Here is a 57671-nt window from a genome sequence, read left to right on the forward strand (position 1 = left end):
CCGCGCGGGACAGCGCGGCGCCGAGCGCCGTGCCGACGCGGCCGGCGCCGACGACGCCGACCGCGAGCCGCGCGGGCCGGTCCGCCGGGAACTGCGCCCCGTTTCCGGGCGCGCCGGAGGAGGGCGTGTCATATGGGTCCATCAGTTCGTTCCAGTCCTCACGGGCAGGTACCGGACGTGCGCGCACCAGCGTACCCGCGGGACCCGGTCACGCGGTCCGGTGGGTGACGATCGCCACCCCGGTTCCCCATTCAGTCATGCGCCAGCGACTCCACGATGGAGGTCTTGGCGGCGCGCCGCGCGGGCAGGACGGCGGCGAGCGTCCCGGCCAGCCCCGCGAGCAGGACGAATCCGGCGATCTGGAGATACGGCAGGGCGAACACCGATCCCTCGATCATCGCGCTGGTCGCGGCCCAGCCGAACACGCCGCCGAGCACGACCCCGGTCAGCGCGCCGATCATCGCCATGACGACCGCCTCGATCGACAGCATCCGGCGCAGCTGGCGTTTGGTGAGACCGAGGGCGCGCAGCAACGCCGATTCGCGGGTTCGTTCCACGACCGAGAGGGTCAGCGTGTTGGCGATGCCGAACAGCGCGATGATGATCGCGAGACCGAGCAGCCCCCCGAAGACCAGCAGCACCATGTCGATCGCCCTCTTCACCTGCTCTTCGAAGTCGGCGGTGGAGGTGACCTTCGCCGCGGGGTACGGCCGCACCGCCTCGTCCACGATCTTCCGCGCCTCGTCGGGGGACAGGGCATCGCTGGTCTTGACGTAGATCTCGCCCGGGGCGACCTTGCCGAAGTACCGGATGAAGTCGGCCTCCGGCAGGATGACCCCGCTGAAGTGCTCGCCCAGCTTGTACATGCCGACGATCTCGACCGGGACGGTGCCCTGCCGCGTCTTGATCCGCAGGGACTTGCCGACCTCCCATCCGGGGATGCTCGCGGCGGTCTCGTCCACGATCGCGGTTCCCGGCTTCAGGTCGGACATCGAGCCGGTCTTCATGTCCACCTTCACCGTCGAGCCCCACGCGGACGCGGTCACCGTCATGAACGCGTCCTCCCTGCCGTTGGCCGTGCCCGCATGGTCACGGACCTCGACGACCTTCTCGACCTGGGGCCGCCCGCGCAGGTCGTCGCCGAGCGCGGGCGGGAGGTCCTTTCCGCTCTGGGTCGCGATCCTGAACTGGGCGGGGAACTGCTCGTCCAGCTTGTGCGCCGCGGTCGCCTTGCTGCTCGCCGCGATGACCGCGAACAGGCTCATCAGCCCGACACCGACGGTCAGCGCGATCGTCGTGGTGGCGGTGCGGCGCGGGGCGCGCTGCGCGTTCGCCACCGCCAGCCGTCCCGGGACGCCGCCGAGCCGCGCCGGGATCGCGCCCGCCAGCCGCCCCATCGGGCGGATGAGCGCCGGCATCCCCGCGACCACCGCGAGGAAGAAGACGCAGCCGGAGAACGCGACCACGAACATCGCGACCTGCCCCTTCTCCATGACCAGCGCGCCGAACACGCCGATGGCGAGGCCGCCGGACGCGAGCAGCACGGCGAGTGCGGTGCGCCAGACACCGAGCCGGAACCGCCGGCCGCCCGGTTCCAGCCCGGCGCGCAGTGCCGCGACGGGCGCGACCCTGGTGGCGGCGCGGGCGGGCAGCAGCGCGGACAGGACGGTCACGACGACGCCGACACCGAGCCCGATCAGGATCGTCCGCACCGCGAGGGACGGGCCGGTGATCGCCACGTTCGAGTTCAGCCTGCTGATCAGGACGAGCGCGCCCTGCCCCAGACCGACGCCCGCGGCGATGCCGAGCAGCGAGCCGGTCAGCCCCACCACCGCCGACTCGGTGAGCACGCCGCCGAAGACCTGCCGGCGGGTCGCGCCGACGCAGCGCAGCAGCGCCATCTCCCGCATCCGCTGCGCGACCAGGATCGCGAACGTGTTGTAGATGACCAGGGCGGACACCAGCATCGCGACCAGCGCGAAGATCAGCAGACCGGCACGGATGAGCTCGGTGTCGGCGCCCGCCTGCTTCGCCAGCATCGCGCCGAGTTCCGGGCCGGTGAGGACTCGGTAGCTGGGACCGATGGCGGCCTTCACCGCGGCCTGGGACGCCGTGCCCGCGATGTCGATCTCGTGATAGTTCTTCTGGCCGGTCATCCAGACCGTGGTCACCGGGTCGAAGCCCACCGCGCCGAAGACGCTCGCCTCCTGGTCGATGCCGAAGTCGACCAGCCCGACGACACGGAACTTGTGCGGCCGTTCCTCGCTGTCCAAGACCGTCGCCGTGTCACCGACGGTGAAGCCCTCCCGCTTGGCGACCTTGCTGTCGATGACGGTCTCGCCGCCGTTGGAGGGGGGCCGGCCCTTGTCCACGTCATAGCGCAGCAGACGTCCGGACGGCACGGACATCCCTATCGTGGCGAAGTCGCCGACCGTCCTACCGTCCTTGCCCACCAGTGCGGTCTCGCCCCTGACCAGGCCCTGGGCCTCGGTCACCCCGGGGACGGAGCGGATCTTCTGCAGCAGCGGGGCCGAGAGCTCCTTCCCCGCCTTCTCGTTGTACAGCACCGCGACGTCGACCTTGTCGGCCGACCGGGCGAACGTCTTGGCGATGCCCTTGTTCATCGTGTCGGTCAGCACGAACGTGCCGGAGATGAAGCCGACGCCCAGGGTGATGGCCACCGCGGTCAGCAACAACCTCAGTTTGTGGGCGCGCAGGCCCGCCAGTGTCGTCCTCAGCATCACGCCCCCAGAGCCTTGAGCCGGTCCAGGACGGCCTCCGGGGTCGGCCGGAAGATCTCGGAGACGATCTCACCGTCCCGTAGGAACACCACCCGGTCGGCGTACGAGGCGGCCACCGGGTCGTGGGTGACCATCACGATCGTCTGGCCCATCTCCCGGACGGACGAGCGCAGGAACCCGAGAACCTCCGCGCCTGCCCGCGAGTCCAGGTTGCCGGTCGGCTCGTCCGCGAAGATGACCTCGGGCCGGGCGACGATGGCGCGCGCGCACGCCACCCTCTGCTGCTGGCCGCCCGACAACTCGCTAGGACGGTGCCCCAGCCGGTCGCTCAGGCCCAGGACGTCCACGACCCGCTGGAACCAGGCACGGTCGGGCTTGCGTCCGGCCAGTTCCATCGGCAGCAGGATGTTCTGCTCGGCGGTAAGCGTCGGCAGCAGGTTGAACGCCTGGAACACGAACCCGACCCTGTCGCGGCGCATCAGCGTCAACTGCCGGTCGCCCATCCGGGTGATCTCGGCGTCGCCGAGCATGATCCGCCCGCCGGTGACGGTGTCGAGCCCCGCCAGGCAGTGCATCAGCGTCGACTTCCCGGACCCGGACGGCCCCATGATCGCGGTGAACGCGCCCTTGGCGAATCCGACCCCGACGCCGCGCAGCGCGTGTACGGCCGCGTCACCGGTCCCGTACACCTTCGACACGCCCTCGGCGGTGACGGCTGGTGGCGCTTCGGCACCCGGGACTCCCCCGGGCGGATCGGTGAACGTGCTGGTCACAATGGCTCCTTCGTGGTCCGGACTGATCAGCGACCACGTTAGGAATCCGCGCCGCCGCTGCCATCGCCCCGGCGGCCACGCTCTGCGTCCCCCTCCCGGCTATCCGCGGCACCCGCGTACGACCTGAGTCGTACGGGCCCGTCACCCTGCCCGCCGACCCGGGAAGCGGAGAGGAGGGCGAACGATCAGATCGTTTACGCGGAGTGACCTCGCCCGCCGCTTTTGACCAGACCCGTCTCGTAGGCGAAGACGACGGCCTGCACGCGGTCCCGCAGCCCGAGCTTCATCAGGATGCGTCCCATATGCGTCTTGACCGTGGCCTCCGAGACGTACAGCCGGCCCGCGATCTCCGCGTTCGACATGCCGCGCGCGACGAGCCGCAGCACCTCGCCCTCCCGCTCGGTCAGCGTCTCCAGCGCGCCGCCCGCCTTCTCCTCCGCGTCCGGCAGGTGCACCGCGAACCGGTCCAGCAGGCGCTTGGTGGTGCTCGGCGCGACCACCGCGTCCCCCGAGTGCACCGCCTTGATCGCCTCGATGAGCTGGGCCGGCCCCGCGTCCTTCAGCAGGAACCCGCCGGCCCCCGCCTTGAGCGCCGCGAACGCGTACTCGTCCAGGTCGAACGTGGTCAGGATGATCACCTTCGGCCCGGACCGCGCCACCACCCGCCGGGTCGCCTCGATGCCGTCCATCCGCGGCATCCGCACGTCCATGAGCACCACGTCGGCGCGCGTGCCGCCCAGCAGTTCCACCGCCTTCACGCCGTCGCCGGCCTCACCCACGACCTCGATGTCGGGCTGCGCGTCCAGGACCATCCGGAACCCGGCCCGCACCAGCTCCTGGTCGTCCACCAGCACCACCCGGATGGGCGGCGCCGCGTCCTCAACCTCGATCATGCACACTCCCTGTGGGACGACCGGCCGCGCAGGCCGCGCCCCTCTCGGTCCGCCTGGTCATGCCGCGACCTCCTCGCGCACCGGAAGGGTCGCGACCACCTCGAAGCCGCCGCCGGGACGCGGGGCCGCGCGGACGCCGCCGCCGTACACGGCGACGCGCTCGCGCATTCCGGCGAGGCCGTGGCCCCGTCCGTCGTCGAAGGCCGCCGCGCCGCGCCCATCGTCCTCCACCCGGATCTCCAGCGCGTCATCGGCGTACCGCAGCCGCACCGACACGTTCACCCGCGGGCCCGCGTGCTTGAGCGCGTTGGTCAGCGCCTCCTGGACGATCCGGAAGACGGTGAGCTGCCGCCCCTGCGACATGGCCGCGGGCACCCCGTCCACCTCGTAGGTCACCGCCAGCCCGGACGCGCGGACCTGCTCCACGAGGTCGGCCAGTTCGGCCACCCCGGGCTGCGGCGCGAACGCCCCCGCGTCGTCGTCCTCGCGCAGGACGCCGAGGAGCCGCCGCATCTCCGCCAGCGCCAGCCGCCCGGTCGAGGAGATCGTGTCGAGCGCCTGCCTGGCCCGTCCCACGTCGGTGTCGATCGCGTAGGACGCGCCGTCGGCCTGCACGACGATCACGCTGACGTTGTGCGCCACGACGTCGTGCAGTTCCCGGGCGATACGCGCCCGCTCGGCTGCCATGGCCACCTTGACCTCGTTGTCGCGTTCGCGCTCCAGCCGCTCCGCCCGCTCCTCCACCGAACGCAGGTACGCCCGGCGCGTCCGCATGTGCAGGCCGAGCACGTACACGCCCGCGACCAGCACCGTCAGCATGAGGAACGTGGTTCTGCGGTGATCGGCACTGGCCGCGTAGCGGTAGGTCGCCATGCCCGCGCCGAGTTCCGCGACCAGCGCCGCCGCCAGACCCCAGCGGAACGAGCATCCGGCCGTGACCGTGTAGAGCCCCATCAGGACGGCCAGGTTCGCCGGGATCGTGGGCACCTGCAAGACGCACTGGACGCACGAGACCAGCGCAACCGCGGCGAACACCGTGCGAGGGAACGTCCGGCGGAGGATGAGCGGACCGGTCAGCGCCGCCGTCCACATCAGGAACCGCGGCGTCTGGATCCCGTACGCGCCCGCGAGGATGCCGGGCAGGGACATGAGCAGAACCTGTGCCGCGTAGAACGCGTCGACCAGCGGCTTCTTACGCCGCAGCCAATCCCACACGCTCGCCACCATGGCGACAGGGTACGTACACGCTGGTCAGCGGCGGATCAGCCGCAGGTCTGACCCCTGTCCACCGCAAGGAGGGCGCGAGGGACGCCGTCGCCCACGGTAACGTCACAGTTGTGGAGGCGTTGGTTCCCGAATGGCTGACATGGCGCACGGCGATGGAGCGGGCGCTGTACGGGGAGGACGGGTTCTACCGGCGCGGAGAACGCCCGGCGGAGCACTTCCGCACCTCGGTGCACGCGTCCCCGCGCTTCGCCGCCGCCGTCGTCCGCCTGCTGGTCGAGGTCGACGCCCTCCTCGGACGTCCCGACCGGCTGGACGTGGTCGACATCGGCGCCGGATCCGGGCGCCTGCTGAGCAACATCCTGGCCGACGCGCCCGCCGACCTGGCCTCCCGGCTCGCCCCTACCGCGGTGGAGATCGCGCCCCGCCCCGCGGAGGTGCCGGACCGGATCGTCTGGCGGCCGGACCTGCCCGACCGCATCACCGGCCTCGCCGTCGCCAACGAGTGGCTCGACAACGTGCCCCTGGACGTGGTCGAACGCACGCCGGACGGTGTCCGGACCGTGCTGGTCGACCCGGCCACCGGGACCGAACGTCCCGGGCCGTGGCCGTCCGCCGAGGACAGCGACTGGCTGGAGCGCTGGTGGCCGCTCCGCGAGCCGGGAGACCGCGCCGAGATCGGCCACCCGCGCTGCAACGCCTGGGCCGCGGTGATCAGGCGGCTCTCCCGGGGGCTCGCGCTCGCCGTGGACTACTCGCACTCGCGCGGGGCCCGCCCCGTGTACGGGACGCTGACCGGATACCGGGACGGCGCCACCGTCCCGGCCGTCCCGGACGGATCGTGCGACGTCACCGCCCACGTAGCGCTGGACGCCTGCGGCATCGCCGGGGAGCGCGCGGGCGCGACGTCCACCCTCCTGGCCACCCAGCGCGATGCCCTGCTGGGCCTCGGCCTGTCCGGCACCCGCCCGCCGCTGGACCTGGCCCACCGCGATCCCTGCGGCTACGTCGCCGCTCTCTGCCACGCCGGCGAGGACGCGGAGTTGATCGACCCGTCCGGCCTGGGCGGGTTCGGGTGGCTCGCCCAGACCGTCGGCGTCCCGATCCCCGCCGTCCTCTCCCCCTGACCGGGGCCGCGGCCCGGGGTCAGCGTTCCACGTGCAGCGCCTCCAGGCCGCGCAGGACGTACCCGGGCTTCCACTGCGGCTCCGCGGACAGGCGGAGGTCGGGGGCGGCGCGCAGGAGCGCGCCGAACGACTCGGTGAGCTCGATGCGCGCGAGCGGGGCGCCCAGGCAGTAGTGGATGCCGAGCCCGAACGTGATGTGCGGGTTCGGGTCGCGGGACAGGTCGAGCCGGTCCGGCTCGGCGAACACCTCCGGATCCCGGTTGGCGGACGCGAACTGAAGCGCCACCTCCGCCCCGCGGGGGATGTCGACGCCGGCGACCGTGATGTCCTCCAGGACCCAGCGTTCGAACATGGGCGCCGGGGTGTCGTAGCGCAGCAGCTCCTCCACCGCCGTGGGGACGAGCTCCGGTTCGGCACGGAGACGCTCCAGCTCGCCGGGGTTGCGGAACAGCGACCACCAGCCGTTGCCGGTCGCGTTGACCGTGGCCTCGTGCCCGGCGTTGAGCAGCAGGACGCAGGTGCCGACCAGCTCATCCTCGGTGAGCCGGTCGCCCTCGTCCACGACCTGCGCGAGCGCGGTGATGAGGTCGTCGCGCGGCTCGTCCCGCCTGCTGCGGGCCAGCGTGCGCAGATAGTCGGAGAACTCGACGGCGGCGCGGACGGCGGTGCGCCGCGCCTCCTCCGGAGGGTTCAGCTCGTACATGCCGCAGATGCCGGCCGACCAGGGACGCAGGAGATACCGGTCCTCGGGCGGGACGCCGAGCATCTCGGCGATCACGTTGACCGGCAGCGGCTCGGCGATCTCGGCGAGCAGGTCGCCGCCGCCCCCGTCGGCGAGGGCCCCGGCCAGCTCGGTGGCGAGCCGTCTGATCGTCGGGCGCAGCCCCTCCACCATCCGCGCGGTGAACGCCTTCGACACCAGCCGCCGCAGCCGCGTGTGCGTGGGCGGCTCCACGTCCAGCATCCCGGCGCGGACGAGGTCCCAGAACGGCTTGAGGAAGTCGGCCTCCGGCCGCCGGCCGAACTCCTCGTGGCTCCCGATGTGAAGGTACGACCGTCCGAGCCGTCGGTCCCGCAGCAGCGCATCGACGTCCTCGTACCGGCTGATCACCCACTGCCCCGTCGGCTCGTGAAAGAACACCGGGCGCTCCTCGCGGAGCCGCTCGAACACCGGGTAGGGGTCCGCCACGAACTCGGGGGACCAGGGGTCGTACACCGCGTCACTCATGCCCCGAAGATATGCGCATTTCACCCACTTCGGACACCGCCCCCAGGTCACCGCCCCCCAGGTCAGGGCCACCCCGCCGGGACGTCAGCGGGCCCAGCGGGTGGGGTCGCCGGTGGCCCGGCGGGCGGCGCGGGCGCGGCGGGCGGCGCTGTCGACGATCGCGCGGGCCTCGCCCAGATCGCGGTCGGTGGCCGTGACCTGGACCGGCCCTGGGGGCGCGTCAACGTGGACGGTGGCCAGGCCGAGGAGACGCTGGAGCGGGTTCACGGTGAGCCGGACACTCTGCGCGCGCGCGTGGGCGATCACGTCGGTGCGGCGGCAGGGCCAGCCGTGCCGGGCCACGAAGACCACGTCGTCGGTGCCTGCGCCGTCCGCGCGGTCGACCGCCACAGCCTTGGAGGACGCGGGGACCAGGGGGACACCGTCGACATGCGTCCCGGGGAAGACCTGCGAGACGAGGTGCATGGCGACATGGCGGGGCGCGACGGGCAGCAGGGTCGAGGACAGGGCCTGACGCTCGCCCGCATAGCCGGCGACGGTGACCTCGACACGGGCCCAGCCGAAACTCCGCCAGATCGCCGGTTCGACGATGCTGACGGCCTGGACGCGCCCCGGAGGAAGCGTCTGCATCCTGGTTTCCAAGAGCCCGTAGCGGAGGCGGATTCCGTCCGGTGACATCGCGACCGTGAAGTTGGCGTACATCACCAGGGGTGCGATCACCGCGCGGATGAGCCCCAGCAGGACGGGGATGGTGACGGCCAGTATGCCGCCCTCCGCGTACGCCACGAGGAAGACGAGGGAGCCCAAGAAGAGCAGGCCCGTCCCCAGGACGGGCAGCTTCACGATCAGGGACGCGAAGAGCGTTCCGAACGGGACGCGCCACAGGTGACGTTCCGGGGCCTCCGGTGTGTGGCCGGGGAGCCCGGCGGCACGGGCGAGGAGTTCGGCGCGCAACTGCTGGGCGGAGTGCCGTCCCAGATACCGCAGGGCGATCTCGCTCTGCTCGCCGCCCGCCAGTTCCACTCGCACCTCCGCCAGGGCGAACATCCTCGTCACCAGCGGGCGGACAAGGTCGATGGCCTGGATGCGCGACAGCGGGATACGGCGCTTGTTCTTACGGAGGAGACCGGTCTCGACGACGAGATCGTCGTTGTCGATGCGGAAACGGAGGGCGAGCCAAGTCCAGAGGCCCGTTCCCACCGCGATCAGCCCCATGGGGAGAGTCACGATGAGGAATCTGAAGATGACCTCCGGGGTGAGCGCCAGGGTGATGCCGTGGTCTGTCTGGGTCACCAGCAGAGGGAAGCCGAGCAGGACGAAGTAGATGATGAGGAAGATGAAGGCGCGCAGGGGGGCCGTCGCCCAATGGAGCCTGTGCGTGCCCTCGGAGAACCTGACCGGCGGACGGTAGCCGGGTGGCGGGCCGTACCCGTACGGAGGACGGGGCGGACCGTACGGCGGGCCGGCGGGCCCTGGAGGGCCGTAGGGCGGTGGTGGTGGGCCATAGGGCGGGCCCGGACGGCCTTGAGGGCCATATGGGCCGGGCCGTCCCGGCGGACCGGGTCGCGCTGGCGGACCGTAGGGGCCGTAGGGGCCACTCATAGCCCCATGCTCCGTTCCTCGCCCTTCTGTGCGAGACGGTCGCGCAGAAGAGCGGCCTCAGCGGCGGGCAGGCTCGGAATGGTCGCGTCCGTGGCCGCGGCGGCCGTGTGCATCCGGACGGTGGCGATTCCCATCCACCGTTCGAGGAGCCCCGCGGTGACGTCCACGAACTGCATCCGCCCATAGGGGACGACGATGAGCCGCTTGACGAACACACCGTGCGTGACGATGAGGTCGTCCGCACGCTCGGCATACCCGTACGCCCGCCGATCCAGTTCGGCGACCAGCCAGGTGACGACCGTCCCGAGGACGACGGCGACGATCCACATGGCGGCGGCCGTCCCGCCACCGTTCCGCCACACGACGAACGCGCCGACACCGCCGATGGGAACGGCCCAGAGAACGGCGGTGAGAAGCCTGTGCCAGGCGTGCCGCTTGGAGATGGGCGCCCACTGGAGGTCGCCGCCGGGGGCGAAGGCCTGATCCGCCTGGTAGACGGGCGGCGTCTGCTGTTGCGGCGGGTAATGTGCCGGTACCTGACCTGGAGGTCGGCCGCCGGGTCCCGGGCCGGGGGACGCGGGCGGGTGCGCCGCGCCCTGCGGTCCAGGATGCGCGGCGGGCTCGTACGGCGGTTCGCCGTGGCTCGGGTTCATTGCTCCCTAGTCAACCGGAAAACGAGTACCGCTCGCCATGGGACCATGAAGCGGTGACCGGAGCGGCGGAGGCGCGACCATGACCACCGAACGGATCGTCGGGATCGGTGCGGGCGCCAAGGAGCTCGCCACCGAGGACATGACGCTGAACATCGGCCCCCAGCACCCGTCCACGCACGGCGTGCTCCGGCTGAGGCTGACCCTGGACGGCGAGCGCATCTCGGCCGCGGAGCCCATCGTCGGCTACATGCACCGGGGCGCGGAGAAGCTCTTCGAGGTCCGGGACTTCCGACAGATCATCGTACTGGCGAACCGGCACGACTGGCTGTCGGCGTTCTCCAGCGAGCTGGGCGTCGTCCTCGCCGTGGAACGCATGCTCGGCATGGAGGTCCCGGTACGCGCCGTATGGGTGCGGACCCTTCTGGCCGAGCTGAACCGGATCCTCAACCATCTGATGTTCCTCGGCTCGTATCCGCTGGAGATCGGGGCCATCACCCCGATCTTCTACGCGTTCCGTGAGCGTGAGACGTTGCAGCGGGTCATGGAGGAGATCTCCGGCGGACGCATGCACTACATGTTCAACCGTGTCGGTGGCCTGAAGGAGGAACTCCCCGCCGGCTGGACGGCGCGCGCGCGGAAGGCGGTCTCCGAGGTCCGTGCCCGCATGGGCGACATCGACGACCTCATCATGGGCAACGAGATCTTCCGCGCCCGCACCAGGGGCGTCGGCGTCCTCACCCGGGAACAGATCCTCCAGTACGGGGTGTCCGGGCCCATCGCACGGGCGTCCGGCGTCGACTTCGACCTGCGCAGGGACGAGCCGTACCTCGCCTACGGCGACCTCGACGTCCGCGTGGCCACCCGCACGGAGGGCGACTGCCTGGCCCGCTTCGAATGCCTCCTCGACCAGGTACACGCCTCCCTGGATCTCGCCGACGCCTGCCTGGAGCGCCTCGCCGAACTCCCGCCCGGCCCGATCAACCAGCGGCTTCCGAAGGTCCTGAAGGTGCCGGAGGGGCACACCTACGCCTGGACAGAGAACCCCCTCGGCATCAACGGCTACTACCTGGTGTCGCGTGGCGAGAAGACCCCGTGGCGGCTGAAACTGCGGTCCGCGTCGTTCAACAACATCCAGGTCCTCACGGAACTGCTGCCCGGCCACCTGGTCGCCGACATGATCGCCATCCTCGGGTCGATGTTCTTCGTCGTCGGTGACATCGACAAATGAGCGCCTAGGCGCGGGAGGCCCGGTGGTCGTGTTCCTCATCGTCGGGCCCCTTGGGGACCCGGCACGCGTACTCCAGGAAGAACGCCGCCGCCACCAGCACGACGGCGGCCAGGAACGTGCCGCCGCTGACGAAGAAGTCGTGACGGGGGGTCGGCTTGTCGAGCTGGGACACGAGGTTGACGGCGAACCCTCCGAACACGCCCGCGATGACGGCGGCGGAATGCGCGCTGGCCTTGCCCAGGGCGGCCAGGCGCGCCACCGCCATCGGCTCCAGCGGCTTCGGCCCCTTACGACCGGTATCCGGCGCGTGCCTCTTGTCGGGCTTGCGGCGGATACGGCGCAGCACGTTCCAGCCGGTGAAGGCCTCGCCCAAGGCGAGCAGCAACAGCGTCGGTACCGCCGTCCATGGCAGCGGCGGCAAGGACACATAGGCCGTATGCAACACCGCCCAGGTGACCACCACGAAGACGACGGTCAGGGCGACGAGGAACAGCGGGCGGGACGGTTTCATGCAGGCTGCTGCAGGGCCAGATCCTCCCGCCGGCGCACCGCCGACGGGCCGCCCTCGGACTGTTTGGCCTGGGCCAGGTCACCAACACGACCATGCCCGGGCAGAAGCACGTCCGGCTCGATGTCGGCCCACGGGACGAGCACGAACGCACGTTCGTGCGCACGCGGATGGGGAAGCGTCAGATCAGGGTCGTCGGAGGAGAAGTCACCGAACGTCACGATGTCGATGTCCAGGGTGCGGGGCCCCCAGCGGACCACGCGCTCCCGGCGCATGGAGTTCTCAATGTTCAGGACGCGTTCAAGCAGGTTCTCTGGAGGCAGCCGCGTGTCGGCCACCAGCACGACGTTGAGGAAGTCGCCCTGTTCGGGGATGGTCTCCCCAGGCGGCGCGAAGGGCGCGGTCTCGTAGACCGGGGAGATCGCCACGAAGTTCAGCCCCGGCGCGTCGAACAGCGCGTCGACCGCCTCCTGGATGTTGTCCAGCCGGTCCCCGAGATTGCTGCCGATCGAGAACACGACACGGTGCTGGACCAGCATGTGCCCACCGGTGGCGGTGCGGTCGGGCATGCGGTCGGACGCTGTCATGGGCGACTCCTCCTGATCCTCACGGCGACGTCCGTGAAGGGGTGCGGCACGGGGGCGCTCGGCTTGTGGACGGTGATCTCCACCTCGGCTACCGCCCCGTCTTCCAGACATATTGTCGCCAGCCGGTCGGCGAGCGTTTCGATGAGGTCGACGGGCTCGCCCTCGACGGCCGCGACCAGACGGCCGGCGAGCGTCCCGTAGTCGACGGTGAGCGAGAGGTCGTCGGCGGCGGCGGCGGGACGGGTGTCGAGGCCGAGCACGGCGTCCACCACGAACTCCTGGCCCAGCTCACGCTCGGCGGGCAGGCATCCGTGCCGTCCCCGCGCCCGGAGACCGCGCAGTTCGATGCGGTCGAGAGTCATTCTTCCTCTGCATCCACGACATTGAGGACCGGGGAGCCGTGGTGGAGCAGGAGCCGCCACTCCCCGCCGGTCCGGACGAACAAGTTCGTCGCCACGATGCTCCCTCCCGCGAGGAAGCCCGCCTCTGTGTCCTCATCGGCGGTAAGGACGTTCTCCTTACATGTCACCACGGCGTGGTCGCCATAGACATCTGTCTCGATATCCGTCAGCACGAACTGGATGTAGGTCGTGTTGGCCATGATGAGCGCCCAAGAACGCAGCACCTCCTCACGTCCCCGCAGCATCGTCCAGCCCGGATGCACGCAGGAGACGCCGTCGGCGTACGGACCGTCCGCCCACACCGCCGACATCCGGTCGAAGTCGCCGGCCTCGAACGCGGCATAGAACTCGGCGTGGACCTCGTCCACGTCGGCGCGGTTCACGGCACGGCTCATACGCGATGTCCCCCCTGTCCGGCGCGACCGTCCGCCGCGGCCGGTTCCGAGATCTCGTCATCTGGTGGACGGGCCGCATGGACGGCGGCCGCCACGCGCACCGCGTCCGCATTGGGGCGGACGCGGTGAACCCGTACCCCCCATGCCCCGGCCGCGGCGGCCAGGGCCGTGGTGGCCACGGTGGCGTCATCACATTCGGCGAACGCGCGGGGCGTCCCGTCGGCATCCGCTAGGAGCCTGGTGAGGAAGCTCTTGCGGGACGCACCGACCAGCACCGGATATCCGGTCTCGGTCAGCGCGTCGAGCCGCGCCAGGAGCGCCCAGTTGTGCCCCGCCTTCGGGCTCTTGGCGAACCCCAGCCCGGGGTCGAGCACGATCATCGACGGGTCGACGCCCTCGCGCAGCACGGCATCGACCCTCTGCAGCAGTTCGTCCCGCACCTCGCGGACGACGTCCGTGTAGAGGGCGCGGGTCTGCATGTCATGACTGTGGCCCCGCCAATGCATCACCACGTAGGGGACGCCCGCGGCCGCGACCACCCGTGGCATGTCCGGATCGGCCAACCCGCCACTGACGTCGTTCACCAACCGGGCGCCCACGCTGACGGCGGCCTCGGCGACCTCGGCGCGCATGGTGTCGACACTGACCGGAACATTCTCGGAACGGAGCGCCTCTATGACGGGGATCACGCGGCGCAGTTCCTCGTCCTCGGACACACGCTGCGCACCGGGGCGCGTGGACTCGCCACCCACGTCCACGATGTCGGCGCCCTCCGCGACGAGGTCCAGCCCATGGCGGACGGCCTTCTCAGGGTCGAACCAGGCTCCGCCATCCGAGAAGGAGTCGGGGGTCACGTTGACCACGCCCATGATGAGGCACCGCCCTGGCGCGGGCAGCCCCGGGACTGCGGCATTGGTCATGTCACCCCACCCTATGCGCTGCGGCCACACGGTCGGCGCGACGCCTCCGCCATTCCGTCACGTCCGCCCCATACCCGCCGGAACTGGCAGAACGGGCCTCAGCACGACGCTGAGGCCCGTTCAGGTGGTTCGGGTCTCCGGGAACGGCCCGGCGGTCACTAACGGCCGAGGATCAAGCTCATCGCCTCGGACCGGGTCTCGGCGTGATCTCGGAAGTCACCGCGCACCGCCGACGTCACCGTCTTCGCGCCCGGCTTGCGGACACCGCGCATCGTCATGCACAGATGCTCCGCCTCGATCACCACGATCGCCCCGCGCGGCTCCAGCACGCTCATCAGCGCGTCCGCGACCTGGCTCGTCAGCCGCTCCTGCACCTGCGGGCGACGCGCGTACACGTCCACCAGCCGGGCCAGCTTCGACAACCCGGTGATCTGCCCCTTCTTGTTGGGGATGTAACCCACGTGGGCGACACCGTGGAAGGGCACCAGGTGGTGCTCACAGACGGAGTAGACCTCGATGTCCCTCACCAGGACCATCTCTTCATGGTCGGCGTCGAACACCGTGGTGAGCGCGTCCTCCGGCGCCTGCCGCAGGCCCGCGAACTGCTCGGCGTACGCACGCGCCACCCGCGCGGGGGTGTCGCGCAGCCCGTCACGGTCGGGGTCCTCCCCGATGCCGATCAGGATCTCGCGCACGGCCTTCTCGATGCGCGCGTGATCGAAATGCCCGCCGTGCAGGGTCTCGCCCGGCGGGTCATTCTCGATCGGCGCCTCGTCGTACGGAATCGCCAAGACGGTCAGCTCTCGCCCTGGGCCGGGTCGACCGCGTCGGAGGGGACGCCGCCGCCCTGGCCGTTGTTCTTGGTCAGGTCGGTGACGTCCTGCGGGCCGAGCAGGGCCAGCTCCTTGGGCGTGAGCACCGGCGGACGGTCGGACGGGAGACGCTTGCCGTAGCCGGTGTAGGAGTTCTGGTGCGGCCGCTTCTGGATCGGCGCGAAGATCTCCAGCACCTGGTTCTTCGACAGGGTCTCCTTCTCCATCAGGTTGACGACGAGCTCGTCCAGGACGTCCCGGTACTCCATGAGGATCTCCCACGCCGTGTCGTGCGCGGCCTCGATGTAGCGGCGGACCTCGTCGTCGATGGCGGACGCGATGTCCTCCGAGTAGTCACGCTCGTGCCCCATGTCGCGGCCCAGGAAGACCTCACCCTGGCCGGAGCCGAACTTACGCGCGCCCAGGCGCTCGCTCATGCCGTACTCGGTCACCATGTTGCGGGCGATGGCGCTGGCCTTCTCGATGTCGTTGGCCGCACCCGTGGTCGGCTCGTGGAAGACCAGTTCCTCGGCGGTACGGCCGCCCAGCAGCATGGCGAGCTGGTCGGTCATCTCCGAACGCGTGGTGAGGAACTTGTCCTCCATGGGGAGGGTCATGGTGTAGCCCAGGGCCCGCCCACGCGGAAGGATCGTCACCTTGTGCACCGGGTCGGAGTTCGGCAGCGCGTGCGCCACCAGCGCGTGCCCGCCCTCGTGGTAGGCGATGATCTTCTTTTCCTTCTCCGACATCACCCGGGTCTTGCGCTCCGGCCCGGCCATGACGCGGTCGATGGACTCCTCAAGGGTGTCCATGTCGATCAGCTTGCGGTCGAACCGCGCGGTCAGCAGCGCCGCCTCGTTGATGACGTTGGCCAGGTCGGCGCCGGTGAAGCCCGGGGTACGGCGGGCGATCACGTCCAGGTCGACGTCCTGCGCGAACGGCTTGCCGCGGCCGTGCACCCGCAGGATGCCCTTGCGGCCCTCCAGGTCCGGGCGGTCCACGGTGACCTGCCGGTCGAACCGTCCGGGACGCAGCAGCGCCGGGTCGAGGATGTCGGGACGGTTCGTCGCCGCGATCAGGATCACGCCGCCCTTGACGTCGAAGCCGTCCATCTCGACCAGCAGCTGGTTGAGGGTCTGCTCGCGCTCGTCGTGGCCGCCGCCGAGGCCCGCGCCGCGGTGCCGCCCGACGGCGTCGATCTCGTCGATGAAGATGATCGAGGGGGCGTTGGCCTTGGCCTGCTCGAACAGGTCACGGACCCGGGACGCGCCGACACCGACGAACATCTCGACGAAGTCCGAACCGGAGATCGAGTAGAAGGGCACGCCGGCCTCACCGGCCACGGCGCGCGCCAGCAGCGTCTTACCGGTGCCGGGCGGGCCGTACAGCAGCACGCCCTTGGGGATCTTGGCGCCGATCGACTGGAACTTCGCCGGATTCTGCAGGAAGTCCTTGATCTCTTCCAGCTCCTCCAGGGCCTCGTCGGCCCCGGCCACGTCGGCGAAGGTGGTCTTCGGGGTGTCCTTGGTGATGAGCTTGGCCTTGGACTTGCCGAAGTTCATCACCCGCGAGCCGCCGCCCTGCATCTGGTTCATGATGAACAGGAAGATCAGCACGATGACCACGATGGGCAGCAGGCTGAACAGCAGGTTCAGGAAGAAGCTCTGCTTGGGGACATCGACGTTGTAAGCGCCGGGCAGGTTGCCGGCGTCGGCCTGCTTCTGCAACTGCTGCTGCAGTTGCAGCCCCTGGCCGTCGACCCAGGACGCCTGCTGCTGGTCACCGTTCTTGAGGGTGACCTCGATCCGCTGGTCCTTGTCGATGATCTTGGCGGACTTCACCTGCCCCGCGTTGATCTCCTGGACCACCTTGGAGGTGTCCACGTTCTTGAACGATTGGCCGGGGTTGACGCCCCACATGAAGAGGGCGACCACAATGCCGACCAGCAGGATCCACAGCAGCGGCCCGCGAAAGTAGCGCTTCACGTCCATTTATCCGGTCACCCCTTACGGGGCCCGTCCCTCCTGACCAACGTCTGTGTGCGATCCCCGCCCGTCCGGGGGGACGAACGCCACTGCGACCAACGATGCGTCCAACGAAAGGCCCGTCGTCCGGGACGTCGGACCCGCCGTGGCGGCTTCCCTCATACGGCTCCCCCGAACCCAGGGTCCGGGACACCGACGGTACACCGCAGGCGCGGGCGACGCAGCCGACGCGTCCTCCCGCATCCCTTCCATATACCTGTCAACGACCTTTGCAACGATTCGTCACGGTCTCTTGTTCCCTGAAGCACTTTGCAAGGCTGTGACCAGCACGGCTCCCTCCGGGTTCAGGCCGGTGCAGGACGGCCGGACCCGGCCGCCGGACGGGCCCGGCCGGACGGTCAGGCCCCGTCACCGCCATGCACGTGCGGGGCGAGCGTCCCCACGAACGGCAGGTTCCGGTACTTCTCCGCGTAGTCGAGCCCGTACCCGATGACGAACTCGCTGGGGATGTCGAACCCGATGTACTTCACGTCGAGGTCGGCCTTGACCGCCTCCGGCTTGCGCAGCAGCGCGCAGATCTCCAGTGAGGCGGGGCCACGCGAACGCAGGTTGCTCACCAGCCACGACAGGGTCAGGCCCGAGTCGACGATGTCCTCCACGATCAGGACGTGCCGGTCGAGGATGTCGGTGTCGAGGTCCTTGAGGATGCGCACGACGCCGGACGACTTCGTGCCCGAGCCGTACGAGGACACCGCCATCCAGTCCATCGAGGCGGGCGTGTGCAGTGCCCGCGCCAGATCCGCCATGATCATGACGGCGCCCTTGAGGACCCCGACGAGCAGCAGGTCCTTGCCCGCGTAGTCGGCGTCGACCTGCCCGGCGAGCTCCCGCACCTTGGCCTGCAGATCATCCTCGGGGATCAGCACCTTCGCCAGCTCGGCGCCCAGGTCCTTCTCGTCCACAATCCCACCCTTGTTCGCTCAGCCCCCGCCCGCCCGGTGGGACGGACGTGGGATGGACACCGTCGCACGCGCCGTATCCGCGCCGCGCACGACGGACGCGTCGCGTGACGACGCGCACACGTCGCGAGGTCACGCCGGGCCGAACAGCAGCTTCCCGGACCGCCGGACGGCTCGTAGCCCCCCGGGCAGATCCACGTGCCGCTGGCCGTGCCAGGCCGTGACCAGCCGGTCCACCGCATCGACATGAACCGCCGCGAGCGTACCCGGTGGGCTGCCGGCCTTCACCGCGGCCATCCTCACGACCCTGGTCCGGACGGCTCTGGGCAGGTCTTCGAGCCCCTCCAGCCCGATGGCGACGCTGTAGCCGTCTTCCGGAGCCTCCAGATCGGTGTAAGCGCGAGCGGCGAGGTCGTCAAGGGCGTCGGCATCGTCACGGAGCATCCTGGCCGTACGGGCCAATGCCTCGGCCACACCCGGGCCCAGGGTCTTCTCCAGGACCGGGAGGGCTTCGTGCCGTACGCGCACACGCGCATAGGCGTGGTCGACGTTGTGGGGGTCGTCCCAGGGGTCCAGCCCCATCGCCGTACAGGCCCGGCGTGTGGTGGCGCGGTCGAGGCCCAGAAGGGGTCTCAGATAGAGGACGTTCTGCCGCCTGAACTCGGGCGGCATACCGGCCAGCGAGCGGGCGCCGGAACCACGCGCCAACCCCAGCAGGACGGTCTCGGCCTGGTCGTCCTGGGTATGGCCGAGGAGGACGGCTGCGGCCTTCAGCCTGCCCGCCGCTTCGCTGAGAGCCGCATAGCGCGCTTCGCGGGCGGCGTTCTCCGGGCCTCCCGGCCCATCGACGGTGACCGCGATCGATCCCGATGGGTCCAGGCCAAGGCCCGCCATGGTGCGGACCACGGCGTCGGCGCGCTCGGCCGAACCGTCCTGGAGACCGTGGTCGATCGTGATGCCACCGGCGGGACGGCCCGCCCTGGGCGCCTCGAAGGTGAGCGCCCCGGCGAGCGCCAGGGAGTCGGCGCCTCCGCTGCACGCGGCGAGCACCATCGCGCCCCGCGGCAGACCGGCGAGTACGCGCCGCACCGCGAGACGTACCGCCGCCACCGCCGGATCAGGCCCCATGGCACACGTCTACCACCTTGCGGGGCCGCGCATCCGCCCTAGCCCGGCTCAGGCTTCGTTGGCCTTGGGCGGCGCGTCGATGGCCCTGGGGCCGAGGACCCGGCTCATCCAGCGCACCGGCTCCTTGATCTCGTCGTGCGTGGGGAGCGTCTCCGGCGACTGCCAAATCTGGTTGAAGCCGCTCATGCCCGCTTCGGCGACGACCCGGCGGACGAACCGCGATCCCTCCGCGTACTGCTTCATCTTGAGGTCGATGCCGAGCAGGCGCCGGATCGTCTTGTCGAGCTTGGAGCCGCCTTCACGCCGCCCCTGGAACCGGGCCCTGATCTGTTGCACGGACGGGACGACGTCCGGGCCGACCGCGTCCATGACGTAGTCGCCGTGGCCCTCCACCAGCGTCATCACCGCGGTCAACCGGTCGAGGATCTCGCGCTGTTCCGGGCTCTGGATCGCGTCGATGAGATTGGAGTCGCCGCCGCGCACCGCGTCCGCCACCGCCTCGGCCGCGTCCCGGAGGCGGTCCAGCATCGCACCGGGGTCGAGGTCCGACGCGAGCAGGAACTTGGTCATCTGGTCCTGGACGTATTCACGCAGCCAAGGGACGCCGGTGAACTGGGCGCGATGCGTCTCCTCGTGCAGGCACACCCAGAGACGGAAGTCACGCGTCTCCACACCGAGCTCATGCTCGACATGGACAATGTTGGGCGCCACCAAGGTCAGCCGCCCGGTCGAAGCACGCCCCGACGGGTCCGGCGGCAAGAACAGCTCGTACTGCCCGAGGACACGGCTTGCCATGTAGGCGAGGATCGCGCCCACCTGCATCCCCGTCACGCGGGAACCGACCGCCTGGATGACCACGTCGCCCGCACCGCCGAAGGGGCCGGGGCTCCGCCGCTCGGACATCTGCTCCATGAGCGGCTCCAGCACCACGCGGAAGCCGTCCACGTTGGCACGGATCCAGCCGGGCCTGTCCACAACCGTCGCCGGGTCGGGATCGAGTTCCGACGCCATGCCGGTGAAGTCGCGCACGTGCCCGTGGGCGACCTTCGACAGCTCGCGCAGCTCCTTCACGACCTCGCGGGCCTCGTCATAGCTGACCTGCGGTCCCGGCCGGACGAGCCGGGTTCCGGCCTGAACGGCCACGTTCCAGTCGATCATTGAGGCGCTCATGTACTCCACCGTACGTTTCGGACGCGGCGCCGAGGCGCCCCTACTAGGTCGTTCAACGAACGACCGTTCTGGTTATCTCCCGTACAGCCCCGCCCACACCCGCCACCGGCCCATACACGTCCCGCCGAAGCCAGGCGCCAAAAAAACAGGCCCCGCCCACCCGGGGGCGGACCGTACCCCTCCACCCTCGCCATCCCCGCCGCCCCACCGCAGTAGAACGAGATTCTGGGGATAACCGAAAATCAGCCGCAGCCGCACCCGGCGACGGCCGCTGCGAGTTGGTCGAGCTTCCCCGGATCCACCGGTCCCTTCCCATCCCCCGCCATGAACGCGAACGCCAGCAGCCGTCCATCCGCGTCGTACGCGAGCCCGGCCAGCGTGCTGACACCCGCCAGAGTGCCGGTCTTGGCACGAACCATCCCCGCACCCGCCTGACTGGCCGCGACGGTGTAGCGCGGCGGCCTCAACGTCCCGGAGAACCCGGCGACGGGCAGCCCGGTGATGGCCGAACGCAGCTTCGGATGTTTCTCACCGGCCGCGAGCGAGACGATGCGGGCAAGCGCGAGCGGCGAGATCCGGTTGCGCGGCGACAACCCACTGCCGTCGTTGACCGACACGCCTTCCGCAACACCGAGCCTGGCGAGAACCTGCCGGACGGCTTGCGCCGCGTCCGCGAACGTCGCCGGACGCCCCAGCTTGATGGCGACCTGGCGGGCCACCGCCTCGGCAACGTCGTTGTCACTATCAGTCAGCAAATGCTCCACCAGCGCGGACATGGGCGGCGATTGGACGGCACCGAGCCGAGCCGCCTCCTTCGGCGCGACAGTCATCCGTCCTGGCCTCGCGCTCACTCCGTCCCTGGACAACAAACGCGCGAACTGCCTCGCCGCAGAGGCGGGTGGATCGGCAATCCGCGCCTTCCTGGTCGGGTCCAACGGTGAGACGCGCCCCTCATCGACGGCTAGGGCGGTAACAGGGGCGACCTCGCCGTCCGGCAGGTAATTGGGTTTCCACCCGGCGGCCGTGCGAGGCCCCTGGTACGCGGACACGTCGTAGTCCACACGTACCTGGCGCACCCCCGATGCCTTCAGCGCCGCAGCCGTCTGATGGGCCAGATCCAATAGCGACGCATAAGGCGGCCGGCCGGCCCCTGGACGCGACGGAAGTGCCGTCAGGGTAGGATCCCCGCCTCCGATCAGTACGATTCCGCCTCCGGTACCGCGCACGACCTGGGTGGTGATCCGGTGCGCGGGGCCGACCGAGGCCAGCGCCGCCACCGACGTCGCCAGTTTCGTCGTCGAGGCCGGGGTGGCGGGCCGGTCGGCGCGCAGCTCGTAGAGGGGCCGCCGCGTCTCCGCGTCGATCACCACTGCGTTGATCTTCGCCTTCGGGCCGCCGATCAGCGCCGAGAGCCGTCCCGCCAGGACGGACGGGTTCGGCGGGCGGCCCGATCCGGCATCGGCGGCGGGGACCACGGTCGACGTGGCGGGGGCGCGCACGAGGTCACGCGCCGCCACGCTCGGCGGCTGCGGGGACAGATGCCGGGCAGGTGTGAGTTTCACCACTGCCAGCCCCGCGGCGGCGGTGAAAACGTTAAGGAGGGACAGCGACAGGATCACGAGGGTTCGGGCCCGTCCAGGCACGTGACCGCCCCTCTCCCACTCAGCACTCACCAACGTGCGACATCCTTATACGAGGGAATACTCGTCCTGTGGGGCCGGCCTCGCCCACGGGCTCCCGAAAGACTATTCACTGCGCGCGCGCAGGGAGCGGAGGACATCTTGGATTTCGACGTCACCATTGAGATCCCGAAGGGCCAGCGGAACAAGTACGAGGTGGACCACGAGACCGGACGCATCCGCCTCGACCGCATGCTGTTCACCGCGACGCAGTACCCGGCCGACTACGGATTCATCGAGGACACCCTAGGGGAGGACGGCGACCCGCTGGACGCGCTCGTCCTGCTGCAGGAGCCGACCTTCCCCGGCTGCCTCATCCGCTGCCGCGCGGTGGGCATGTTCCGGATGACCGACGAGGCCGGTGGTGACGACAAGGTCCTGTGCGTCCCCGCCACCGACCCGCGCATGGAGCACCTCCGCGACATCCATCACGTCGCCGAGTTCGACCGGCTGGAGATCCAGCATTTCTTCGAGGTCTACAAAGACCTGGAGCCCGGCAAGTCGGTCGAGGGCGCCAGCTGGGTGGGGCGTGTCGAGGCCGAGCAGGAGATCGAGCGTTCCCTCAAGCGCGCGGCCGACCAGGGCGGTCACTGACACCGTCCCCATGACCGGTCGGCCGACCGGCCGGTGGGCCGCGCCCAGGCCGGGGCAGGGAGTCGCGGACGGCGCTGATCCGCTCCCCATCGCCCATGCGACACGTCTCGCGAGGAACCCTTCCGCACACACAGGACGTCGTGCGGAAGGGTTCTCGCCGTCCATAGGGGTTCGCCTTCATCCGGCCGGCCTCCGCCACTCGCCGTTATCCGGTGGTCGCCGGGGCCGGGCTGGAATAGGTGCTCCCCGATGATCGCCCTGTGGGGGACGGTGTCGGCTCCGGCTCGGTGCTTGAGGACGGTGATGTCACAGGAGCCGACGACGGTGCGGGGTGGGTGGTGTCCGGGGGTTGGGTTCCGGGGGTCGTGGTCGGACTCGCTGGGGCGGAACCCGTCGGCGTAGGCGTCGGCTCCGGATCAGGCGCGTTCTGCCGCCAGGTCACCTGCACTTGGGGTCCGCAAGGCCGGAACGTGATGAGGCCGCTCCCGCGTGCGTTCCCCTGCCGGGAGACATGAACGCGCACGGTCACGTTCTGGCCGGGTTGAAGATGTCCGTAGGACGGCTGAACTCGTATCGGGCCCCGAGTCTTTGCCTGCCAGGCCACTGTTCCGTCTCCCGCACGCAGGTCTACGGAGCCGTCCGAGCTTCCTGCCATGTCCAGGTAGAGCGGCGAAACCGTCAGGACGCATGGGGCCGCCACGATCGGCTCTGTTCCGGAATCGGGGTCTGGAGACAGCAGGGGCACAGCGGCCAGGGGGGCGGATGAGGCGCGCGCGCCGAGCGGGAACGTGGCGGAGACAGGAGCGGACTGAAGGGTCCCCGGCCCATCCGTATGAGTTGCGGACGGCCGTCCGGACTTCGGCATCTGCGAGACGCCCGGAACCGCCGTGGGGTGTGCGTCGGCACCCCCTTCTGCGGGATTCCGGCCGGTGCCCACGAACCCGTACATGGAGGCGACCCCGCCCCCGGACAGAAGCCCCACCACCGCCAGCACCGTCGTGGCACGGATGACCGAAGCGCCGAGACCTGCCACGCTCGCGGAAGGGGCTCTGCGGAAGCGACCGATCCCTGAGAATCGGCCTGGACGCGCCTGCTGCCCGGACCGTACGGACTGAATGGGGAAACCTTTGGGTGTGAACTCGGCGACCCTGGTGGCCGCGAAGAGCCTGTAGCCGACCAGTTCGGGATCCAGGAAGCAACTCATCACGCGTAGCCGCAGATCCGCCGGCGGATGCACTTCTGGTAGCAGCCCATACACCTTCTGGGCCGACACAGACCGGAGTCGGAAAGGTCCACAGACCGAACACGATCTCGCATGCTCCGTCAGCCGCCCGCTGAGGTCGTGAGTGAGCTCACCACGCCGTTCCCTCAGCAGCAGCGCACGCTCGGGGCAACCATAGGGCCCCTGCTGCGCGAGTATCTCCGCCGTTAAGGTCTCGGCGAGTTCGCGGTGCGCGAGGTCCAGAGCCTCTTGGGCTTCCTGCAGCGATATGCCGAGCACGGCCGCCAGGTCGGGAACCGACAGCCGGCGCCTGACCCTCAGATCCAGAATCTCCCGCGAGATCGGACGTAACGCCGAAACCGCCTGCCATGCCGTTATGCGCCGCTCTACGTCCTCCTGGTCGTGGTGGGCGACCGGCACGTCCGGTGTCTTGGTGCGAGGCGACTGACGCCGTGTGCACTCCAGCCGCGCAATGGCGTAGAGCCATGTCCTGAAACGGTCGGGGTCGCGCAGCCTGCCGACGTGCGCCTCGGCCACGATGAAGGTGTCGCGTAAGGCGACCTGCGCCGCGTCACGGCACCGCAACCGGAACCAGCAGTACGCGTAGAGCCCGCGGGCATGGGCGTCGTACACCGCGGCCGGGGCGCCGAGAGCGCGCTCGCGCAGCGCCTCGACCAGGAGTCGGTCGTTCATACCGGAAAAACCTAAAGGCTCTGGTCGCTCTTTACAGACCAATTCAGAAGATCCAAATCCAACGCCGGCCACCATTCCTAGCGCTATCCAGCAAGCTCTGGGCAAATGTCCCATTTAGGAGCTTTGTTTGATTTGACCGAGATACTGTAAGTATCAGATGCCTGATGCGACCAGGAAGACATCACAATGAGCGATCAAGTGGAGACGTAGCGTGAGTGGAACATATTTCTCCTCTCGCCACGAGAGGACCATTTTCACCATCGCGGGAACAGCCGTTCGACGCCTCGTTGCCGCGACCTGAACGGCGACATGAATAACGGCTCTGCCGTAATGGCGCATAAGGTCGCCCACTCGCACCGCAAGGCCGTCCGCCGGGTGATCGAGGTCCGCCGCCGGCACGGAGCCGCCGAGGATCTCCAGAGTCGATCTTCGTTCGAACTTGACACTGTCATCGTGACAGTGTCATCATCGAGCCATGGACGAGACCTGGACGATCGGCGAGCTGGCGGCACGCGCCGCCACCGCCCTCACGGCGGACGGAGCCGCACAGGTCAGCGGGCGGGTGCGCGATCTCCCCAACGAGCGGCTGATCCGCTGGTACACCACCATCGGCCTGGTCGACCCGCCCCTCGGCCGCCGTGGCCGCAACGCCCTGTACGGGCCGCGCCACCTTCTCCAGCTCGTCGCGGTGAAACGCCGCCAGGCCGCGGGCCACTCGATCGCGGAGATCCAGATGGAACTCGCCGCCGCCCCCGACGAAACCCTCGCCCGGATAGCCGACCTCCCCGCCGGCGGCGCCACCGCGCCAACGGCCTCCGCGCACCCGGCGCCCTTTGAAAGCGGCCGACCCGAGCCGAGCCGAACGCGGGGAACCACCGCACCACGGTCGCCGGAAGAACCGGAAGAATCCGCCGCCGGGAATGCCGGGCGGGCGGCTCCCCCGCGCCCCGCAGCCGGCAGCGCTCGCACGGCAGAACCCAGCAGAGCACCGACCGGTTCAGCAGACGGCGAAGGAGACCACGAACAGACCGACTTCTGGCGCACCAGACCCGACGTGTCCTACAGCCGGGCAGCCGTCGTCAGCGATTACGGCCGGCCGCTCCCCTCGGTGCTCCAAGGGGTTCGGCTGGCTCCGGGCCTCACCGTTCTGCTCGACGGCCCCACCCTGAGCGGCGACGACCTCGCCGCCATCGAGACCGCCGCACGTCCCCTGCTCGACGAGCTGCACCGGCGCGGTCTTCTCACCCTCGCCGAAAGCCCCGACTCTCCGTCCGCCGATCACTCCCGGAGGTTCCAGTGACCGTGCGCATTCTGCCGCTACCCGAGACCGAACCCCCGGCACCCGACCGCGGGCTCGGCGCACTCACCACCGACAAGGGAAACCTGCCGCTCGACTCCGTCGACGTCCACGCGTCCATCACGGGTCTCGCCGCCGGAATCGAGGTCGTCCAAGGCTTCCGCAACCCGTTCGACACGCCGCTTGAGGCCACCTACATCTTCCCTCTGCCCGACCGCGCCGCCGTCACCGCGTTGCGCATGGAGGCGGCAGACCGCGTCATCGAAGGCACGCTGAAAGAGCGCGGACAGGCGCGCCAGGACTACGACGCCGCCATCGCCGAAGGCCGCCGCGCCGCGATCGCCGAGGAAGACCGCCCGGACGTGTTCAGCATGCGGGTCGGCAACATCCTGCCCGGCGAACGAGTGACCATCAGGCTGGCGCTCAACCAGCCGTTGCCGCACGAGTCGGCCTCCAGCGCGACATTCCGTTTCCCGCTCGTGGTCGCCCCCCGCTACATCCCGGGCAACCCCTTGGACGGGGAACGCGCCGGCCCCGGGGTGGCCGACGACACCGACGCCGTACCGGACGCGTCCCGGATCAGCCCGCCCGTCCTCCTGCCCGGTTTCCCCAACCCGGTGCGCCTCGCCGTCTCCGTCGACATCGACCCCGCCGGGCTGCCACTGACCCAGATCCGCTCGGCCCTGCACGTGGTGAGCGAAGAGGGCGAAGGCGAGCGCACCACCGTGCGCCTGCAGCCGGGTGAGCGACTCGACCGCGACTTCATCCTCCGCCTGGACTTCGCCCCGCGCGAGAGCGCGGCCCTGTCCCTGATCCCGGACGAGTCGGGCGAAGAGGGAACGTTCAGCCTGACCGTCCTGCCGTCCGGGGAGGCCAGGCCGAACCCCCGCGACGTCGTCCTCGTCCTTGACCGTTCCGGCAGCATGCACGGCTGGAAGATGGTCGCGGCCCGCCGCGCAGCCGCCCGCATCGTCGACACGCTCCGCGGCGAGGACCGGTTCGCCGTCCTGTCCTTCGACAACGTCATCGAACGCCCCCGCGACCTCGGCACCGGCCTGGTCGACGGCACCGACCGCAACCGGTTCCGCGCCGTGGAGCACCTTGCCGCGCTGAACGCGCGCGGCGGCACGGAGATGCTCGCCCCGCTCGATGAGGGCTGCCGGCTGCTCGCCGACTCCGCGCGTGACCGCGTGCTCGTTCTCATCACCGACGGCCAGGTCGGCAACGAAGACCATCTCCTCGCCCACCTGGAACCTCGGCTCCACGGTGTCCGCGTCCACACGGTGGGCATCGACCAGGCCGTCAACGCCGGCTTCCTGAACCGCCTCGCCTCCATCGGCCAAGGCCGCTGCGAACTGGTCGAATCCGAGGATCGCCTCGACGAGGCGATGGAGCACATCCACCACCGGATCGCCGCCCCGCTCGCGACCGACCTGTCCCTGCACGCCGACGGGCTGGAGATCGTCCCCGGCACCATGGCCCCGGCCCGGCTGGGCGCCCTCTTCCCCGGCGTGCCCCTGACGATCGCGGGGCGGTTCCATGGTGACCCGTCCGGCACGATCGCCATCCGCGGCACCGCGTCCAGCGGGACGCCATGGGAACAGCACGCCACCGGCATCGTCTCCAAGGATCCCGCCGCCACGTCCATCTGGGCCCGCGCCCATCTGCGCGACCTCGAAGACCGCTACACGGTCGGCGGCCCCGACGACCTGGAACAGCGCATCATCGAAACCTCTCTCCGCTTCGGCGTCCTGTGCCGCTTCACCGCGTTCGTGGCCGTGGACAGCCGGGTGGTCGCCGAGGGCGGCACCCCGCACCAGGTCGTCCAGCCGGTCGAATCCCCCCGCGGCTGGACGCCGCCCACGGCGGTCCCGAGAGCCGTACCCGCCGCATTCGCGGCCGCCCCGGAACCCTTCGCACCCCCAACGGTCACCGGCGGCATGCCCATCGGTGGCATGCCCGCCCCCGCAGGCCCGCCGCCAAAGAGCGCCGCCCCCTACGGCGCGCCACCGGCCGGCGCCGGAGTCTCCGGTAGGCCCTTCGGCAGATCCACCGGCAGGGACCCCGCCTCGCGACGGTCCCGCCGCGCTCCCGCCCTCACCGGGTTCCAGCAGGAACTGGCGAACGTCCTCAACCGCCTTCGCCAGGTCCCCGACGACCAGCGGCTCCACCATCTGCTGGGCGAACTCCTCCCGATCCTGGAGTCGATCGTCCAGCGCATGGAGGCGCAGTTCCTGGACGTCGCTCCCCTGGCCGCCCTCCGCGACGATCTACGCCGCCTCCAGCCCACCTCGGACCGGGCCACCATCAACGACCAATGGACCCGCACCCTGGAGGTTCTGGCCGACTTCACCGGAGAGTCCCCACCCCGCCGCCCCTTCTGGAAACGCCCCAAGTAACCCCGGCGGCGGGTGGTGCAGCTGAGGCGGGGGCCGCCTCTGGGAGGCAGCCCCCGCGTAGTCGAAGGAGGTCAGCTTTGCTTCGGGCGGCGGTGCAGGAGCGGGATCAGGTTGAGTGCCAGACCCACCACGGCAACGGCACTGACCAGGTTGACGCCCGGGTGGAACTCCGCGAAGCCGCCGCCGGCGGTCGTTCCACCCGCGACGAGCGCGGTGACCACGGCCAGGACGAGGGCGGCGCCGACCTGTCCCGAGGTCTGGACGAGGCCGGAGGCCAGTCCCTGCTCGGAGTCGTCGATTCCGTCGGTGGCCTGCGCCATGATCGAACTGAACCCGAACGCGAACCCGCCGCCCAGCAAGAGCATCGTCGGCAGGATCGTGACCACGTAGTGCGGGGCGTTCCCGGCCGCGGCCAGGAACCAGCCGTAGCCGAGGGTGAGGGACGTCATGGAGCTGATGATCAGGCGGGGCGTCCCGTATCGGTCGATCAGGCGTCCGACGAAGGGGGATCCGAAGGCGACGAGCAGTCCGGCGGGAAGCAGCCCCATGGCCATCTCCAGCGGCGACCAGTGCAGGACGTCCTGCAGGTAGAGCGTCATCATGAACTGGAAACTGAGGTACGAGCCGAACAGCGCGATGATGCTCAGGTTGGCGCGGACGATGGAGCCGATCCGCAGGATGCCGAGCCGGATCAGCGGGTGCCGCACCTTGTTCTCCGCGACGAAGAAGCCGGTCAGCAGGGCGGCCGCGAGCACGACGGAGCCGAGTGTGATGGGGGCCAGCCAGCCGCGGTCGGGCGCCGAGACCACGGTGTAGACCGCGAGCAGCATGCCGCCGGTGAGCGTCACGGCGCCGACGATGTCATGGCCGCCACCGGCCGCCGGCTTGTCCCGAGGGATCAGTGCGACACCCGCGACCAGGGCGATGACCGCGAGCGGGACGGGCGTCAGGAACGTCCAGCGCCATCCGAAGCCGGTCAGCAGCCCGCCCAGGATCAGCCCGGACGAGTAGCCGCTGGCGCCGAAGACGGAGAACACCGACAGCGCCCGGTTGCGCGCGGGCCCCTCCTGGAAGGTCGTGGTCAGGATGGACAGGGCGGTGGGCGCGGTGAACGCGGCGGCCAGTCCCTTGACGAAACGGGTGACGATCAGCATCGAACCGTCGTTCATCAGTCCGCCCACCAGGGACGCGACCGCGAACACGGCCAGCGCGGCGAGAAAGACCCGGCGGCGGCCGAGCAGGTCGGCGGTACGTCCGCCGAGAAGAAGCAGCCCGCCGTAGCCGAGGACGTAGCCGTTCACGATCCACTGCAGTGATGTGGTGGAAAGGCCGAGTTCAGCGCCGATCGACGGCAGCGCGACGCCCACCATCGAGACGTCGAGGGCGTCGAGGAACAGCACGGCGCACAGGACCGCGAGGACCCCCCACAGCCGGGGAGTCCAGGTCTGTTCGGGCAGCGCGCCTTCGGCGCCCCGCACACGGACGGTGGAGGCAGGTGAGGTGTCGGTCATAGTCACGTCGGAGGACAGTACATGCATATGCATCAAATGTCTACGCACTAATTTCTTAGGAATTTAATGTGAGTGCATCTGATGCGTGCGCATGGTACGATCCGCGGCATGGAGGCGAAGGCTGCTCTGGTCGCGCGATGGCGCGGGCTGGCGACCTGCTACAACACGGTGGCGTGCGCCCTGGACCGCGCCCTGCAGGACGCCCATGGCCTGAGCATGAGCGAGTACGAGACGCTCGACCGCCTTGTCGACCTCGACTGTGAGAAGCACCGCATGCAGGAGATCGCCGCCGCGATGTACCTCAGCCAGAGCGCCCTGTCCCGCACGGTCGCCCGCCTGGAGAAGCACGGCTACGTCAAGCGCGGCCTCTGCGAGAACGATCGCCGCGGCGTCTTCGTCGAGATCACCGAGGCCGGACGCCGCTGCCATGCCGAGGCCCGCGACACCCACCTGAAGATCCTCGCGGAGCACCTGACCTCCTGACCCGGAGAGATCACCTGGCCCCAGCCCCCGGAAGAGGCCCCGCACCGTTCCTCGACGGCGCGGGAGCCAGGCGGGGTGCTGCTGGTGGCCTGCTAGACCCGGCGCACGTCCGCTGCCCGCCCCGCACCGAGATCCACCTGTTCGCCCGGGCAGGCCCGATCAGCAAAGGCGCCCTGGTTCCCGTCAGCACCCATCCGGCGGCCGAGCAGGGCGGCGTTGTCCAACTGGTCGCCGAGCCCGCCCCCGGAGCCGCTCCCCCGAGGTGACCGCCTGGGGAGTGCGTTTCATGACCGGCCGTCGGGCAACCTGGGCCCTGGGCGAAAGCGGTCCGCGTACAACGGAGCCAGGAGCCGAGGCGTTGTGGGAGGTCGCGTGATCGCCACGCTCACCGGCATCGTCCGCAGGCCGTACGACCGCGCCGCGCTGGACGTCGCCGCCTTCGCCCCAGCACGGGCCGCGGCTTCATGACGGAGGACGTTGACCTGACCGCCCGCTACGCGTTCGGCCCCCTTGGGCTGCACCGTGTCGAGGCGGACGTTCAGCCGGGCAACGAACCGTCACACCGCCCCGGCTTCCGCCGTGAAGGCTTCTCCCCGGAGCTCCCCAACATCGGCGGCGTCCGGCGTGACCACGAACGCCGGGCGATCATCACCGGCATGACGACCAGCCCTCTTGCGCCCCGAACCTCCTCCCCCAGCCGGACGAGAGGAAGCCGCAGACGGCAGACCACTGAAAATCACACCCGCCCCTGCCGGGGCGTCCGAACCTTACGCCGGGCTGGATGCTTCAACTGCAGGAACCGCTGACTGGGCTGCCGTGCGTTCTCGTGAGCGTCCCCGTCTGGGCTGGGGAGGCTGGGCGCGGGCCGCGCGACGGCACGGGCGGCATCCCTCGTGCGCAGAGCCGGGCGCGGCCACCCAGCGACCCGCGCACCGGGGCGTCTTGAACAAGGCCGCGCAGTTGGCGGTCCTGGGGTCGTCTCAAGGCGGCGTGTGGGTGGCCTGGACATACAGATGGCACTTTGACGTCCCCATGTGTTCATGGCCTGGTCAGCCCCCATGTACAGGCGCGTATGACGGCCTTGGACGTCAATGGGTGGTGTTCGGCACCGGCGCCCTGGCGGGCTCCTGGACCGGCCGCAGAGATCGCGCGCCCGGCGGCCAGCCGGGCTAGGTCTTCTCCTCGCAACAGAAATCCGACGAAACCATAGACAACTGTCCGGATCAGGAGCTTTACATACCTGTATCAGGAGTGTCTTCAGCCCCACTGGTATTCCCATTTACCAACACAAACATAGCTTCGGATCTGTTGATATCGGTCCGTGGGACGAACGGCCGGTTTCGGCGGGGTTGCATGGTGGCTGCGGAAGTGGTCCGAGGCCGGCAGCAGCATCGCCCGCGATGGAGCCGGTGGAATGTCGTCCCGCGACGAAGGGAGGACATCATGATCAAAAAGATCGCCGCAACGGTGCTGACCGCTGCCGCCCTGAGCTTCGCCGCCGCCGGAGTCGCCTCCGCCGCCGACTCGGGCCAGCCCGGTCCCGGCAGCAAGCAGTGCATCCCCGGCCAGCAGGGCAACCCGCACCCTGGTTTCAAGGCCGGCGTCTGCACCAACCCGTGACAAGGCACCCGTTCCCCTAACGGCCTGCGCGGTCAGGAACGGGTGACGGTCCCCGGGGCCGGCCGAAGAGGCCGAAGCCGGGGACCGACTACATCCCGGCGACCGCGCAGCGGACGCCCTTGAAAAGACGTTGGGCGTGTTCGTCCTGAACGTCGTTCGGATAACGACAGTTCGGCCGTGGAGATGCGGGTTTCGGGGTCGATGTTCTGCGCAAATCTCGCCGGCTGATGTGGGCGGTGGGGCCGCGGGTGGGGCGGGTGATGGGCTGGACGGCTGGGGCCTGTTTCAAGAGTGCCGAATTGGCACCTGCCGCCCGCGCTGTGTCGCGGGCGCCGGGTCAACGTCTGGGTCTTTACGGGCTGTCCGTCGCGATAGGCCGGGAGATCACGGTGTGGCTTCGGCCTCGGCGCCGTTCGGCAGCAGGGCCAGGAGCTGTGCCGCATGGCCGGGCAATTCCACTTCTGCGAGTCCGGTGATGAGGTCCCTCAGCGGAACGGGCTGGTCAACCAGGACTGTGCCGTTGGACAGGAGCCGCGTGGGCACCGGTGTGCCGAGTTCGGCCTCGCTCAGGGCCGGTCCGCCGAGTGCGCACAGAGCGTCTCCTTGGGCACGGATGCGGTTCCGGAGCCCCGTGTTACCGCCGGCGAGCGCAATGACGCGTTCAATGGTCCATGTGTCGAGTGCCATGCGGTTGTCGTACGTGGTGTTGCCTCCCGAGGCGATTGCGGAAACGGCGGCGATGGTTGTGGCGTTGATGATGGCAACGTGCGCCAGAATCTGGTCGGCGTTCCATTCACCAGCCGGTGGGACGTGGCTCGTGGCGCCGGAGTCGGCCACTGTGGCGGCAGCGTCCAACAGCGCGCGGTAGGCGTCCCGCAGCGGCTTGGCATCCATCATTTCTTCTTTCCCGGGTCGTGCGCGGGGTGAACGCGACAGAGGTTTATGGCGACATCCGTCTCAGGCGTGCGCGCGAGACATTTCCCATGGCGCCTGGGGGAGAATTTCTCCGGTTTCGAGCAGCGACTTGAGGTTCGCCAGCACGGCCGGCCATCCGTGCGAAATCCCGTTGAACATCGCCTGGTCGGGGAGATTCTCGTGGGTGACGGTGAGGCGGACGATGTCGTGGTGCGGCTCGACAAGGAAGGTGACGACCGACGGCTCTCTCGGCGGTTCAGCGCCGGGGGTGTCCTCGAAGGTGATGACCAGGCGCGTCGGGGGCTCGGCCTTGAGCACTTGACCGACGACGTCGACTGCGCCTGATCCGTCGATGCGCCGGTGCTCCCAGGTCGAGCCCGGCTGCCAGTCCGAGACATTGGCATGTCCCCAGTAGCGCGCCGTCAGGTCCGCTTCCGTCAGGGCCTGCCACACCTGCTCCGCGCTTGCGCGGATGTAGGTGACGTACACGTAGGTCGGCACGGAGGTGGGTGCGTTGGTCATGGCGTACTCCTCTGCCTGGTTCTTGATGGCACTGATCGCTTGCAGGCGGGGCTTGTCGAACTCCGAGATCCAGCGCTCCTCGATCTCGTGGATCGGCGCCGGGTTGAGGTAGTGAAGCCGTTCCCGTCCCCGCCGTACGACGGTCACGAGGCCGGCCCGCTCAAGAACGTCGAGATGCTGGGTCGCCGACTGGCGCGCCATGTCCAGGCGTTCGCACAACTCGCGCAGCGTCTGGCCGTTGTGCTCGCGCAGGCGGTCGAGCAGGAGTCGCCGGGTGGGATCGGCCAGCGCTTTGAAGACCGAGTCCATCCCTCTCGCTTCGAGGCTCACGTTGACGATTATGCAGGTATCCACCTGCATATGTCCACCGATCGGGGTCACCGGGGATGTCCGCGGGATGAGCGGAGCGGCGGCCCACCAGCTCATACGGCTCTTCGGCCTGAGCGGCTTCGAGGTCGCACATCGCCCGGTCGTCCAGGATCAGCACGGCGAGGCTGGGGAGTTCGATTGACCGTTTGGGGTCGCCGAGCCGACCTCGGCGGCGCGGGTCACCTGCCTCGCCCCACTGACCCGGGGGGAGGTCCCGTCCCATTCCTCGACGGCGCGGGAGCCGGCCAGGTACTGCGACTGACCTGCAAGGACCTGGCGCGCGCCCGCCGCCCATCCCGCATCGAGACCTACCAGTTCGTCCGGCAGGCCGGGTCAGCGAAGGCGCCGTGGTCCCCATCAGCACCCATCCGACGGCGTTCGCCGCACCCGCCCCACCGGCAAGGGCGGTGGCATGCCCGTCCTCGCCGCAGCAGGGGGACGGGCCGTATGGGCAGCCGGTGCCCCTTAGCGGCTGCCCAGGATGTTCGAGTGTGCATAAAACTCCTCCCAACCAACCTTTGACCACTTTAAGTAATTGATCGGAAACAAAAAGTATTCAAACGAAGGAGTGATGGCCGCTCGGCTGACACGGCCACTCCGGGACACAGTGATCTCCCGCAAGCGCCGCAACGGCTGCGGACACCGCACTTGCCCCGTGCGGAGGCCCCACTGGCGCGTGCGCCACCCGCACGTCCGCGACACTGTCACCGGTGGACGGCGGCGCGGAGTGAGGCTGTGGGGCGAGGACCTTCGTCCCTTGATGGCCGGGACCCGCGATGTGTCTGGTGGAGGAAAGGACCGCCGCGGGGCGACCTGCACAGACGGTCATTCCAACGCCAGTACGGGGGGAAGTTCATGGAGACCGGAATCCTGATCAGGTGGGGCGCACCGAGGCAGGGGCGCGAGAAGGAGTCCCTCGAGCTCTTCCGGAAGTCCGCCGACTACTACAACCGTCTCGTCACGGACGGGAAGCTCACCTACTTCGAGCCCTTCATGCTCGGCAGTGGTGACTCCGAGGTCGAGGCCGGTTTCTTCATCCTCAAGGGAGAAGTGGCCAGCATCTTCGAACTGCTCGACAACCAGGAGTTCCGCGACCTGCTGGCACAGGGCAGCGTGCTGGCGGAGCACTACCGCTTCGACATGCTCGCAGTCGGCGAGAGCATTCAGCGGGCGCTCGAGGAGTACCAGCGGGCACTCACGACCGTGGGCGCCTAACCCACGACACGCTCAGGGCGGAACCCCCAGGGTTTCGCCCTCTTTTCATCACTGGCGCCCCTGGGGCCGCCGAGCAGATCAAGCACCCGCAGGCGCGGACGGGCGGCTCTCCTGTCAGGGGCGGATGCCATCATCGGGCGCGTGACGGACCACGACGAGTTGCTGAGGCGGGTCGCCGAGCGAGCACTCCGGGAGTCCGGTGGCGCGCTCCCACACGCCACCGCGGAACAGATCGAACAAGCCGAGGCGGCGCTCGGTTTCGCGCTGCCTCCGCTGCTGTCACGGCTCTATCAGGAGGTCGGCAACGGCGGGTTCGGCCCCGACTACCGGCTCCTGCCCCTGGCCGGAACCGACGGCCGCACCGCGGTCAGCGCCTACCTGGCGGAGCATGCTCCCGGCCGGTGGCCGACCGGTGTCCTTCCCATCCTCGACTGGGGCTGTGCCATGTACGCGGCAGTCGACTGCACCGACGCCCGAGCACCCGTCCTGCTCTTCGAACCCAACGCCGTGGAAGACGACTGGAGCGCCGCCTGGTTCGAGGACGCCGACAGCCTCGCCGACTGGCTCCAGGCGTGGCTCTCGGAAACCGGCTGGTACGAGGAGGAAGTCATGCTGAGCGAGGACTTCGCAGGCCCACAGCCCTGGCTCCCGGCCAGGCAACGATTGGGCTGACGGACCGAGTCGGCCCGCGAGGAGGATCGGACCGGATTTTGGCGGTAGCGGGCTGGGAGGCTGCGTTCGGTGTGGGCGTCCGGGCGTTGGCCTGCGTGGAGGCTGAGTGCAGAAGTTAGCGGTAGGCCCCGGCACTCGACCGGCGATGGTCGCGGCCATCAGGCCGCGACCATCGCCATTCCCAGGTCAGTCGTGCGGCGCGGTTGTGGATTACCGCTTTTGGGTGGGCTCGGTCGTCGGCTTGTTGCGCGGGCTGAACAGGAAACACAACAGGACAGCGGCCACCAGAACCATGGCGCACGCCACGAGGGTGGTCTGCATGGCGTGGACGAAGCCGGTGGCGAACGTGTCGGCGGTGAGGCGTTCGTACAGGCTGGTCGTGGTGGGGCTCAGGCCGCCGGGCGGCGTGGGCGGACTGTAGTGCCGCGCGGCGGCGGTGCTGTTGTCGACGAACCGGGCGCGCAGATCCTCTGGTAGCTGACCGGCGCGCTTCTCGGCCTCACTGTGCAGGGCCGCGGAGAGGCGGGCCGACAGCAGCGCGCCCAGCATGGCGGTACCGAGGACCCCTCCGACCTGCCGGATGGTGCTGGAGACACCGGAGGCCGCCCCGGCCAGTCGGGGATCGACGCCGTTCATGGTGGCCTGCTGCAGTGGCGCGAACGTGGCGCCGCTGGCGATCCCGATGATGGTCAAACCGGGCAGCAGGTTCCACGCGCTGCTGGTGGGGCCGGTCATGGCGACCAGCACCAGGAGGCCGACGGCCAGCAGGGTCGTCCCGGCCATCAGGATGTACTTGCCGCCGAACTTGTCCGACAGCCGTCCGGCGTACGCCGAGCCGGCCGCGGTGAGCGCGGCGTTCGGCAGCACCACCAGGCCGGTCTCCAGCGCCGAGTACCCGCGGGCCATCTGCAGGTACAGCACCAGCACGAACATGATGCCGATCATGCCGAGCTGGAAGACGAACCCGACCGCGTTACCGACCGCGAAGTCGCGCACACCGAACAGGGCCAGGGGCATCAGCGGCTCGTCGCGCCGGCGGTGCTGCCACAGGACGAACACCGCCAGCAGCACGGCGCCCAGGGCGATGACCGAGGTGATGGTGACCGGCCCGGTGATGGTGCCCCAGTCGTAGCGTTCTCCCTCGATCAGGCCGAAGACGATGCCGCCGAGCCCGGCGGTGGCCAGCGCGACGCCGACCAGGTCGAGCCGGTGGGTGCGGCCCGAGCGCAGGGGCGGCGCGAACCTCAGCGCCAGCACGACGGTGATGATTCCGATCGGGACGTTGATGAAGAAGATCCAGCGCCAGCTGAGGTGGGCGAGCAGGAAGCCGCCGGTGACCGGGCCGACGATCGGGGCGAAGCCGACGATCGGGGCGAAGCCGACGATCGCGCCGAACAGGCCGAACGCGCGGCCGCGCAGGTGCGGCGGGAAGATGGTCAGGATCGACGAGATGACCTGCGGGAACAGCAGCGCCCCGCCCAGTCCCTGCAGCAGCCGGGCGGTCAGTAGCCAGGCAGGTGAGTCGGCCGGTCCGCACAGCGCCGAGGCGATGGTGAAGGTGATGATCCCGATCACGTACAGCCGGCGGTATCCGAAGATGTCCCCCAGCCGGCCGGTGGTGATCAGCAGCACCGAGAAGACGGGCAGGTAGCCGTCGATGACCCACAGCACCTGGTCGTAGGAGGCGTCGATGCCGTGGATCAGCGTGGGAACGGCGACGTTGACGATGGATCCGTCGAGCAACGACATGAAGAAGCCGATGCACATGATCGCGAGAACCAGCCACGGACGCCGCGTGACCGGCCGGTCGGCGGATCGGAGAGGATCAGAAGGGCGGGCGCGTTTCGTCACCATCACAAAACACCCTTTTCCGGGATGTGATGAGTGACCTCCACCTTTCCCGCGTCATCGGGACCCGGGAGAAGCTGGTTGGCGAGGCGGAATGCCCAACGGTGAGAAGCCGGCTCGCGGCCCAGCACAGCGCGTTCAGCCCGCGTGTAGATCGTCGAGAGGTCGACCCGGGACGCGGACTGTCGATCCGCCCACGCCGGTGTTCGTCAAACGGTCGTTTCATCTGTGACGAACAGTCGAGGCCGGCGGCCGGGAACGCCCAGGAGGAAGCGTTCATCTGACCGTTCATTTTGTGTTAGCGCCCCGGCTTGATGATGAACACGTTTGCCGAACGCCTGGAGGCGCGAGCATGGCTCTGGTCGGACTCGTCCGGTCAGCACCAAGGATCAGGAGACCGCGCGCCAGCACGACGCGCTCGATCCGATCTGCATCAATGTCTTCTTCGAGGAGAAGCGTTCGGGCAAGTTGAAGGTCGACGAACGGCCCGGCCTGCAGGCGGCCCTGGACTACATGCGCCCGGGCGACATGCTGACCGTCCAGGAGGCCGACTGGCTCGGCCGCAACCTGCTGGAGGGGCTGATCGTCCTGAACGATCTGTTCCAGCGCGGCATCGCCGTCAAGGTGCTGGAAGGGATCGCGGCCGGTGAGCATACCGAACGCTCCCTCATCCTGGACCTGGCCCTCGCCCTGGCCGATGACCGGCGCCGCGACATCGTCCGCAAGCCCCGCAACGGCCTGGAGGCAGCCCGCAAACGGGACCGGGTCGGTGGACGGCGCCCGGTGGTCGACGACGACAAGCGCGCCGCGATCCTAGCCCGCCGCGAGCGCGGGGAGTCCATCCGCACCATTGCCGCCGGGGTCAAGGTCTCGGCCGGCGTCGTCCACAAGACCCTGACCGAGGCCCGGCCAGAAACCCGTGCAGAGGCCCAGGACGAGCAGTAGCTCGTGCTGGGCCCCGCTTTACCTGGTGCCTCAGGCAGCGTCGGTCGTCCATCATGCAGACGATCCAGCGGATCCGCCGCCACTGGGACGACATCCTTCGGGTCGGCGCCTCCATCCATACCGGCGCGGTGCGTGCCTACAACGTCATTCGCATGCTCTCCCGAGACGGCAACCCCACCCCGCTCGGGTTGGCCATCGCCCACTTCAGGCGCCTGCACAAGACCCTCCACGTGCTGTCCCACATCGACGACGAGTCCTACCGGCGCGGCATCAAGGGCCAGACCAGCCTGCAAGAGTCCCGCCACGCCCTGGGACGGTACGTCTTCCACGGCAAACGCGGCGAGTTGCGCCAGCGCTACATCGAAGGGATGGAGGACCAGCTCGGCAAGCTCGGCCCGGTCCTCGATTGCAGCCACGGGCAGGCCGCACCCGGGAGCTTCGCACCGCGTTTGGTTGCACATCCCTTGGCCGGGTCAGTGTCGGCCCGGGACTCCCATAAAGAAAGAGGGGCTGCTCCTGCGGCCCGAAATCTCCTCGACGAACAGCTCTATGGGCAGGTCGGACAACGCCAGGATCCGCACCTAACCAAGTGTCGGCGGGTGCTGTGCCGGACGGCGTCCCCAGGCCGAGATCAGCGGTGCGAGAGTCAGGTCGAGTTCGCCGGCGTGGATGGCGGCCAGGTGCGCGTCGATCTCGGCGTCGTCGGCCAACCCGGCCGCGAGCAGCTCGCCGCGCACGTGCCGTATGGTCGCCGCCTCCAACCGGTCACAGGCCGGCCCGCCGACCGGGAACGAGCCCACCGCGGCGACATCTACCAAGCCGGCCTCACGCAATGCCCGCGGCAGCGTCCGGCCGTAGCGCAGGTCCGCGCCGCGGCGCGTCAGCAGCTCCCGGACCGCGTCGCGCAGCCGGTTGGCCCGCCGCTGCGCAGGGCCGCTGTCGTCCAGGCAGGCCAGTGGCTGCAGAGCGGTATCGGCGTCCTCGACCAGCAGCCAACCGCCGGGCCGTAGCGCCGCCGCCATCGTGGCCAACGCTCGGGCCCGGTCGGGTACATGGACCAGCACGAGCCGGGCGTGCACCAGATCAAACGTCCCCGGCTCCGGGGGCGGATCAGCGGCGACGTCGTGCCGGCGCACCTCGTACCCGTTGCCCGCCTCCAGCCACGACGGGTCGATGTCGGTGGCCAGCACGTGCCCGGTCGGACCGACGGCCGCCGCGAGCGCCTCCGGGATACTGCGGCCACCGGCCCCCACCTCCCAGCAGCGCGAGCCGGCCCTGACCCCGAGCCGATCAAAGTGCGCGCGCGTCACACCGTCGAACAGCTCGGCCAGCCAGACGAATCGCTCGCCCGCCTCGGCGCGCGCGTTGTCCAGCAGATACCCGCGGGCGAATGCGGACTCCCCACCGGGCACGGCAGCCGCGCCGGTCGGATCCAGTCGGCCACCGACGTCAGGCAGGCGGGGCGAGGAGGTCATCACCACATTGTCAACCTCCCCCGGCCACCACGCCACGACGACGGGAGAGGGACATCTCACACAGCCGACGAATTATTCGGCCGCTTCGATCTCGGTGCGGGTGGTGGGGACCTCGACGGCGCGGCGGCTGCCGGTGGTGAGTTCGGGGACGTACTTGTAGATGGTGGAGCGGGAGACGCCGAGCAGCCGGGCGATGGAGGAGACGGTGTTCTCCGGCCGGGTGAGCAGGTCGCGGGCGTTGCGGATCTGCTCTTCGGTCATGGCCGGGGCCGGCCGAGGCGCTGGCCGCGGGCGCGGGCGGCGGCGAACTCGACCACCTCCGCCGGGACTTTCAGCGGAGTGTCCGCCAGTAACGTGCCCAGCATCCGGACCGTGCCCCACTGCACCGCGCCGCCCAACCGAGCTTGGTCGCCGGGCGCCGCTTGTCCGCCACCACCGCCCGCGCCTTCGCGTCCAGGCGGAAGAACTGCTCCAGCTCGCCGACCGTCACCTCATCACGGAACCGCCGATACCGCGCGACCTGCTCATCCGACAAGAAATCAACTGGCATGCCCCAGGAACGTAGAGCCCCGCCAACCGCACCAAGCCCGCCGTCACCGAACCGTCGTCAACCCCGCCGGGCTACCGCCAAAATCCGGTCCGATCCTCCTCGCGGGCCAGTCCAAGCACGCCGCCCAGACAGCCTGGGCTGACAAGCTCCTCACCAGCGAGAAATGGCGGAGCGGTGATCAGGGCTACGAGTTCGCGTCCGGCTGGGCCTGCGGCAGGGTGAGGCGCTCGGACTCCGCTGGAAGTTCATCGACCTGGACGGCGGGTCCGTGCGGGTGTAGTGGCAGCTCTCGCGGCTGAAGTGGCGGCACGGCTGCGACGATGTCGCCGCGTGCACTGAGGGCAAGCACCGGCGCCCGTGCCCGAAGGCGCGGCGGGTGCCCGGCCGGCGGCACACCTGCGTCCCGGCGGCCACCGAGCGGCTGTGCCCGAAGCGGACCAGCGGCGGGCTGGTGTTCCGCAAGCCCAAGCGGACGGTGCCGCTCCCGCCGGAGCTGGTGCCCGTGCTGAAGGCGCACCGCAAGCGGCAGCGTGAGGGGCGTCTCGCCGCGGCGAACGCCTGGGAGGACAACGACCTGGTGTACTGCCGGCCGAACGTGCGGCCGATCGATCCGCGCAACGACTGGAAGGACATCCTTGCTGCGGCCGGAGTACGGGACGCCCGGATGCATGATGGGCGGCACACCGCCGGGACACTGCTGATCGAACAGAGCGTTCACGTCCGCACCGTTCAGGAGATCCTCGGCCACCCCGACATCCGGCTCACCCAGCAGTACACCCACGTCGCTACGCCGAGGGCCCAGGATGGTATGCAGCGCATGGGACGGGCCCCGGGGGGGGGCGCCGTGATCATGGGAACTGCAACACGAATTGCAACCAGGACGACGAAGGACGCCCACCGGAATCAGGTGAACGCCCTGGTCACATACCGAGCCGCCTGTCGGAATCGAACCGACGACCTATTCATTACGAGTGAATCGCTCTGCCGACTGAGCTAAGGCGGCTTGCCGTGCGGAACACGGCTAGGTGAAGTCTAGCGGGTGTCGGGGGGTGGGTGCGCACGGGTTTCAGCCGCAGGTGGTTCCGTCCTTGGGCGGGTCGGTGGTGATGAGGTAGTCGTCGGTGGCCTTGGTGATGCAGGGGTTGCCCTGCAGGTAGGCGGTGTGGCCGTCGCCGTTGAAGGTGAGGAGGACGCCGCTGGAGAGCTGGTCGGCCAGGTTCTGGGCCCACTTGTAGGGGGTGGCGGGGTCGCGGGTGGTTCCGATGACGACGATGGGGGCGGCGCCCTTGGCGGTGATGGGTTTGGGTTCCTGCTTGGTCTGGACGGGCCAGTAGACGCATGGGAGGCCGCCCCAGACGACGAAGGCGCCGAAGCGGGGGGCGACCTTCTTGGCCTTGTCCGCGTACTTCCCGTAGGCGGCCAGGTCAGGCGGGTTGGGCTTGTCGACGCAGTTGACGGCCATGTTGGCGTCGGTCTGGTTGCTGTAGGTGCCGTCGGGTTTGCGTTCGACCATCTCGTCCGCGAGGGCCAGGAGGATCGTGCCGTCCGAGTTCTGCATCGCCTGGGTGAGGGCCTGGCGTAGGACGGGCCAGTACTCCTTGACGTAGAGCGCCCTGGCGATGCCCATCACGGCCAGGGCCTCGGTGACCTTGCGGGAGTCGCGCGTGTTGGTGAGGGGCTTGTGGTCCGTGGCGGAGAGGAAGGACTCGACCTTGGCCACGACCGCGTCGGCGGAGCCGCCGAAGGGACATGTGCCCGGCTTGACGCAGTCGTCGGCGAACGCGCGGAGGGCGGTTTCGAACCCCTTCGCCTGCTCGATCAGCAGTTCGGTGGAGGAGAGGCGGGGGTCGACGGCACCGTCCAGGACGAAGGCGCGGATGTTCTTGGGGAACTGTTCGGCGTAGAAGGCCCCGAGATAGGTGCCGTAGGACGCGCCGTAATAGGTGAGCTTGGAGTCTCCTAGGGCGGCGCGGAGGACGTCCATGTCGCGGGCCGCGTTGATGGTGCCGACGTAAGGGAGTTCTGAGCCGACTTTGGTCTTGCAGTGCTGGGCGAACTTCTTGCCTTCGGCGGCGAGGGCGGCCGTTTCCTTCGGGTCGTCGGGGGAGGCGTCCGTGGCGAAGAACTCGTCGAGCTGGGGGCCGGTGTTGCAGCGGACGGGGTCGCTGCCGGCCACGCCGCGCGGGTCGAAGCCGACGATGTCGAAGCGGCGGCGCAGGTCTCTCCCGAACGTCCTGCCGGCCTGCCGGACGAAGTCCACACCGGACCCGCCCGGGCCGCCCGGGTTGGTGAGCAGTGAGCCGATGCGGTTGGACTTGTCCTCGGCCGGCAGCCTGATGACGTGGATGTCCACTTTCTCGCCGGACGGCTTGGCGTAGTCCAAGGGGACCTGGACGGTCGCGCACTGGAACCCGTTGCCGCAGCCCTTCCAGGATGGTTTCTGCCCGTAGAAAGACCCGAGCCCCGCGGGGACGCTCGTCGACGGGCTCGCCTCCTGCTCGTCGCCGTCGCTGCATCCGGTGACCGTGGCCAGTGCCAGCACTGTGGCCACGCCGATGAACTTCGCTGCCCGCACCTGGACCCCGTCTCGTCATAGCGGCACGTACGCCGCCGCCTACGCTACGTCGGCAGAGCGGCGAGGGCCACATCCCTCCATGCCCGTGTCCGACGCCGTTGACCAGCCGGTTGACCCCTGCCCACGGGAAAACACCCATCTTCCGGGCGACCGCCCCGAAGCAGCGGCATGACGGTCTGGGGCACGTCCTTGCCGGCGAGCGTTGCACAACCGCGGGTGCGATGCCTGTCAGCCGAGGGCCTGGGCCACGGGGAGGTAGAGGCGGGCCGGGTCGTTCGTGATGGGCTCGCCGTACTCCATGATCGTCGTGGTGAACGCGGGGCGCAGACCGTGCCGCTCCGCCCAGCCGATCAGCTCCGGGTGACGGTGGTCGATGTCGAGCCTTATCGGGCCTTCGGGGACGACTTCCTCCACCAGCGCGAGCGCGGTTTCGGTGTCCTGCGCGATGACGGGGCCGACGATGACCACGCCGTCGTTCTTCCACGCACCGCCGTAGCCCACGACCCCGGTCTCGTCCCGGACGACCCGTAGCGTCTCGCAGAACGTCGGCAGCCCTTCGACCAGCTGCGACCGGTCGGCGCCGAAGACCTCGGTGTCGAGCGCATGGATTCCAGGCATGTCGCTTGCCTCTACCGGCACGGTCACACCCCGCTTGGACGGCCCGTCCGACTCACCCTTATACGCCGTGCACAGCCCCACGGCCCTGAACCCCAGCCGCTCGTACAGGGGGCGCCCGTACTCGGTGGCGGTCAGGCAGAGGCTGGCCGTGCCCGCGTTGTCCATCGCGTGGCGCATCAACCGGCCGCCCAGGCCACGCCGCTCGAACCGCTTGGCGACAAGCACCATGCTGATGGCCGTGACGTCCTTGCCGTATGGGGTCGACACCACCGTCCCGGCGAGTTCCCCGTTTCCGTCATCGATGCCGTAGACGTCACCGACCGAGAACAGGAACCGCCACTTGTGGTCTTCACGGCCCCATTCGCGGTCCTCGGCGAGCCGCTGACAGGCCCCAAGGTCGTCGATCGCGAGCAACCGCACGGCTCCGTCCAGCACGCTCATGGCCTGGACGCTAGATCGTCCCCAACCATCTCCACAACCGAATTACACGCGGCGAAGCCGGCGGCATTACCCCACGCGTTATCGCCTTCACGACCTCCCTCACGCGATCGTCGGGGAACGCCCGACGATCCGAGGGGGACCATGTCGCACACCGCGATTCCGGAGGCGGGAAGCCGTCCCGGGGAGGCCGCGCGGCCGCACGCCGCGTCCACCGGCACGCTGCTCGTGCTGCTCACCGGCATATTCATCACCACGCTCGACTTCTTCATCGTCAATGTGGCGATTCCTGATATCCAGGCCGATCTGGGTGCGGGCACGACCGCGATCCAGTGGGTGGTCGCCGGGTTCGGGCTGGCGCTCGGCGGCGGGCTCATCACCGGCGGACGGCTCGGTGACCTGTTCGGACGCCGCCGGATGTACGCGCTCGGCCTGGCCGTGTTCACCGCCGCGTCGCTCGCGTGCGGGGTCGCGCCGTCCCCGGGCACGCTGATCGCCGCCAGGGTCGTACAGGGGATCGCCGCGGCGCTGCTGATGCCGCAGGTCCTCGGCATCATCAACGCCGCCTTCACCGGCGAGCGGCGCACCCGCGCGTTCACCGCCTACGGGCTGGCGCTCGGCCTCGGCGGCGTTTTCGGGCAGCTCATCGGCGGTGCGCTGATCCAGGCCGACGCGCTCGGCAGCGGGTGGCGCAGCATCTTCCTGATCAACGTCCCGGTCGGCGCGGTGACACTGGCGCTGGTCCGCCGGACGGTCCCGTCCCAGGCCGCCGCGCGGAACACCCGTCTGGACGCCGCCGGAACCGTCCTGGTCACGCTCGGCCTCGTCGCGCTCGTCCTGCCGCTGATCGAGGGACGCCGGCTCGGCTGGCCGGCGTGGACGTGGGAGTCGCTCGCGGCAGCGGCCGTCCTGCTGGCCGCGTTCGCGGTGCACCAGCGGCGCCTCGACCGGCGCGGTGGCGCACCGCTGGTCGCGCCCGCGCTGTTCCGCGAGCCCGCGTTCCGGGTCGGCAGCGGCCTCGCCCTCGTCTACACGCTGGCCATGGCGTCCTTCTTCCTCTACCTCGCCCTCTACCTCCAGCAGGGACGCGGGCTCAGCGCCCTGGAGTCGGGCCTGCTGTTCGTCGCCCTGGGCGCCGGCTACCTCGCCGCGTCCACCCGGGCCACGGCCGTCGCCGCGCGGCTGGGACGGCAGGTCCTCGCGCTCGGCGCGCTGATACAGGCGGCCGGCTGCCTGCTGCTCATGGACGCCCTGGGGCACGGCATCGCCTGGCTCATCCCGGGCTTGGCCCTGGCCGGGGCGGGCATGGGGTTCGTCGTGGCGCCGCTGTCCGCGCTCGTGCTGTCCGGGGTGACGGACCGGCACGCGGCCTCGGCCTCGGGCGTCCTGGCCACGGCCCAGCAGGTCGGCAACGCCCTGGGCGTCGCGGTGGTCGGCATCGTCTTCTACGGAGCCGCGGGCGGCGTTCCGGACGCCTTCCGGGCGTCCCTCGTCCCGCTCATTGCCTTCTGCGCGGCTACCGCGGCCCTTGCGCAGTTGCTCCCGCGCCGGTGAGCCGGGTCGGCACACGGTGAGCTCAGCCGGCGTCGCCGGGCCCGGTTCCGGATGAGTACGAGGCCCACGAGATCTAGGTAGAAGGACCCATCCGGTGCGAATCAGTGCGCCGCAGGATGAGGCGATCGTTCTGTCTGGAGGGCGCATGAGATTCCGCTTGCCGAAAACCTGTGCTGTGCTGCTGCTCGTCGTCGTCGCGGGCTGCGGGAGCCCCGCCGCCGGGCCTGATCTGTGGAGGACGAAGGTCGCTCCATGGCAGGTGGAGGTCGAGGACGCGTCGGTAAGGGTCGATCCCCAGGTGGTCACGATCGGCCCCGATGACGTGTGGGTGTTCGGCGGGCGCGGCCCGGCGGACACGACGCGGTGGCCGGTGGCGAGGCACTGGAACGGCCGGAGTTGGAGCAAGGTCGACCTTCCCGGCGGACGGAGCGGCGCGATCCTGGCGGCCGGGGCGTCCTCGGCGTCCGACGTGTGGGCGGTGACCTCCGGCGAACCGGACTCGGCCGTCCTCCACTGGGACGGTGCCCGCTGGACGGTCGCCCAGCGTCTCCCCGGCTTCACCGTGACGACCATGGAGGTGTTCTCCCCGCAGGACGTCCGCGTCTACGGCTCCGGGCCGTCCGCCACCGGAACGGTCTGGAGCCGCACGGCGGAAGGGTGGTCGAGGAGCGGGCTGCCGTTCCTCATCTCACGCACCAGCGCCCGTTCCGCCCGGGACATCTGGGCGCTCACCTTCGAGGAAAAGCTGTACCACTACGACGGCACCGTCTGGAAGGCCGTCCCGCTGGACGGTGTCCTCCCCGCCGGCAAGACGCATCACCTCATGGAGATCACCACTACGGACACCGGGATCTGGATCACCGCCGAGGGCGGCGGCAGTCCGTTCCGGGGTGGTCCACCCCAAAGTGGTTCACCCCAAGGTGAACCTGGCGGCCCCGATCTGACGTCCCTGCTCGTTCACGGCGACCCCGAAGGCGGCCGCTGGACCGCCGAAAGCCTCATGGACAGGACGGGACGGCTCAACGAGTTCGCCGCACCGATCATCGACCCGGACGGCGGCGTATGGCTCATCGGTTCCACCGACGTCAACGCCTACGACTCCGCGCTCGCCCACCGGACCCCGGACGGCGCCTGGACCCGGACCAGGATCCGCGCCCCCCGCTTCGGCTTCTTCGAGGTGCGCGCCTTCGCCCGGATGCCGGGCGGCACACGCTTCCTCGTCGCGGGCATGAACGATGAGGACGGCGCGATCCTGTCCACCCGGTGAGCCGGTCAGGTCGCGTGGCCGTCGCCCGGGCCGTACATGGCGTCGTGCTGCCGGCGAGGCGAGCAGACCGAGGCGGACGGGCACGAGCAGCGGCGGGACCCCACCTTCACGGTCACCCGGTCGCCGGGCACGTTGTAACCGATGACCTGCCCTTCTCCCTCCGGCGTGCTCACCCGCGCCCCGAGGCGCGGCGCCTTCTCCTTGAACTCCATGTAGAGGGGGTGCTCGTATTTGAGGCAGCACATCAGGCGGCCGCAGGCGCCGGCTATGCGGAGGGGATTGACGGGCAGGTCCTGGTCTTTCGCCATCCGGACGGAGACGGGTTCGAAGTCCTTGAGGAAGGTGGCGCAGCAGAGGTCGCGGCCGCAGGGGCCTATGCCGCCCTGGAGGCGGGCCTCGTCGCGGGGGCCGACCTGGCGGAGTTCGACGCGGGCCTTGATGCCGCGGGCCAGGTCGCGGACGAGGGCGCGGAAGTCCACGCGGTTCGGGGCGGTGAAGTAGATCTTGAAGATGTTGTCGGCGTCGAGGTAGTCGACGCCGATGACCTTCATGGGGAGGTCGTGCTTGCGGATGAGGCGCTTGGCGATGGAGCGGCCCTCGGCGCGGCGGCGGCGGTTGGCCTCGTCCCGGGCGAGGTGCTCGTCGGTGGCAAGGCCGGCGCATTCGGGGAGGCCGCCGATGTCCTCCGGCACCCACTGCGGGGCCCAGACGCATTCGGCGACCTCGGGGCCGGAGTCGGTGGGGACGAGGACCTTGTCGCCGACGCCCGGGGAGTGCGGGCCCGGGTCGAGGTAGTAGAGCCGGCCGTAACGGGTGAAGCTGACGGCCATCACCATGCCCATGGTTTCGCTCCGTTCGCCCAGTTTCCTGTGGCCCCACGTTAGTCCGCCGGGCGCACGCGTCACCAGGTGGCGTCGGCGAGGTCCTTTCCGGGGACGGCCGGGACGCCCTGCGCGTAAAGGTCGCCGGCGGTCGCGAGGAGGGACCGGCCGGTGTCGAGGTCGGTCAGCGGGCCCGTCACCTTCTGGCGCCACAGGACCTTCGTGGGCTTGCCGGTGAGGGTGAAGCCCTGGAGGGTCAGCTCGGAGTTCGTCACCGTGCCGGCGACCACGGCGTCCTTGGTCAGGACGGCGTTAGCACTGCCCTTGGGCAGTGTCATGACGGCCTTGCTGAGCTTCAGGTCTCCGGCGGCGCCGTTGGTGTCGAGGGTGCGGAGCTGCGGCTTGGACGAGCCGGCCGGGGTCCAGACGAAGGCGAGGGTGGCCCCGGACCAGGAGAGGCTGCCGACGCGGCCGGGCGCCTTGGTCGCCCATGCCTTGTGGGCGCCGGTGCCGAGGGTGAGGACGTCCACGCGGCCGTTCTTGCCCTTGTAGGTGACGTAGGCGATGCGGTCGCGGGTGACGGCGATGTCCGACCAGGCGGTGGAGGCGCCGGGGACGGTGGCCTTCGGGATGTCCTTGAGGTCTTGCGGACGTCCGTCGTCGCCCAGGTGGAGGCGCTGGAAGGTCACCTTGCCGCCGCCGTAGGACGCGACGATGTACGAGCCGTCCTTCGCGGCGGCGACGCGGTGGAAGCGGCGGCCCTGCGGCGGTGCGATGGGGACGCCCACGTCGGCGCCGGTGTGCGCGTCACGGACGAGCAGCGCGGTGCCCGGCCGGGTGATCCCGACGATGAACCGCGGGTCGGTGTGCTCGGCCTTCGCGGCCGGCTTGGCCTCGTGCTCCTCCTTGGCGGCGCGCTGGTGGCGGTGCACCACATCGACGCCCCCGCCGATGAACAGCGCCGCGGTCGCGGCCGCGGTGAGCGGGATCAGGCTCTTCCACGAGCCTAGACGTGTCCCCTGGTCCTCGCGCCTGCCGTCGTCCATGGGTTCGCCCTGCACCTACCTGTCCACTCTCGGGGTACCGCGTCGTTTCTATCTCATCTCCATCATTTACATCGCCACAAAAGCCCATGAAGCGGGAGTTACCACATCGACGCGAACCCGCAAGCCCGGCACGACCGCGGGCTGCGAGACGCAGGGTAACGGACGCCCACGGCTCCTCACAGCGAGCCCCCTCAACCGAGGGAGGCCCGGACCGCCTCCACCAGGGAGGAGCGGTAGGACGTCCCGAACAGGGCCACGTGGACGAGGAGGGGATGCAGCTGGTGCAGCGGGACGCGTGCCCGCCACCCGTCCGCCAGGGGCGCCGTCTCGTTGTAGGCGGACAGCACCGTTTCGAGGTGGGGCGTGCCGAACAGGGCCATCATGGCGAGGTCTGTTTCGCGGTGGCCGCCGTGCGCCGCGGGGTCGATGAGGAGGGCCCGGCCGTCCGTCCACTGGATGTTGCCCGACCACAGGTCACCGTGGATGCGGCTGGGCGGTTCCGGCGGCCCGGCCAGGTCTGCGATGTCCGACATGACGCGCTCGATGAGACGGATGTCGGCGGACGGCAGGTGCCGCGCGCCGCGGCGGAGGAACGGCTCCAGGCGGCGTTCGGCGTACCAGGCCGGCCAGTCACGGTCGTCCAGCGTGTTGTCGAGCGGGAGGTCGGCGATGAAGCCGTCCCAGGGCGCGCCGTAGGCATCCGGGCGGTTGCGGGTGTGCAGGGCGGCCAGCTCACGGCCGAGGCGTTCGGCGGCCTGCCGGGACGGCGGCGTGGCCGGCAGCCACGGCAGGACGAGCATGTGATCGTCCGCCGCGACCACGTCCGGGACGGGCGTGCCCGGCCCCGCCTCGCCCAGCCAGCGCAGCCCGGCGGCCTCCGCCGCGAACACGCCGGCCTGGTCGGCGGCCGCCTTCACGAACACCTCGCGGCCGCCGGCCAGGGACGCCCGGTGCAGCGTCCAGGAATGGCTGGAACCGAGGTCGCGCACCTCGCCGACCCCGGTGCCGAGGAGCCGCTCCAGCCGGTCGCGCACTCAGCCCTCCTTGAGCGCGGTGCGGATCTCCTCCAGGAGGCCGGGCATCGCCGCCTCCACCTGCTCAAGGACGAGGTCGAAGTCGGCGCGGTCACCGTAGTACGGGTCGGGGACGTCGAGGTCGCCGTCCGCGTCCGGGTCGAATTCGCGCAGCAGCCGGATCCTGCCGCGCGCCCCCTCGTCCGGGGCCATCGAGCGCAGCGCCCGCAGGTGCCCCTCGTCCAGTGCCAGGATCAGGTCGTACCGCCCGAACCAGGACGGTGCGAACTGGCGGGCGATGTGCGCCGACCGGTAGCCGGCCCGCTCCAGCGTCGCGACCGTCCGCTCGTCGGCCTCGTTGCCGACGTGCCAGCCGCCGGTGCCCGAACTGTCGACCTCCACGTCCAGCCCCTCGTTCTCGACGTGGTGGCGCAGCACCCATTCGGCAATCGGGGAGCGGCAGATGTTGCCCGTGCAGACGAACGTGACGCGGTACGACATGCCCCCATCATGCCCGAGCCGGCCGAAGCTCGATGATGACGGTGCCCACGCCCGGAGCACCGTCCCGGGAAAAGGGGGCGGCCCCCCGACCGTGACCGGTCGGGGGGCCGCCTTCGGGTGGCGTCAGTATCGGACGGCGTTCAGCGCGTCCACGATGCCGTTGCCGAAGAAGCCGTTCTGCTCCTTCGAGCCCTCACAGGTCTGCGTCGAGGTCCGCTTGGCGCCCGACGAGGTGTACCACTCGTACACGAACGTCCGCGGGCTCGGGCATTCCTTGGGGGTCGCCGTGCCGAGCAGCGCGCGCTCCACGACGTCCGGGTTCAGGGTCAGGCCGCCGTTCCGGCGGTCCGGGTGCCCGTACCTGCTGACGATCAGCGCGGCGACGCCGGCGGCGTGCGGCGAGGCCATCGAGGTGCCCTGCAGCGACGAGTAGTAGGCGCACTTGCCGTCCTTGCAGCTGCGGATGACGTAGGACACCTTCGGCGTGCCGTCCGGGTTCAGCTCGCCGCGCTCCTTCGCGAGCCGCTCGGGGTAGGCGGCCCAGACGCCGCCGCGGTCGTCCGGCCGGCTGGCGGCGTTGTCGACCTTGTCGCCGCCGGGCGCGGCCACCGCCACGTACCCGTTGCCGAAGCTGCTGTAGTACGACTTGCGGGTGCTGGGGCCGGTCGCCGAGACCGGGATGACGTTCTCGCCCTCGGACGGCATCGACACGCAGCTCGCCGGGACCGTCCGGTCGTACGGCGCCTCACCCGGCACGGACGGGAAGTCCGGGCTGGTCGCGTCCAGGTTCGTCTTCGTGTAGTCGACGTAGTCGTTGCCCGCCGCGGAGACCAGCGTGACGCCCCGGTCGTGGGCGAAGTCCAGGGCGCGCTGCGTCGCCTCGATGATCGTGCGCTGTTCGAGCTGGTTCTCGGGGCTGTCGGCGGGGTTGTTCTCGCAGTTCCAGAGCCACGGGTCGATGTAGTACGACATGTTGACGACGTCGATGCCGTTCTTGGCCGCGTACGTCAGGCCGTCCACGGTCGGCTGAAGGAAGAAGAGACCGGAGTCCTGGCCGACGCGCAGGTTGACGATCGACACGTTCGGCGCGACGCCCGCCATGCCGAACCCGTTGCGAGGCGAGGCGATCGTGGACGCGACGTGCGTGCCGTGGCCGCGGTCGTCCCAGTCGTTGGGGTCGACGCACGACGTGAACTCGCACGGGCCGTCGAGCTCGTTGCCGTCGGCATCCGTCGGGATGTCCTGGGTGAAGTTGCGGCTGAGCTTGCGGTTGAAGTTCGGCTTGATGTCCGGGTGGTCGCCGTCCACGCCGGTGTCGAGGATGCCGACCAGCACGCGCTTGTCGCCCGGCTCCTTCTTGTACGAGCCGTCCGGCGTCGCGTGGATCTGCTTCATGTCCCACTGCAGATCGGCCAGCGGCTCGCCGTCCTGCGACGAGGCGCTCTTGGCCGACACCGTCTTCCCGGTGCCGGTCATCTGCTCGACCTTCGAGACCTTCGCCTTCGCCTTCGCCGGCTTCGGCGCCTCGCCGATGATCCGGTTGTGCGCGACGCCCTCAAGCGCGCGCTGCTTCATCACCGCGTGGATGAACTCGGGGTTGTCGGAACGGACGGTCGCGACGCCCACGTCACGGTTCTCGTGGACGACCTTGCCGCCGGCCGCCTGGACCGCGTGATGAGCCTGGCCGAGAGAGACGTGCTCCTTGTAAAGGACGACGTACTCCGACACCTGACCCTTCGCCTGCGCGGGTTGTGGTTCCGCTGATGCTGGCACCGCGAGCGCCGTCATGGTGGTGACGGCGCACGCGGCGGAAATCAAGGCTCGCCGCAAAGCTGACCTCCTGGCAGTGGGGGAGCTAGCCCGGGATTGGGGCACAAGCCTGCCGAAGGTACGGGAGCGACTGTTGAGTCTTGCGTACGGTTGTATAACGAATAGGGAGATCTCTTGTAAGCCGTGTCAGCCGGTGCGGAGCGCCAGGGTGAGCGCCTCGACCGCCAGCAGCGGGTTCACGTTCGCGTCCAGCCGTTTCCGGCAGGCCATGATCGCGTCCAGTCGCTTGAGGGTGTCCTCGGGGCGGCCGTTCTGCGCCGCCGTCCGCAGCTCCGGGCCCAGCTCGGTGTTGACGAGGTCGGTACCCGCCCCCATCTGGAGGGTCAGCACGTCCCGGTAATAGGACGCGAGGTCGAGGAGCGTCCGGTCGAGGGCGTCGCGCTCCAGCCGTGTGGCACGCGACTTCTGCCGGGCCTCCAGGTCCTTGAGCGCCCCGGCCGTGCCCCTCGGCATCCGTCCCTTGGCGCTCTCACCGAGGGCCTGCCGCAGCGCCGACGTCTCCGCCTCGTTCAGCTCCTCCGTCTGCACCTTCGCCTCCGCCTTCGCCGCCGAGACCAGCGCCTCCGCCGCCGCCACCGCCGGGCCCACCGCCGTCAGCCGGCGCGGCACCGCCAGCACCTCCGCGCGCCGCCGGCGCGCCCGCGGATCGGTCGCCAGCCGCCGCGCCCGGCTGATGTGGCCCTGCGCGGCCCGCGCCACCACGTCCGCCGTCTCGCGGTCCACCCCGTCGCGCAGGGTGAGGACGTCCGCGACCGCGTCGATCGGCGGCGTCCGCAGCGTCACCAGGCGGCACCGCGACCTGATCGTCACCAGCAGATCGTCCGGGGACGGCGTGCACAGCAGCCACACCGTCCGGGCAGGGGGCTCCTCGATCGCCTTCAGCAGCGCGTTCGCCGCCGCCTCCGTCGCCCGGTCCGCGTCCTCGAACAGGACGATCTGCCAGCGGCCCCCGGACGGGGACGACGACGCGCGCAGCACCAGCGCGCGGGCCTCCTTCACCCCGTACGACAGGCCCTGCGGGCGGACGACCTCCACGTCCGCGTGCGTGCCCTGCAGCACCTGGTGGCAGGACGCGCAGTGCCCGCAGCCGCGCGGCGTCTGCGCGCACTGCAGCGCCGCCGCGAACGCCCGCGCGGCGGCCGAGCGCCCCGCTCCGGGAGGACCGGTGAACAGCCACGCGTGCGCGAGCCCGCCCGTCCCCTCGGCGGCCGACGACAGCTGCGCGACGACGGGCTCCTGCCCCACCAGGTCATCCCACACGCTCATGGATAGAGGCTAACGGGGTCAGGCGTCCCGGATGGCCGGGAAGGTGCTCGTGGCGTCCTCGGTGCCCGCCGGGACGGGGTCGGGGAGGATCTCGCGGATCCGGTACTGGATCTCGCGGCTCAGCTCGCCCTGCGGCCGGCTCGCGTCCAGGATCAGGTACCGGTCCGGGTCGGCCTCGGCGAGGGCGCGGAACCCGGCGCGGACGCGTTCGTGGAAGTCCTGCGGCTCCGACTCGATCCGGTCGGCGGGCGCGGGCAGCCGCCGCAGCCCCGCCTCCGGCGGGATCTCCAGCAGGACGGTCAGGTCCGGGACGAGACCGCCGGTCGCCCACGCGTTCACCCGGGCGATGTCCTCGACCGGCTGCCGCCGCCCGAACCCCTGGTAGGCGAGGGACGAGTCGACGTACCGGTCGCTGACGACGATCGCGCCGCGGTCCATCGCCGGCTTGATCACGTTGGCGACGTGGTCGGCGCGGTCCGCCGCGTACAGCAGGGTCTCGGCGCGGTCGGACAGCCCGGTCGTGTCGCGGTCGAGCAGCATCGCGCGCAACCTCATGCCGATCTTGGTGGCGCCGGGCTCGTGCGTGGTGACGACGTCGTAGCCGTGGTCGCGGAGCCAGATCGCGGCGAGCCGCGCCTGCGTGGTCTTGCCCGCTCCCTCGCCGCCCTCGAACGCGATGAGCACGCCGCGGTTCCGGTGGACGGGCTGGGGCTCGGCGGCGGCCTGCTCCGGCGGCGTGTAGATCTCGCCGTGCAGGGCCGCGTGCAGGTCGGGGACGAGCGGGATGCCGCGCCGGTCGTCCGCCCGCCGGTAGGCCAGCAGCCCGGACAGCAGGGCGCCGGCGGCCGCGATCAGCAGCGCCGCGCTGGAGCCCGCGAAGTCGTGGCCGCCGTCGCCGAGGTCGATGCGGTGCGTGCCGATTGCCCCGGTGACCAGCGGGGCGGCGATGAACGCGACCAGCGCGGTGACGAGCGCGACCGAGCGCAGGTAGGCGGGCGGGCGGACGTCCTCCGGCGTGTCGGGGTCGGTCACCGCGGTGGTGGCCGTCGACCAGGCGGCACCGGCGAACACGCCGAGGAACGCCGTCATGAACACGACGACGACGAGGTTCTGGACGAGGGCGAGCACGCCCAGCGCGAGCGCGGCGGCGACCACGGCGAGGCCGTTCAGCCGCCGGCGGCTGAACGGGACGAGGACGCGGGGGCCGAGGAACACCCCGAAGCCGAAGCCGATCGCCAGCCCGGCGAGGACGGTGCCGTAGCCGGCGTCTCCCCCGCCCAGCACGCCGGTGTGGACGCGGGCGACGGCGGCGACGGCGCCCCCCGCCAGGAACGCCCCGGCGATCGCGAGCCCGAGGCCGCGCGCGGCGGCCGTCCCCGGCCCCTGGAACAGCAGCCTCAGCGGGGCCGGGACCGCGGGCATCGCCCTGACCGGGATCTCCCGGACCGCGGCGACGGCCGCGGCCGAGACGGCGAAGATCCCCGCCGCCACGTAGAGGGCCAGGTCGGCGCGGGAGCCGCGGCCGAGCGTCCCGTCCGCGATGAGCGCGAGGACGGCGAACAGCACGGCGGCGGCCGGGGCCGGGCCGTAGATCACGCGGGTGGCGGTGCGGTGCGCGCCCGGCTCCCCGTCCGGGTCCGGGACGAGGGCGGGCAGCGCCGCGCGCGCCGCGCACACCCACAGCAGGCTCAGGCAGCCGACGAGGAACGCGGCGGCGAGCGTCCAGGCCGCCAGGTCCACCAGCGGCACCGTCACGATGATCACCAGCCGCAGCACGTCGGCGATCAGCAGCATGAGCCGGCGGTCGACACGGGCGGCGAGCAGGCCCGCGAGCGGGGCGAGCAGCACCGCCGGCAGCAGCATCAGCGCCAGCGTCCCGCCGATCGCCTGCGCGCGCACGGCGAGGTCCTCGTCGCGGGTCAGCATCGCGACCATCGCGGTCAGCGCGGGGACGGTGAGCCACTGCGCGAGACCGGCCAGCGACAGCGCGGTCCGGAGCCGCCGGAACGGTCCGATCGGCGGAAGTGACGAAACGCCCGGCGGCGGTGACGCTGCGGGGTGCGGCCGGGGTGCGCCCGTTCTGGTCATGTCGGTCAGGGTATCGGCGCCGATGTCCTTATGAACCGGACTTCGCGGAGGTTCGGCGGCGGGTTGCCGTCTTCTTCTTGGCGCCGCCCGCGGCCACCTTCTCCCGGCGCTCCGCGAGCAGTTCCGCGGCCCGCTGAATCGTGATCGACTCGACCTCGTCGCCCTTGCGGAGGCTCGCGTTCGTCTCGCCGTCGGTGACGTACGGGCCGAACCGCCCCTCCTTCACCACCACCGGCTTCTCGCTCGCCGGATCGACGCCCAGCTCACGCAGCGGCGCCGCCGCCGCGGCCCGGCGGCCACGCTGCTTCGGCTGCGCGAACAGCTCCTTCGCCCGCTCCAGCGTGACGGTGAACAGCTCCTCCTCCGAGCCGAGCGAACGGCTGTCGGCGCCCTTCTTGATGTACGGGCCGAACCGCCCGTTCTGCGCGGTCACCGGCTCGCCGTCCAGCTCGCCCAGCGTGCGCGGCAGCGACAGCAGCTTCAGCGCGTCGTCCAGCGTGATCGTGTCGAGCGACATCGACTTGAACAGCGAACTGGTGCGCGGCTTGGGGGCGTCCGCCTTCTTCGTCCGCTTCCTGCCCTCGGGGGCGGGGGGCTGCTCCGGCAGGATCTCGGTGACGTACGGGCCGAACCGTCCCGACTTGGCCACGATCGTGTGGCCGGTCGCCGGGTCGGTGCCGAGATCCCGGTCGCCGGACGGCTGCGCGAACAGCTCCTCCGCCTTCTCTGCGGTCAGCTCGTCCGGCGCGATGTCGTCGGGGATGTTGACGCGCGCGCCGTCCCGGTCGAGGTACGAGCCGTACCGCCCGACCCGGACCACGATGTCGGTGTCCCTGATCGGGAACGAGCTGATGCCCTTGGCGTCGATGTCGCCGATGTCGCCGACCAGCTCCTTCAGGCCCTCGGCCCCGTTGTCGCCGTAGTAGAACCGGTTCAGCCACGGGACGCGCCCGGCGTTGCCGCGCGCGATCTCGTCGAGACCGTCCTCCATGTGCGCGGTGAAGTCGTAGTCGACCAGGTTGCCGAAGTGCCGCTCCAGCAGGTTGACCACGGCGAACGCCAGGAACGACGGGACGAGCGCCGTGCCCTTCTTGAACACGTACTCGCGCGCCAGGATCGTCCCGATGATCGAGGCGTAGGTCGACGGCCGCCCGATCTCGCGCTCCTCCAGCTCCTTGACCAGGCTGGCCTCGGTGTAGCGGGCCGGCGGGCGGGTCGAGTGGCCCTCCGCGTCCACCGCGTTCGCGGTCAGCGCGTCGCCCTCCGCCAGGTTCGGCAGCCGCCGCTCCTGGTCGTCCCGGTCGGTGGACGGGTCGTCCGCGCTCTCCACGTACGCCTTCAGGAACCCGTGGAAGGTGATCGTCTTTCCGGTGGCGCCGAACTCGGCCCGCTCGCCGCGGGTCGACAGCCCCGCGACCCGGATCGACACCGACTGGCCCACCGCGTCCTTCATCTGGGAGGCGATCGTCCGCTTCCAGATCAGCTCGTACAGCCGGAACTGGTCGCCCTTCAGCCCCGTCTCCGCCGGGGTGCGGAACGTGTCGCCCGCCGGGCGGATCGCCTCGTGCGCCTCCTGCGCGTTCTTGACCTTGGACGCGTAGACGCGCGGCTTGTCCGGGACGTACTCGCCGCCGAACAGCGACGCCGCCTGCCTGCGCGCCGCCGTGATCGCCGTCTCCGACAGCGTGATCGAGTCGGTGCGCATGTAGGTGATGAAGCCGTTCTCGTACAGCTTCTGCGCGACCGACATCGTGTACTTCGCGGAGAAGTTCAGCTTGCGGCTGGCCTCCTGCTGGAGGGTCGTCGTCCGGAACGGGGGGTAGGGCTTGCGCGTGTACGGCTTGCGCTCAACGGACGCGACCTCGTAGGGCCTGCCGCGCAGCCGCTCGGCCAGCGCGCGCGCGGCGGGCTCGTCCAGGTGCAGCACGTCCTTCGTCTTCAGGGTGCCGTCGGACGCGAAGTCGCGGCCCTGCGCGACGCGCCTGCCGTCCACGCTGACGAGCCCGGCCTTGAAGACCTTCGGCTCCTCGTCCGCACCGGTGTCGAACTGTGCCGCGATGTCCCAGTAGTGGGCGGGGACGAACGCGATCCGCTCCCGCTCCCGCTCGACCACCAGCCGCGTCGCCACCGACTGCACCCGGCCCGCCGACAGCTTCGGCATGACCTTCTTCCACAGGACGGGGCTGACCTCGTAGCCGTAGAGGCGGTCCAGGATGCGGCGCGTCTCCTGCGCGTCCACCAGGCGCATGTTCAGCTCGCGCGGGTTCGCGGCGGCGCGCTGGATCGCGTCCTTGGTGATCTCGTTGAAGAC

The 57671-nt window shown here is 70.2% G+C and carries 48 protein-coding genes, 1 tRNA gene and 3 pseudogenes (1 of these 52 running past the window's edge); 15 read left to right on the plus strand and 37 right to left on the minus strand.

Going from position 1 to position 57671, the window contains the following annotated elements; genetic code table 11:
* The 5 genes and pseudogenes from AF1_RS32860 to AF1_RS01025 form a co-directional block, all read right to left on the minus strand.
* Positions 1–142, minus strand: a pseudogene (locus AF1_RS32860) (oxidoreductase); the annotation flags it as partial.
* Between the two features lie 109 nt (positions 143–251).
* Positions 252–2741, minus strand: a complete 2490-nt coding sequence (locus AF1_RS01010; RefSeq protein WP_067792687.1) for an ABC transporter permease — start codon at positions 2739–2741, stop codon at positions 252–254.
* A complete protein-coding gene (locus AF1_RS01015) occupies positions 2741–3514 on the minus strand; it encodes an ABC transporter ATP-binding protein (RefSeq protein WP_084262307.1) in 774 nt (257 codons plus the stop codon). The genes AF1_RS01010 and AF1_RS01015 overlap by 1 nt, the downstream gene beginning before the upstream one ends.
* 194 nt (positions 3515–3708) lie before the next feature.
* A complete protein-coding gene (locus tag AF1_RS01020; RefSeq protein WP_067792460.1) occupies positions 3709–4407 on the minus strand; it encodes a response regulator in 699 nt (232 codons plus the stop codon).
* A 57-nt stretch (positions 4408–4464) separates the two neighbouring features.
* Positions 4465–5634 carry a sensor histidine kinase gene (locus AF1_RS01025; RefSeq protein WP_067792464.1) on the minus strand — a complete coding sequence of 390 codons (1170 nt, stop codon included), beginning with the start codon at positions 5632–5634 and terminating at the stop codon, positions 4465–4467.
* A gap of 110 nt (positions 5635–5744) precedes the next feature.
* Here AF1_RS01025 and AF1_RS01030 point away from each other — a divergent pair, with 110 nt between their 5' ends.
* Positions 5745–6758 carry an SAM-dependent methyltransferase gene (locus tag AF1_RS01030; RefSeq protein ID WP_306303144.1) on the plus strand — a complete coding sequence of 338 codons (1014 nt, stop codon included), beginning with the start codon at positions 5745–5747 and terminating at the stop codon, positions 6756–6758.
* 19 nt (positions 6759–6777) lie between these two features.
* Here the strand turns inward: AF1_RS01030 and AF1_RS01035 are convergent, their stop codons facing one another.
* The 3 genes from AF1_RS01035 to AF1_RS01045 form a co-directional block, all read right to left on the minus strand.
* Complete coding sequence (locus tag AF1_RS01035) at positions 6778–7986, minus strand: cytochrome P450 (RefSeq protein WP_067792466.1); 1209 nt, start codon at positions 7984–7986, stop codon at positions 6778–6780.
* Positions 7987–8070: 84 nt separating this feature from the next.
* Entirely contained in the window at positions 8071–9279 is a 1209-nt protein-coding gene (locus AF1_RS01040) for a PH domain-containing protein (RefSeq protein ID WP_242608626.1), read from the minus strand.
* A gap of 305 nt (positions 9280–9584) precedes the next feature.
* On the minus strand, positions 9585–10241 hold the full coding sequence (locus tag AF1_RS01045) for a PH domain-containing protein (RefSeq protein ID WP_084262309.1): 657 nt from the start codon (positions 10239–10241) through the stop codon (positions 9585–9587).
* A gap of 79 nt (positions 10242–10320) precedes the next feature.
* On the opposite strand from AF1_RS01045, the gene AF1_RS01050 reads away from it, so the two are divergent.
* Positions 10321–11469, plus strand: a complete 1149-nt coding sequence (locus AF1_RS01050) for an NADH-quinone oxidoreductase subunit D (RefSeq protein ID WP_067792469.1) — start codon at positions 10321–10323, stop codon at positions 11467–11469.
* A 4-nt stretch (positions 11470–11473) separates the two neighbouring features.
* On the opposite strand, the gene AF1_RS01055 is transcribed toward AF1_RS01050, so the two are convergent.
* The 11 genes from AF1_RS01055 to dacB form a co-directional block, all read right to left on the minus strand.
* Positions 11474–11980, minus strand: coding sequence for a DUF3180 domain-containing protein (locus AF1_RS01055; protein WP_067792472.1), 507 nt, complete (start codon positions 11978–11980; stop codon positions 11474–11476).
* Positions 11977–12564: a 2-amino-4-hydroxy-6-hydroxymethyldihydropteridine diphosphokinase gene (gene folK / locus AF1_RS01060; RefSeq protein WP_067792475.1), complete on the minus strand. Its 588-nt coding sequence runs from the start codon at positions 12562–12564 to the stop codon at positions 11977–11979. Before folK ends, AF1_RS01055 begins: the two co-directional genes overlap by 4 nt.
* Positions 12561–12926 (minus strand): dihydroneopterin aldolase, encoded by a 366-nt coding sequence (gene folB / locus AF1_RS01065; RefSeq protein WP_067792478.1) that lies wholly within the window; start codon positions 12924–12926, stop codon positions 12561–12563. The genes folK and folB overlap by 4 nt, the downstream gene beginning before the upstream one ends.
* On the minus strand, positions 12923–13360 hold the full coding sequence (locus tag AF1_RS01070) for a nuclear transport factor 2 family protein (RefSeq protein ID WP_067792481.1): 438 nt from the start codon (positions 13358–13360) through the stop codon (positions 12923–12925). Before AF1_RS01070 ends, folB begins: the two co-directional genes overlap by 4 nt.
* The gene (folP, locus tag AF1_RS01075) at positions 13357–14280 is read right to left on the minus strand and encodes a dihydropteroate synthase (RefSeq protein WP_084262310.1); all 924 of its coding nucleotides are present in this window, start codon (positions 14278–14280) and stop codon (positions 13357–13359) included. Before folP ends, AF1_RS01070 begins: the two co-directional genes overlap by 4 nt.
* A gap of 158 nt (positions 14281–14438) precedes the next feature.
* Complete coding sequence (gene folE / locus AF1_RS01080; protein ID WP_067792703.1) at positions 14439–15044, minus strand: GTP cyclohydrolase I FolE; 606 nt, start codon at positions 15042–15044, stop codon at positions 14439–14441.
* A 32-nt stretch (positions 15045–15076) separates the two neighbouring features.
* Positions 15077–17083, minus strand: a complete 2007-nt coding sequence (gene ftsH / locus AF1_RS01085) for an ATP-dependent zinc metalloprotease FtsH (protein WP_067792484.1) — start codon at positions 17081–17083, stop codon at positions 15077–15079.
* A 392-nt stretch (positions 17084–17475) separates the two neighbouring features.
* Entirely contained in the window at positions 17476–18039 is a 564-nt protein-coding gene (hpt, locus tag AF1_RS01090) for a hypoxanthine phosphoribosyltransferase (protein WP_067792487.1), read from the minus strand.
* Between the two features lie 129 nt (positions 18040–18168).
* The gene (gene tilS, locus AF1_RS01095) at positions 18169–19164 is read right to left on the minus strand and encodes a tRNA lysidine(34) synthetase TilS (protein WP_067792490.1); all 996 of its coding nucleotides are present in this window, start codon (positions 19162–19164) and stop codon (positions 18169–18171) included.
* A gap of 48 nt (positions 19165–19212) precedes the next feature.
* Positions 19213–20322: a zinc-dependent metalloprotease gene (locus tag AF1_RS01100; RefSeq protein WP_067792493.1), complete on the minus strand. Its 1110-nt coding sequence runs from the start codon at positions 20320–20322 to the stop codon at positions 19213–19215.
* A gap of 254 nt (positions 20323–20576) precedes the next feature.
* The gene (dacB, locus tag AF1_RS01105) at positions 20577–21953 is read right to left on the minus strand and encodes a D-alanyl-D-alanine carboxypeptidase/D-alanyl-D-alanine endopeptidase (RefSeq protein ID WP_242608627.1); all 1377 of its coding nucleotides are present in this window, start codon (positions 21951–21953) and stop codon (positions 20577–20579) included.
* A 162-nt stretch (positions 21954–22115) separates the two neighbouring features.
* Between dacB and AF1_RS01110 the strand changes: the two genes are divergently transcribed.
* The 3 genes from AF1_RS01110 to AF1_RS01120 all read left to right on the plus strand — a co-directional run bounded on the left by AF1_RS01110 (position 22116) and on the right by AF1_RS01120 (position 28218).
* A complete protein-coding gene (locus AF1_RS01110; protein ID WP_067792496.1) occupies positions 22116–22607 on the plus strand; it encodes an inorganic diphosphatase in 492 nt (163 codons plus the stop codon).
* A gap of 2390 nt (positions 22608–24997) precedes the next feature.
* Positions 24998–25822, plus strand: a complete 825-nt coding sequence (locus tag AF1_RS01115) for a helix-turn-helix domain-containing protein (protein WP_067792499.1) — start codon at positions 24998–25000, stop codon at positions 25820–25822.
* Entirely contained in the window at positions 25819–28218 is a 2400-nt protein-coding gene (locus AF1_RS01120) for a VIT domain-containing protein (RefSeq protein ID WP_067792503.1), read from the plus strand. The genes AF1_RS01115 and AF1_RS01120 overlap by 4 nt, the downstream gene beginning before the upstream one ends.
* Positions 28219–28289: 71 nt before the next feature.
* Here AF1_RS01120 and AF1_RS01125 read toward each other — a convergent pair whose 3' ends face one another.
* Positions 28290–29729 (minus strand): MFS transporter, encoded by a 1440-nt coding sequence (locus tag AF1_RS01125; protein ID WP_067792506.1) that lies wholly within the window; start codon positions 29727–29729, stop codon positions 28290–28292.
* A 108-nt stretch (positions 29730–29837) separates the two neighbouring features.
* Between AF1_RS01125 and AF1_RS01130 the strand changes: the two genes are divergently transcribed.
* From AF1_RS01130 to AF1_RS33980, 3 genes are all read left to right on the plus strand, one after another.
* Positions 29838–30212, plus strand: a complete 375-nt coding sequence (locus tag AF1_RS01130) for a MarR family winged helix-turn-helix transcriptional regulator (RefSeq protein ID WP_067792511.1) — start codon at positions 29838–29840, stop codon at positions 30210–30212.
* 464 nt (positions 30213–30676) lie between these two features.
* The gene (locus tag AF1_RS36950; protein WP_407642184.1) at positions 30677–31018 is read left to right on the plus strand and encodes a GNAT family N-acetyltransferase; all 342 of its coding nucleotides are present in this window, start codon (positions 30677–30679) and stop codon (positions 31016–31018) included.
* A gap of 637 nt (positions 31019–31655) precedes the next feature.
* Positions 31656–31832, plus strand: a complete 177-nt coding sequence (locus tag AF1_RS33980) for a hypothetical protein (RefSeq protein ID WP_157419123.1) — start codon at positions 31656–31658, stop codon at positions 31830–31832.
* Positions 31833–32216: 384 nt separating this feature from the next.
* Here the strand turns inward: AF1_RS33980 and AF1_RS01135 are convergent, their stop codons facing one another.
* The gene (locus AF1_RS01135) at positions 32217–32729 is read right to left on the minus strand and encodes a hypothetical protein (protein ID WP_207393956.1); all 513 of its coding nucleotides are present in this window, start codon (positions 32727–32729) and stop codon (positions 32217–32219) included.
* A gap of 60 nt (positions 32730–32789) precedes the next feature.
* On the minus strand, positions 32790–33599 hold the full coding sequence (locus tag AF1_RS01140; RefSeq protein ID WP_242608628.1) for an ArsR/SmtB family transcription factor: 810 nt from the start codon (positions 33597–33599) through the stop codon (positions 32790–32792).
* A gap of 894 nt (positions 33600–34493) precedes the next feature.
* On the opposite strand from AF1_RS01140, the gene AF1_RS01150 reads away from it, so the two are divergent.
* Positions 34494–34853, plus strand: coding sequence for a hypothetical protein (locus tag AF1_RS01150; RefSeq protein WP_067792527.1), 360 nt, complete (start codon positions 34494–34496; stop codon positions 34851–34853).
* 141 nt (positions 34854–34994) lie between these two features.
* A complete protein-coding gene (locus AF1_RS01155; protein WP_067792531.1) occupies positions 34995–35525 on the plus strand; it encodes an SMI1/KNR4 family protein in 531 nt (176 codons plus the stop codon).
* 210 nt (positions 35526–35735) lie between these two features.
* Here AF1_RS01155 and AF1_RS01160 read toward each other — a convergent pair whose 3' ends face one another.
* Positions 35736–37379 carry a DHA2 family efflux MFS transporter permease subunit gene (locus tag AF1_RS01160; protein ID WP_131732402.1) on the minus strand — a complete coding sequence of 548 codons (1644 nt, stop codon included), beginning with the start codon at positions 37377–37379 and terminating at the stop codon, positions 35736–35738.
* A gap of 321 nt (positions 37380–37700) precedes the next feature.
* Here AF1_RS01160 and AF1_RS01165 point away from each other — a divergent pair, with 321 nt between their 5' ends.
* Positions 37701–38318 carry a recombinase family protein gene (locus tag AF1_RS01165; protein ID WP_084262311.1) on the plus strand — a complete coding sequence of 206 codons (618 nt, stop codon included), beginning with the start codon at positions 37701–37703 and terminating at the stop codon, positions 38316–38318.
* Between the two features lie 71 nt (positions 38319–38389).
* A pseudogene (locus AF1_RS32870) lies at positions 38390–38725 on the plus strand (Tn3 family transposase); the annotation flags it as partial.
* Between the two features lie 174 nt (positions 38726–38899).
* Here AF1_RS32870 and AF1_RS01170 read toward each other — a convergent pair.
* The 3 genes from AF1_RS01170 to AF1_RS01180 form a co-directional block, all read right to left on the minus strand.
* Positions 38900–39793, minus strand: a complete 894-nt coding sequence (locus AF1_RS01170; RefSeq protein WP_084262323.1) for a methyltransferase domain-containing protein — start codon at positions 39791–39793, stop codon at positions 38900–38902.
* Between the two features lie 72 nt (positions 39794–39865).
* Positions 39866–40054, minus strand: coding sequence for a helix-turn-helix domain-containing protein (locus tag AF1_RS01175; RefSeq protein WP_067792541.1), 189 nt, complete (start codon positions 40052–40054; stop codon positions 39866–39868).
* Between the two features lie 70 nt (positions 40055–40124).
* Positions 40125–40343, minus strand: coding sequence for a DUF4158 domain-containing protein (locus tag AF1_RS01180; protein WP_084262312.1), 219 nt, complete (start codon positions 40341–40343; stop codon positions 40125–40127).
* A 475-nt stretch (positions 40344–40818) separates the two neighbouring features.
* Between AF1_RS01180 and AF1_RS32875 the strand changes: the two are divergent.
* Positions 40819–41118 (plus strand): annotated as a pseudogene (locus AF1_RS32875) (tyrosine-type recombinase/integrase); the annotation flags it as partial.
* A gap of 155 nt (positions 41119–41273) precedes the next feature.
* Here the strand turns inward: AF1_RS32875 and AF1_RS01185 are convergent.
* The 3 genes from AF1_RS01185 to AF1_RS01195 all read right to left on the minus strand — a co-directional run bounded on the left by AF1_RS01185 (position 41274) and on the right by AF1_RS01195 (position 43977).
* A tRNA-Thr gene (locus AF1_RS01185) sits at positions 41274–41346 on the minus strand.
* Positions 41347–41409: 63 nt separating this feature from the next.
* Positions 41410–42894 (minus strand): alpha/beta hydrolase, encoded by a 1485-nt coding sequence (locus AF1_RS01190; protein WP_131732418.1) that lies wholly within the window; start codon positions 42892–42894, stop codon positions 41410–41412.
* A gap of 252 nt (positions 42895–43146) precedes the next feature.
* The gene (locus tag AF1_RS01195) at positions 43147–43977 is read right to left on the minus strand and encodes a GNAT family N-acetyltransferase (protein ID WP_067792553.1); all 831 of its coding nucleotides are present in this window, start codon (positions 43975–43977) and stop codon (positions 43147–43149) included.
* A 141-nt stretch (positions 43978–44118) separates the two neighbouring features.
* On the opposite strand from AF1_RS01195, the gene AF1_RS01200 reads away from it, so the two are divergent.
* Positions 44119–45528, plus strand: a complete 1410-nt coding sequence (locus AF1_RS01200; RefSeq protein WP_067792556.1) for an MFS transporter — start codon at positions 44119–44121, stop codon at positions 45526–45528.
* A gap of 145 nt (positions 45529–45673) precedes the next feature.
* Complete coding sequence (locus AF1_RS01205; protein ID WP_131732404.1) at positions 45674–46795, plus strand: hypothetical protein; 1122 nt, start codon at positions 45674–45676, stop codon at positions 46793–46795.
* 5 nt (positions 46796–46800) lie between these two features.
* On the opposite strand, the gene AF1_RS01210 is transcribed toward AF1_RS01205, so the two are convergent.
* The 8 genes from AF1_RS01210 to topA all read right to left on the minus strand — a co-directional run.
* Positions 46801–47637 carry a PSP1 domain-containing protein gene (locus tag AF1_RS01210; protein ID WP_207393957.1) on the minus strand — a complete coding sequence of 279 codons (837 nt, stop codon included), beginning with the start codon at positions 47635–47637 and terminating at the stop codon, positions 46801–46803.
* Between the two features lie 59 nt (positions 47638–47696).
* Complete coding sequence (locus tag AF1_RS01215; RefSeq protein WP_242608629.1) at positions 47697–48677, minus strand: hypothetical protein; 981 nt, start codon at positions 48675–48677, stop codon at positions 47697–47699.
* Between the two features lie 176 nt (positions 48678–48853).
* A complete protein-coding gene (locus tag AF1_RS01220; protein ID WP_067792561.1) occupies positions 48854–49696 on the minus strand; it encodes a fructosamine kinase family protein in 843 nt (280 codons plus the stop codon).
* Entirely contained in the window at positions 49697–50176 is a 480-nt protein-coding gene (locus AF1_RS01225; protein ID WP_067792563.1) for a low molecular weight protein-tyrosine-phosphatase, read from the minus strand.
* Positions 50177–50299: 123 nt separating this feature from the next.
* Positions 50300–51904 (minus strand): S8 family peptidase, encoded by a 1605-nt coding sequence (locus AF1_RS01230; RefSeq protein ID WP_255218766.1) that lies wholly within the window; start codon positions 51902–51904, stop codon positions 50300–50302.
* Positions 51905–52132: 228 nt separating this feature from the next.
* Positions 52133–53272 carry a DNA polymerase III subunit delta' gene (locus tag AF1_RS01235; protein ID WP_067792569.1) on the minus strand — a complete coding sequence of 380 codons (1140 nt, stop codon included), beginning with the start codon at positions 53270–53272 and terminating at the stop codon, positions 52133–52135.
* An 18-nt stretch (positions 53273–53290) separates the two neighbouring features.
* Positions 53291–55360, minus strand: a complete 2070-nt coding sequence (tmk, locus tag AF1_RS01240; protein WP_067792571.1) for a dTMP kinase — start codon at positions 55358–55360, stop codon at positions 53291–53293.
* A 28-nt stretch (positions 55361–55388) separates the two neighbouring features.
* Positions 55389–57671 carry the 3' portion of a type I DNA topoisomerase gene (topA, locus tag AF1_RS01245; protein WP_067792574.1) on the minus strand. The gene runs 408 nt beyond the window's last position, so 2283 of the gene's 2691 nt are visible here — the last part of the coding sequence; the start codon falls outside the window, past its right edge; it ends in the stop codon at positions 55389–55391.

Origin of the sequence: Actinomadura formosensis NBRC 14204, assembly GCF_001552155.1 — a bacterium.
Classification (GTDB): domain Bacteria; phylum Actinomycetota; class Actinomycetes; order Streptosporangiales; family Streptosporangiaceae; genus Spirillospora; species Spirillospora formosensis.

Bases quoted from the DNA above. Each gene is read 5' to 3' on its own strand.
- folK (WP_067792475.1), bottom strand. From the start codon at position 12,564: ATGACAGCGTCCGACCGCATGCCCGACCGCACCGCCACCGGTGGGCAC.
- AF1_RS01125 (WP_067792506.1), bottom strand. From the start codon at position 29,729: ATGACCGACACCTCACCTGCCTCCACCGTCCGTGTGCGGGGCGCCGAA.
- AF1_RS01150 (WP_067792527.1), top strand. From the start codon at position 34,494: ATGGAGACCGGAATCCTGATCAGGTGGGGCGCACCGAGGCAGGGGCGC.
- AF1_RS33980 (WP_157419123.1), top strand. From the start codon at position 31,656: ATGATCAAAAAGATCGCCGCAACGGTGCTGACCGCTGCCGCCCTGAGC.
- tmk (WP_067792571.1), bottom strand. From the start codon at position 55,360: ATGACCAGAACGGGCGCACCCCGGCCGCACCCCGCAGCGTCACCGCCG.
- AF1_RS01010 (WP_067792687.1), bottom strand. From the start codon at position 2,741: ATGCTGAGGACGACACTGGCGGGCCTGCGCGCCCACAAACTGAGGTTG.
- AF1_RS01210 (WP_207393957.1), bottom strand. From the start codon at position 47,637: ATGGGCATGGTGATGGCCGTCAGCTTCACCCGTTACGGCCGGCTCTAC.
- ftsH (WP_067792484.1), bottom strand. From the start codon at position 17,083: ATGGACGTGAAGCGCTACTTTCGCGGGCCGCTGCTGTGGATCCTGCTG.
- AF1_RS01115 (WP_067792499.1), top strand. From the start codon at position 24,998: ATGGACGAGACCTGGACGATCGGCGAGCTGGCGGCACGCGCCGCCACC.
- AF1_RS01175 (WP_067792541.1), bottom strand. From the start codon at position 40,054: ATGACCGAAGAGCAGATCCGCAACGCCCGCGACCTGCTCACCCGGCCG.
- AF1_RS01020 (WP_067792460.1), bottom strand. From the start codon at position 4,407: ATGATCGAGGTTGAGGACGCGGCGCCGCCCATCCGGGTGGTGCTGGTG.
- AF1_RS01225 (WP_067792563.1), bottom strand. From the start codon at position 50,176: ATGTCGTACCGCGTCACGTTCGTCTGCACGGGCAACATCTGCCGCTCC.
- AF1_RS01195 (WP_067792553.1), bottom strand. From the start codon at position 43,977: ATGAGCGTGCTGGACGGAGCCGTGCGGTTGCTCGCGATCGACGACCTT.
- AF1_RS01205 (WP_131732404.1), top strand. From the start codon at position 45,674: ATGAGATTCCGCTTGCCGAAAACCTGTGCTGTGCTGCTGCTCGTCGTC.
- AF1_RS01180 (WP_084262312.1), bottom strand. From the start codon at position 40,343: ATGCCAGTTGATTTCTTGTCGGATGAGCAGGTCGCGCGGTATCGGCGG.
- AF1_RS01135 (WP_207393956.1), bottom strand. From the start codon at position 32,729: ATGATGGATGCCAAGCCGCTGCGGGACGCCTACCGCGCGCTGTTGGAC.
- AF1_RS01045 (WP_084262309.1), bottom strand. From the start codon at position 10,241: ATGAACCCGAGCCACGGCGAACCGCCGTACGAGCCCGCCGCGCATCCT.
- AF1_RS01025 (WP_067792464.1), bottom strand. From the start codon at position 5,634: ATGGTGGCGAGCGTGTGGGATTGGCTGCGGCGTAAGAAGCCGCTGGTC.
- AF1_RS01055 (WP_067792472.1), bottom strand. From the start codon at position 11,980: ATGAAACCGTCCCGCCCGCTGTTCCTCGTCGCCCTGACCGTCGTCTTC.
- AF1_RS01050 (WP_067792469.1), top strand. From the start codon at position 10,321: ATGACCACCGAACGGATCGTCGGGATCGGTGCGGGCGCCAAGGAGCTC.
- folP (WP_084262310.1), bottom strand. From the start codon at position 14,280: ATGACCAATGCCGCAGTCCCGGGGCTGCCCGCGCCAGGGCGGTGCCTC.
- AF1_RS01200 (WP_067792556.1), top strand. From the start codon at position 44,119: ATGTCGCACACCGCGATTCCGGAGGCGGGAAGCCGTCCCGGGGAGGCC.
- AF1_RS01160 (WP_131732402.1), bottom strand. From the start codon at position 37,379: ATGGTGACGAAACGCGCCCGCCCTTCTGATCCTCTCCGATCCGCCGAC.
- tilS (WP_067792490.1), bottom strand. From the start codon at position 19,164: ATGGGGCCTGATCCGGCGGTGGCGGCGGTACGTCTCGCGGTGCGGCGC.
- AF1_RS01235 (WP_067792569.1), bottom strand. From the start codon at position 53,272: ATGAGCGTGTGGGATGACCTGGTGGGGCAGGAGCCCGTCGTCGCGCAG.
- AF1_RS36950 (WP_407642184.1), top strand. From the start codon at position 30,677: ATGACGGAGGACGTTGACCTGACCGCCCGCTACGCGTTCGGCCCCCTT.
- folB (WP_067792478.1), bottom strand. From the start codon at position 12,926: ATGACTCTCGACCGCATCGAACTGCGCGGTCTCCGGGCGCGGGGACGG.
- AF1_RS01170 (WP_084262323.1), bottom strand. From the start codon at position 39,793: ATGACCTCCTCGCCCCGCCTGCCTGACGTCGGTGGCCGACTGGATCCG.
- AF1_RS01035 (WP_067792466.1), bottom strand. From the start codon at position 7,986: ATGAGTGACGCGGTGTACGACCCCTGGTCCCCCGAGTTCGTGGCGGAC.
- AF1_RS01070 (WP_067792481.1), bottom strand. From the start codon at position 13,360: ATGAGCCGTGCCGTGAACCGCGCCGACGTGGACGAGGTCCACGCCGAG.
- AF1_RS01130 (WP_067792511.1), top strand. From the start codon at position 29,838: ATGGAGGCGAAGGCTGCTCTGGTCGCGCGATGGCGCGGGCTGGCGACC.
- AF1_RS01100 (WP_067792493.1), bottom strand. From the start codon at position 20,322: ATGATCGACTGGAACGTGGCCGTTCAGGCCGGAACCCGGCTCGTCCGG.